At 64.5% G+C, this 56372-nt stretch carries 54 protein-coding genes and 1 pseudogene (1 of these 55 running past the window's edge); 23 read left to right on the plus strand and 32 right to left on the minus strand.

Translation table 11 applies throughout. The annotated features are described in order from the left end of the window. A pseudogene (locus tag EN804_RS18150) lies at positions 1–117 on the plus strand (IS630 family transposase); the annotation flags it as partial. A 97-nt stretch (positions 118–214) separates the two neighbouring features. Here the strand turns inward: EN804_RS18150 and EN804_RS18155 are convergent. Together EN804_RS18155 and EN804_RS18160 are read right to left on the minus strand one after the other, a co-directional pair. Then, on the minus strand, positions 215–1234 hold the full coding sequence (locus EN804_RS18155) for a chemotaxis protein CheB (protein WP_135920570.1): 1020 nt from the start codon (positions 1232–1234) through the stop codon (positions 215–217). A 254-nt stretch (positions 1235–1488) separates the two neighbouring features. Further along, positions 1489–2379, minus strand: coding sequence for a LysR family transcriptional regulator (locus tag EN804_RS18160; protein WP_135920572.1), 891 nt, complete (start codon positions 2377–2379; stop codon positions 1489–1491). A gap of 210 nt (positions 2380–2589) precedes the next feature. Here EN804_RS18160 and EN804_RS18165 point away from each other — a divergent pair, with 210 nt between their 5' ends. Continuing rightward, a complete protein-coding gene (locus EN804_RS18165) occupies positions 2590–3528 on the plus strand; it encodes a DMT family transporter (protein ID WP_135920574.1) in 939 nt (312 codons plus the stop codon). 49 nt (positions 3529–3577) lie between these two features. Further along, positions 3578–4300, plus strand: coding sequence for a haloacid dehalogenase type II (locus tag EN804_RS18170; protein WP_135920576.1), 723 nt, complete (start codon positions 3578–3580; stop codon positions 4298–4300). A 38-nt stretch (positions 4301–4338) separates the two neighbouring features. On the opposite strand, the gene EN804_RS18175 is transcribed toward EN804_RS18170, so the two are convergent. Continuing rightward, complete coding sequence (locus EN804_RS18175) at positions 4339–6360, minus strand: ABC transporter ATP-binding protein/permease (RefSeq protein WP_135920939.1); 2022 nt, start codon at positions 6358–6360, stop codon at positions 4339–4341. 173 nt (positions 6361–6533) lie between these two features. Between EN804_RS18175 and EN804_RS18180 the strand changes: the two genes are divergently transcribed. From EN804_RS18180 to EN804_RS18205, 6 genes are all read left to right on the plus strand, one after another. Further along, the gene (locus tag EN804_RS18180; protein WP_135920578.1) at positions 6534–7418 is read left to right on the plus strand and encodes a hypothetical protein; all 885 of its coding nucleotides are present in this window, start codon (positions 6534–6536) and stop codon (positions 7416–7418) included. A gap of 380 nt (positions 7419–7798) precedes the next feature. Further along, positions 7799–9691 carry a molecular chaperone HtpG gene (gene htpG, locus EN804_RS18185; protein ID WP_135920580.1) on the plus strand — a complete coding sequence of 631 codons (1893 nt, stop codon included), beginning with the start codon at positions 7799–7801 and terminating at the stop codon, positions 9689–9691. 239 nt (positions 9692–9930) lie between these two features. Further along, complete coding sequence (locus tag EN804_RS18190; RefSeq protein WP_246689203.1) at positions 9931–10791, plus strand: ABC transporter permease; 861 nt, start codon at positions 9931–9933, stop codon at positions 10789–10791. A 13-nt stretch (positions 10792–10804) separates the two neighbouring features. Beyond that, positions 10805–11647, plus strand: coding sequence for an ABC transporter permease (locus EN804_RS18195; RefSeq protein WP_127870264.1), 843 nt, complete (start codon positions 10805–10807; stop codon positions 11645–11647). After that, the gene (locus EN804_RS18200; RefSeq protein WP_127280705.1) at positions 11644–12786 is read left to right on the plus strand and encodes an ABC transporter substrate-binding protein; all 1143 of its coding nucleotides are present in this window, start codon (positions 11644–11646) and stop codon (positions 12784–12786) included. Before EN804_RS18195 ends, EN804_RS18200 begins: the two co-directional genes overlap by 4 nt. Further along, positions 12779–13933, plus strand: a complete 1155-nt coding sequence (locus EN804_RS18205) for an ABC transporter ATP-binding protein (RefSeq protein ID WP_135920583.1) — start codon at positions 12779–12781, stop codon at positions 13931–13933. Before EN804_RS18200 ends, EN804_RS18205 begins: the two co-directional genes overlap by 8 nt. Before the next feature lie 24 nt (positions 13934–13957). On the opposite strand, the gene EN804_RS18210 is transcribed toward EN804_RS18205, so the two are convergent. Next, on the minus strand, positions 13958–14938 hold the full coding sequence (locus EN804_RS18210) for a GlxA family transcriptional regulator (protein ID WP_127870262.1): 981 nt from the start codon (positions 14936–14938) through the stop codon (positions 13958–13960). Between the two features lie 338 nt (positions 14939–15276). Between EN804_RS18210 and EN804_RS18215 the strand changes: the two genes are divergently transcribed. Next, the gene (locus EN804_RS18215; RefSeq protein ID WP_135920585.1) at positions 15277–15987 is read left to right on the plus strand and encodes a hypothetical protein; all 711 of its coding nucleotides are present in this window, start codon (positions 15277–15279) and stop codon (positions 15985–15987) included. 54 nt (positions 15988–16041) lie between these two features. Here EN804_RS18215 and EN804_RS18220 read toward each other — a convergent pair whose 3' ends face one another. After that, positions 16042–16407, minus strand: a complete 366-nt coding sequence (locus EN804_RS18220) for a hypothetical protein (RefSeq protein ID WP_127277664.1) — start codon at positions 16405–16407, stop codon at positions 16042–16044. A gap of 326 nt (positions 16408–16733) precedes the next feature. Between EN804_RS18220 and EN804_RS18225 the strand changes: the two genes are divergently transcribed. Both EN804_RS18225 and EN804_RS18230 read left to right on the plus strand, forming a co-directional pair. Then, on the plus strand, positions 16734–17174 hold the full coding sequence (locus EN804_RS18225; RefSeq protein WP_127277665.1) for a hypothetical protein: 441 nt from the start codon (positions 16734–16736) through the stop codon (positions 17172–17174). Between the two features lie 86 nt (positions 17175–17260). Further along, the gene (locus EN804_RS18230; RefSeq protein WP_135865979.1) at positions 17261–17698 is read left to right on the plus strand and encodes a nuclear transport factor 2 family protein; all 438 of its coding nucleotides are present in this window, start codon (positions 17261–17263) and stop codon (positions 17696–17698) included. Positions 17699–17734: 36 nt separating this feature from the next. Here the strand turns inward: EN804_RS18230 and EN804_RS18235 are convergent, their stop codons facing one another. Continuing rightward, complete coding sequence (locus tag EN804_RS18235; RefSeq protein ID WP_127870257.1) at positions 17735–19357, minus strand: ABC-F family ATP-binding cassette domain-containing protein; 1623 nt, start codon at positions 19355–19357, stop codon at positions 17735–17737. 255 nt (positions 19358–19612) lie between these two features. Here EN804_RS18235 and EN804_RS18240 point away from each other — a divergent pair, with 255 nt between their 5' ends. Next, positions 19613–19927, plus strand: coding sequence for an EthD family reductase (locus EN804_RS18240; protein ID WP_015316871.1), 315 nt, complete (start codon positions 19613–19615; stop codon positions 19925–19927). A gap of 132 nt (positions 19928–20059) precedes the next feature. After that, a complete protein-coding gene (locus EN804_RS18245) occupies positions 20060–20371 on the plus strand; it encodes a hypothetical protein (RefSeq protein ID WP_167531328.1) in 312 nt (103 codons plus the stop codon). A 93-nt stretch (positions 20372–20464) separates the two neighbouring features. Here EN804_RS18245 and EN804_RS18250 read toward each other — a convergent pair whose 3' ends face one another. Continuing rightward, positions 20465–21364 (minus strand): transporter substrate-binding domain-containing protein, encoded by a 900-nt coding sequence (locus EN804_RS18250; protein WP_281404930.1) that lies wholly within the window; start codon positions 21362–21364, stop codon positions 20465–20467. A gap of 6 nt (positions 21365–21370) precedes the next feature. Then, entirely contained in the window at positions 21371–21589 is a 219-nt protein-coding gene (locus EN804_RS38040; protein ID WP_246693447.1) for a hypothetical protein, read from the minus strand. Positions 21590–21930: 341 nt separating this feature from the next. On the opposite strand from EN804_RS38040, the gene EN804_RS18255 reads away from it, so the two are divergent. Beyond that, positions 21931–22419: an Rrf2 family transcriptional regulator gene (locus EN804_RS18255; RefSeq protein ID WP_127870255.1), complete on the plus strand. Its 489-nt coding sequence runs from the start codon at positions 21931–21933 to the stop codon at positions 22417–22419. 3 nt (positions 22420–22422) lie between these two features. Here EN804_RS18255 and EN804_RS18260 read toward each other — a convergent pair whose 3' ends face one another. The 4 genes from EN804_RS18260 to EN804_RS18275 all read right to left on the minus strand — a co-directional run bounded on the left by EN804_RS18260 (position 22423) and on the right by EN804_RS18275 (position 25281). Then, positions 22423–23424 (minus strand): mechanosensitive ion channel family protein, encoded by a 1002-nt coding sequence (locus EN804_RS18260; RefSeq protein ID WP_135884035.1) that lies wholly within the window; start codon positions 23422–23424, stop codon positions 22423–22425. Between the two features lie 68 nt (positions 23425–23492). Continuing rightward, positions 23493–23921 (minus strand): cupin domain-containing protein, encoded by a 429-nt coding sequence (locus EN804_RS18265; protein ID WP_127277671.1) that lies wholly within the window; start codon positions 23919–23921, stop codon positions 23493–23495. Between the two features lie 37 nt (positions 23922–23958). After that, positions 23959–24735 carry an SDR family oxidoreductase gene (locus tag EN804_RS18270; protein ID WP_135920587.1) on the minus strand — a complete coding sequence of 259 codons (777 nt, stop codon included), beginning with the start codon at positions 24733–24735 and terminating at the stop codon, positions 23959–23961. Between the two features lie 66 nt (positions 24736–24801). Then, a complete protein-coding gene (locus tag EN804_RS18275; RefSeq protein WP_127277672.1) occupies positions 24802–25281 on the minus strand; it encodes a carboxymuconolactone decarboxylase family protein in 480 nt (159 codons plus the stop codon). A gap of 127 nt (positions 25282–25408) precedes the next feature. On the opposite strand from EN804_RS18275, the gene EN804_RS18280 reads away from it, so the two are divergent. Beyond that, positions 25409–26380, plus strand: coding sequence for a LysR family transcriptional regulator (locus EN804_RS18280; RefSeq protein WP_135920589.1), 972 nt, complete (start codon positions 25409–25411; stop codon positions 26378–26380). Here the strand turns inward: EN804_RS18280 and EN804_RS18285 are convergent. Continuing rightward, entirely contained in the window at positions 26359–26958 is a 600-nt protein-coding gene (locus EN804_RS18285) for a YdeI family protein (protein WP_135920591.1), read from the minus strand. The two genes, EN804_RS18280 and EN804_RS18285, sit on opposite strands and share 22 nt — an antisense overlap. Positions 26959–27154: 196 nt before the next feature. Here EN804_RS18285 and EN804_RS18290 point away from each other — a divergent pair, with 196 nt between their 5' ends. Together EN804_RS18290 and EN804_RS18295 are read left to right on the plus strand one after the other, a co-directional pair. Further along, the gene (locus EN804_RS18290) at positions 27155–27499 is read left to right on the plus strand and encodes a VOC family protein (RefSeq protein WP_127277675.1); all 345 of its coding nucleotides are present in this window, start codon (positions 27155–27157) and stop codon (positions 27497–27499) included. A 153-nt stretch (positions 27500–27652) separates the two neighbouring features. After that, on the plus strand, positions 27653–28381 hold the full coding sequence (locus tag EN804_RS18295; protein WP_135920593.1) for an SDR family oxidoreductase: 729 nt from the start codon (positions 27653–27655) through the stop codon (positions 28379–28381). A gap of 68 nt (positions 28382–28449) precedes the next feature. Here the strand turns inward: EN804_RS18295 and EN804_RS18300 are convergent, their stop codons facing one another. Beyond that, positions 28450–29367: a LysR family transcriptional regulator gene (locus tag EN804_RS18300; RefSeq protein ID WP_135920596.1), complete on the minus strand. Its 918-nt coding sequence runs from the start codon at positions 29365–29367 to the stop codon at positions 28450–28452. Between the two features lie 22 nt (positions 29368–29389). After that, complete coding sequence (locus tag EN804_RS18305) at positions 29390–30295, minus strand: S1C family serine protease (RefSeq protein ID WP_135920597.1); 906 nt, start codon at positions 30293–30295, stop codon at positions 29390–29392. A 343-nt stretch (positions 30296–30638) separates the two neighbouring features. Here EN804_RS18305 and yghU point away from each other — a divergent pair, with 343 nt between their 5' ends. Then, positions 30639–31505: a glutathione-dependent disulfide-bond oxidoreductase gene (gene yghU / locus EN804_RS18310; RefSeq protein ID WP_135920598.1), complete on the plus strand. Its 867-nt coding sequence runs from the start codon at positions 30639–30641 to the stop codon at positions 31503–31505. A gap of 85 nt (positions 31506–31590) precedes the next feature. Here yghU and EN804_RS18315 read toward each other — a convergent pair whose 3' ends face one another. Beyond that, positions 31591–31890 (minus strand): DUF1236 domain-containing protein, encoded by a 300-nt coding sequence (locus EN804_RS18315; RefSeq protein WP_127870245.1) that lies wholly within the window; start codon positions 31888–31890, stop codon positions 31591–31593. A gap of 554 nt (positions 31891–32444) precedes the next feature. After that, positions 32445–32690: an exopolysaccharide production repressor protein gene (locus EN804_RS18320; protein ID WP_127279487.1), complete on the minus strand. Its 246-nt coding sequence runs from the start codon at positions 32688–32690 to the stop codon at positions 32445–32447. Between the two features lie 217 nt (positions 32691–32907). Here EN804_RS18320 and EN804_RS18325 point away from each other — a divergent pair, with 217 nt between their 5' ends. Next, positions 32908–33648, plus strand: coding sequence for a sulfotransferase family protein (locus tag EN804_RS18325; RefSeq protein ID WP_127279486.1), 741 nt, complete (start codon positions 32908–32910; stop codon positions 33646–33648). Between the two features lie 704 nt (positions 33649–34352). Here EN804_RS18325 and EN804_RS18330 read toward each other — a convergent pair. Continuing rightward, complete coding sequence (locus tag EN804_RS18330; protein ID WP_135920600.1) at positions 34353–35870, minus strand: WD40 repeat domain-containing protein; 1518 nt, start codon at positions 35868–35870, stop codon at positions 34353–34355. Positions 35871–36189: 319 nt separating this feature from the next. Here EN804_RS18330 and EN804_RS37255 point away from each other — a divergent pair, with 319 nt between their 5' ends. Further along, positions 36190–36291 (plus strand): putative RiPP precursor, encoded by a 102-nt coding sequence (locus tag EN804_RS37255; RefSeq protein ID WP_189343715.1) that lies wholly within the window; start codon positions 36190–36192, stop codon positions 36289–36291. Here the strand turns inward: EN804_RS37255 and EN804_RS18335 are convergent, their stop codons facing one another. From EN804_RS18335 to EN804_RS18385, 11 genes are all read right to left on the minus strand, one after another. Next, positions 36292–37485, minus strand: a complete 1194-nt coding sequence (locus EN804_RS18335; RefSeq protein ID WP_135920602.1) for a hypothetical protein — start codon at positions 37483–37485, stop codon at positions 36292–36294. Positions 37486–37633: 148 nt separating this feature from the next. After that, on the minus strand, positions 37634–38404 hold the full coding sequence (locus EN804_RS18340) for an exodeoxyribonuclease III (protein ID WP_135920604.1): 771 nt from the start codon (positions 38402–38404) through the stop codon (positions 37634–37636). 173 nt (positions 38405–38577) lie between these two features. Next, the gene (locus EN804_RS18345) at positions 38578–39231 is read right to left on the minus strand and encodes an alpha/beta family hydrolase (protein WP_135916539.1); all 654 of its coding nucleotides are present in this window, start codon (positions 39229–39231) and stop codon (positions 38578–38580) included. Between the two features lie 318 nt (positions 39232–39549). Continuing rightward, the gene (locus EN804_RS18350) at positions 39550–40668 is read right to left on the minus strand and encodes a tetratricopeptide repeat protein (RefSeq protein ID WP_135920606.1); all 1119 of its coding nucleotides are present in this window, start codon (positions 40666–40668) and stop codon (positions 39550–39552) included. Then, positions 40665–41573 carry a Ku protein gene (locus tag EN804_RS18355; protein WP_135920608.1) on the minus strand — a complete coding sequence of 303 codons (909 nt, stop codon included), beginning with the start codon at positions 41571–41573 and terminating at the stop codon, positions 40665–40667. The genes EN804_RS18350 and EN804_RS18355 overlap by 4 nt, the downstream gene beginning before the upstream one ends. Before the next feature lie 348 nt (positions 41574–41921). Beyond that, a complete protein-coding gene (gene ligD / locus EN804_RS18360) occupies positions 41922–44420 on the minus strand; it encodes a DNA ligase D (RefSeq protein ID WP_135920610.1) in 2499 nt (832 codons plus the stop codon). Between the two features lie 41 nt (positions 44421–44461). Continuing rightward, positions 44462–44686: a hypothetical protein gene (locus tag EN804_RS18365; protein ID WP_127278490.1), complete on the minus strand. Its 225-nt coding sequence runs from the start codon at positions 44684–44686 to the stop codon at positions 44462–44464. A gap of 109 nt (positions 44687–44795) precedes the next feature. Beyond that, positions 44796–46019 (minus strand): GNAT family N-acetyltransferase, encoded by a 1224-nt coding sequence (locus tag EN804_RS18370; RefSeq protein ID WP_135920612.1) that lies wholly within the window; start codon positions 46017–46019, stop codon positions 44796–44798. 34 nt (positions 46020–46053) lie between these two features. Then, positions 46054–47274, minus strand: a complete 1221-nt coding sequence (locus EN804_RS18375; protein ID WP_135920614.1) for a GNAT family N-acetyltransferase — start codon at positions 47272–47274, stop codon at positions 46054–46056. Between the two features lie 9 nt (positions 47275–47283). Beyond that, positions 47284–48585 (minus strand): hypothetical protein, encoded by a 1302-nt coding sequence (locus EN804_RS18380; RefSeq protein ID WP_189524131.1) that lies wholly within the window; start codon positions 48583–48585, stop codon positions 47284–47286. Continuing rightward, complete coding sequence (locus EN804_RS18385) at positions 48582–49751, minus strand: glycosyltransferase family 4 protein (RefSeq protein WP_135920941.1); 1170 nt, start codon at positions 49749–49751, stop codon at positions 48582–48584. Before EN804_RS18385 ends, EN804_RS18380 begins: the two co-directional genes overlap by 4 nt. A 431-nt stretch (positions 49752–50182) precedes the next feature. On the opposite strand from EN804_RS18385, the gene EN804_RS18390 reads away from it, so the two are divergent. Together EN804_RS18390 and EN804_RS18395 are read left to right on the plus strand one after the other, a co-directional pair. Further along, positions 50183–51352: a DUF1972 domain-containing protein gene (locus EN804_RS18390; protein WP_135920616.1), complete on the plus strand. Its 1170-nt coding sequence runs from the start codon at positions 50183–50185 to the stop codon at positions 51350–51352. Continuing rightward, the gene (locus tag EN804_RS18395; protein WP_135920618.1) at positions 51349–52620 is read left to right on the plus strand and encodes a cellulase family glycosylhydrolase; all 1272 of its coding nucleotides are present in this window, start codon (positions 51349–51351) and stop codon (positions 52618–52620) included. Before EN804_RS18390 ends, EN804_RS18395 begins: the two co-directional genes overlap by 4 nt. 228 nt (positions 52621–52848) lie before the next feature. Here the strand turns inward: EN804_RS18395 and EN804_RS37260 are convergent, their stop codons facing one another. From EN804_RS37260 to EN804_RS18415, 3 genes are all read right to left on the minus strand, one after another. Next, entirely contained in the window at positions 52849–53226 is a 378-nt protein-coding gene (locus EN804_RS37260) for a hypothetical protein (protein ID WP_189524535.1), read from the minus strand. A gap of 154 nt (positions 53227–53380) precedes the next feature. Then, the gene (locus tag EN804_RS18410) at positions 53381–54742 is read right to left on the minus strand and encodes a VpsF family polysaccharide biosynthesis protein (RefSeq protein WP_135920620.1); all 1362 of its coding nucleotides are present in this window, start codon (positions 54740–54742) and stop codon (positions 53381–53383) included. Position 54743: 1 nt separating this feature from the next. Next, a protein-coding gene (locus EN804_RS18415) for a Wzz/FepE/Etk N-terminal domain-containing protein (protein WP_189524536.1) crosses the window boundary here: on the minus strand, positions 54744–56372 show its 3' portion. It continues 456 nt past the right edge of the window; 1629 of the gene's 2085 nt are visible here — the last part of the coding sequence; its start codon lies off the right edge, out of view; the stop codon is at positions 54744–54746.

Genomic DNA, 56372 nt, shown 5'->3' on the forward strand with positions numbered 1-56372 from the left:
CAGAAACGCACCGTCGAGGAAACTTGGCGCCACATCGGCCACCTCGTCGAAACCATCGAGGCAGCCGAATGCAAGAACTACTTCGAAAACGCCGGATACGCTTCCGTCAAAACATGAAACGCTCTAGTGGACGGCTATCGCCACATAACCACTTTGGCCAAGCCTTACGCTCCGCAGGAGTTGGAGCGGGCAATTGCGGCGAGCTTTGCCACGTCTAGCCGCTGATCCGAGACGAGCGCCCCGACATTGCACCGAAGGTTTCCGGCATGAGCCAGTCTTGCTCGACGAGAACGCGAAGCTTGTAGGCCCGATCCAGCGCCTGCTTGCTAGCAGCTTCCCAGGGTCCAGCGGCGTCAGGTTCCTGCAAGCGTGCTTGCTCGGCCATTTCCAGACAAAATTCAGCCCGCTCGTTTAGAATTCTCACTGCGGCCCTCATAACCCGCTCCATCTCGTCGAATTGGGCAGAGGCCAGGACCTCCCCGGTGTAGCTGTGACCTATATGGCAGTCGAACTTGATGATCGTACCATTCTGGGATTTAAGGAGCGCGCCACCGCATTCCGGGCAGGTCAGCGCCAGCGGGCGATCGAATTTTTCGCCGTCGATGGTCGGAGAGTCCCCCTCGGCCTCAGGTTGAGAAGACTTGTTCGGCATAGCCGCTTCCTTTCCTGCCTTTCCGTTGACCAGTTCAACAAGCAATCCGGGCATGCGGGAGAGCGCCACGCGGTAGTCCAGCGCCACGTGAGCGGCAGCACTGCCCGGCATTTCCGGATACGCCGCATCGTCGGGATCCTGGACAATCGCAATGCCGCCGCGGCGCTTTATTTCCCCGAGTCCCAGCGATCCGTCATTCAGATAGCCGGTCAGGACCACGCCGATCGCATTTGGACCATAGGCCTCGGCCACGCTACGAAACAAGGGGTCGATCGCCGGGCGCGCCCAGTTCTCCTTCGGGGTTCTCAACAGACGCAGCTTGCCATGTGAGACTATCATGTGGTGATCGGGCGGCGCGACATAGATTTGGCCGGACGAGATCTGTTCGTAGTTGGTGGCATGTTTTGCCGGCACAGGTCCGGCGGCATTCAATATCGCGGGTAGTTCGCTTCGATGGGCGCCGATATGCAACACGATCAGAACCGAGGCTGGAAACGCTTCCGGCAGCTTGGCAACGAGATCGCGCAACGCATCGACCCCGCCCGCCGAGGCGCCGATTGCGATCACTGTGGAGCGTGCCATGACGATTCTGAAGTCCGTTCGTCGAATCTAACGTCCAAACGCGAGTAAGGTTCTACGCGGCTCAGGATTCAGAGAGAAAATGGCGCTTTCTTTTGCTTAGGGCAAACTCGCCAGTTCCCTGAGTATAAGCGATGTCCGCTTCTGGCGTTCGGACGCGAGCGTGGGAACGTCATGCTTGAGGCGCAAAGCAGACGTCTAGCTTTGGTCGGCGCAGGCACGGAGAACTCTTTGTGCTCCAGGTAGCCCACCCCCCCTCACCCCACGATCTGCAGCGTCCCCTGGCGCCGCACCTCGGCCTCTATCTCCCGCACCAGCGTCTCCAGCGCCGGATTGCGGGCGTTGCGGGCGCGGCGGATGACGTAGGCGAGATCCGGCGGCTTGGGGAACGTCTTGTCGGCGATCTCCATGCCGGGTTGCAGATGCCGCTGGCTGAGCAGCGCGACGCCGAGCCCGGAGGTCACGCCGGCGATGATGCCGGCCGCACTCGAGCATTCGAACACGATCTCGAACAGCGTTCCCTCGTCCTGGCCGAGATCGAGGCCCCAACGGCGATAGAAGCAGTTGTCGTCGAATGACAGGAACGGCACCGGGTCCCCCTTCGCCAGGACCAGCTCCGGCGACTTCACCCAATGCAGGCTCTCGCGGAAGAGCAGGATGTCGGTCGGGCGGACCTCGTGCTGGAACACCTGGATGATGGCCGCGTCGAGCGCCCCCTCGCGCAGCAGCTTCTGCAAGGCCAGGCTCATGCGCACTTGCGTGCGAACGCTCACCTCGGGGTAGAGCCGGCGAAACCGGCCAAGGATGCGCGACAGGTCCGTGCAGGTCGTATCCTCGGTCATCCCCAACGCGATCTTGCCTTGCAGCGTGCTCTTCGACAGGCTGAGGATCGCCTCGTCATGGATGCCCAGGATGCGCCGCGCGTAGCCCAAGAGATCCTGCCCTGAACTGGTGAACATCGGCGCGTTGGCCTTGCGGCTTAGGATTTCGCAGTCGAGGCTCGCTTCCAGCCGCCTGATCTTGTGGCTGACGGCCGACTGCGACAGGCCCAGCATCTCGGCCGCCCGGGTGACGCCGCCATGTTTCTCGATCGCCACCATCGCCCGCAAGGCATCGACATCCAGGCGGCGGCTCATCACTCCAGCCATGACAATCCTCGTTCGAAACGAAAGTGGGCGCTTCAGTTCCTGGCGCGGAATCGGTTCTCAGGCAAATGGATATGCCAGATTCGTGGCTATTTCATGGATTCATCGAAATTTGTCATGTGCAAAGGCGGATGCGCGCCGCCATAAGTCGGCACCTGGGATTGACAGTGATCCGCTTGGCGCCCGCCGGCGCCGCCTCGACGAAGAGACCGCATGACGCCTAGACCTCTGTCCCATCGCCTGGCCTGGCCGCTTCTGGCGGCGGCCCTGGTCGTCAGCTGGAGTTCCGGCTTTGTCGGCATCCGCTACGCCAGCGAGAGCGCCGATGTCATGCTGGTCCTGTTCTGGCGGACCTTGATGTCGGGGCTGGTCCTTCTGCCCTTCGCGCTCATGGTCGGGCCGCGCATCGGCGCAGGCGCCCTGATGCGGCAGATGGCGTTCGGCGTGGCGATGATGTTCCTCTATCTCGGCGGCTTCGCGCTTGCCATCGGCCAGCGCGTGCCGACCGGCCTCGTCGCGCTGATCTCGGACCTCGTCCCCCTCGCCATCGCGGCCCTGTCGCAGCCCGTTCTGGGCCATCGGCTGACATCGAGGCAATGGACCGGAACGGCGCTCGGGGTGGCCGGCGTGCTCATCGTCTCGCTGAACAGCCTCAGCCTCGGGACAGCGCCGGCCTGGGCGTACATGGTCACCATCGCTTCCATGATGGTCTTTGCCCTGGCGACCGTGCTGCAGAAGGGGATGGGCACCATCAACATGCCCATCCACCAGAGCCTGTGCATCCAATGCCTGACGGCGGCGATCTTCTTTGCCGCCTGCGCCGAATGGAATGGCGGGCTGATGCCGCCGCTCGATGGCCGTTTCGAGTTCGGCATCGCCTGGCTGGTGCTGTTTTCGACCTTCTTCTGCTACGGCGTCTACTATGCGAGCCTGCGCCTCCATAGCGCCGCGCAGGTCAGCAGCGTCATCTATCTCAGCCCGCCGGTGACGATGCTCTGGGCCTGGCTGCTCTTCGGCGAGCCGCTTTCATTGGCGATGGTCCTCGGCCTTGCGGTGACGCTGTTCGGCGTCTGGCTGACATCCTCGCGCGGCACGGTATCGAAGACAGGTCTGCGCCCGGTCGGGCAGCCCGCCGGGCAATCGGCCGATTGATCGCGATCCGCGCAAAACGCCAACCATCGACCCCAAGGGAGTGAACCCCATGAAGCTGACTGATTTCAAGGCCCTGACCTTCGACTGCTACGGCACCCTCATAGATTGGGAATCCGGCATGATCCAAGCCCTGAAGCCGCTGATCCGGCGGGTTGGCGGCGCCTTGAGCCGCGACGATATCCTGCAGGCGCATGCAAGGCACGAATCCAGCCAGCAGAACTGGACGCCGCAAAAACGCTACAGCGACCTTTTGGCTGTCGTCTACAAGCGGCTCGCCGAGGAATGGGGCGTCGTGGCCACGCCGGAGGAATGCATCGCCTATGGCCAGAGCGTGAAGGACTGGCCGGCCTTTGCCGACACCGCCGCCGCCCTGCAATACCTCAAGCAGCACTACAAGCTCGCCATCCTCTCCAACGTCGACAATACGAGCTTCTCCTTCAGCAACAGGAAACTCGGCGTCGATTTCGACGCGGTCTACACGGCGGAGGACATCGGCTCCTACAAGCCGTCGCCCCGGAATTTCGACTATATGCTGGAAAAGCTGGCGACGCTCGGGATCAGCGACAAGGAGGTCCTGCACACGGCCGAAAGCCTGTTCCATGACCATGCCGTGACCAATGGCCTCGGCCTAAAATCGTGCTGGATCCAGCGCCGGCACGCCGATCAGGGTTTTGGCGCCACGATGCACCCCGGCGACATGCCGAAAGTCGACTTCCGCTTCGACAGCATGGCCGATCTGGTGAAGGCACATAAGGAAGATTTGCGCGCCTGATTGGCCATCCACGGGGAGTAAGAACGCGCCGGGCGTCGTCAGTTCTTTTTATGGGGGATGCCGCCGCGCTCGAGCGACTTCTCGGCCGAGGCGCCGGAACCCCACAAGGCGCGGCCGAGCAAGCCCCTGCGCTTGCGCGGGAGGAGGTCGATATCGCTGACGAGCTTGGCGCCGCCCTTGCGCCGCTCGAGCGTGATCTTGCGGCTGTGGAAGGCCTCCAGCTCGGCCCGGTGCGCGACGCTCACGATGGTGACATCGGGCAATTCGCGGATGATGGTTTCCATCATCTTGTCCTGGCTCTTCTCGTCGAGTGCCGCCGTCGCCTCGTCCAGCACGATGATGTCGGGCGCGTGCAGGAGGAGCCGGGCGAAGGCCAGCCGCTGCTTCTCGCCGCCCGACAGGGTCTGGTCCCATGGCGCGTCTTCGTCGATCTTGGCGCCGAGATGACCGAGCCCGACCTTGTCGAGGGCGGCCTTGATCTGCGGAACCGTCCAGTCGTCGGCGGCGCCGGGATAGGCCGCTGCCCGGCGCAGCGTGCCCGAGGGAATGTAGGGACGCTGCGGCAGCATGAACATGCGTTTGCCGGGGTGGAAATCGACGCTGCCGCCGCCCCACGGCCACAGGCCCGCTATCGCCCGCACCAGCGTGCTCTTGCCAGAGCCGGATTCGCCGGCCACCAGCAGTCGCTCGCCCGGCTGGATCACGACCTCGGTTTCCTTGACCACGGCGGTGCCGTCATCGAGCGACACCGAGAGATTGTTGAGGCTCAGCATCGTGTCGTCCTTGGTCTCGCCGCGATTGATGCGCCCAAGCGCGTCGCTCTCTTCCGCGCGTTCGAGCCCGTCGAGCGACATCATCAGCGAGGCGATGCGCCGTGCCGAGGCGTTCCAATCGGCAAGACGCGGATAATTGTCGACCAGCCATCCGAACGCGCCCTGCACGATGGCAAAGGCGGACGCCGCCTGCATGACCTGACCAAGCGACATCGAGCCGTCGAGGAATTTTGGCGCGCACAAAAGCACCGGCACCACCGGCGCGAAGAGGCTAGACCCCTGCGACACCAGAGCCGTGCGCATGTGCTGGCCGGCAAGCATCGCCCACCGCTTCAGCACGCCGGCGAAGGTCCTGTCGATGCCGCTGCGCTCCTCCTCCTCGCCGCCGAGCAAGGCGATGCTCTCGCCGTTTTCGCGCACGCGCGTCAGCGTGTAGCGAAATTCCGCTTCCGCCTGGTTCTTCTGCTCGGAGAGCTCGACGAAATGCCGGCCGATGACCACCATCGAGGTGGAAGTGATCGCGGCATAGATGACCGCGGTGATGACGAGGAAGCCCGGAATGGTGACGGTCGACCCGCCGATCGGCAGCGTCAGCGCGCCGCCGATGGTCCACAGCACGACGATGAAGGTCGACGCGGCCAGGAAGGCGTTGATGACGCCGGAGATGAAATCCACGGGCGATTCCGTGGCGATCCGCAGATCCTCGGCAATGCGAGCTTCCGGGTTCTGGTGATCGCCGCCGACGAGATTGAGCTGGTAGTAGCGGCCATTGGTGAGCCAGCGGCCGATGACCGACGTGGTGAGCCAGGAGCGCCAGCGGCGCTGGATCGTCATGCGCAGATAGACCTGCGCGACGACGAGGCTGACGCTTCCAAGCACCAGCGGCACGAACACGGCGCTCAGGAAATAGACGGTCGGGGCATTGCGCTGTTCGATGGCGTCGAAGATCGAGCGGTTCCAGACATTGATGCCGTACTGGAAGCCTACATTGACGCAGATCAGGATCAGGAGCCCGATCGTGCACGGCCAGGCGAGCTTGTCGCCGCGCCGGCTCCAATAGCCGCGCGCGCTGATCCAGAAACGCTTCAGCAGGTATTTCTTGCGCGCCTGCTCGGCCTGTTCGGGGCTCAGTTGCGGATCAGGTTCCACCGCCTCCGGCGGCGGTGCGGCCTCGCCGACGACCTCGGAAGCGGCCTCGACATCGGATGCCTCCCGCTGGCGGGGCTTCCTGGCACCGTTTGGTTTGGCGCCGCCGACCGGCTTCGGTTTGGATTTGATGTCTGCCACAATCGCCATAACGGCCTGGATATCGGAAGGTTTCATCGTCTTCCTGATATGGCGGTTGCCGGCGGTGCCAAAGCTGTTCCGGCGTCCCCGATATCCGCAGCCACGCCATGACTTCACCGCCGCACAATCGCCACCAAGCCACGCGAAGAGCTTGTAAAAACGGAGGTTCCACGATGCGTCTGGTCTGGACTTTGGTGTTGGCGCTGGCGAGCGGTGCGGCCCATGCGGCTTCGCCGGAGGACGACTACATCGCCGCGCGCGACAAGGCGATATCGGCCATCGCCGCGATGGAAAGCGCCAACGCTCCCGTGGAAACGCTCGATGCGGCCAATGACAAGGCCCGCGCCGATCTCGAACAGCGCCTTTCCACGCTTCTGGGACCTTTCACGGTCAAGGGTTTTCCGGCGGCCGGCACGATCAACATCGAAAGCCTCAGTTCCTCCGATGTCGGATTCGGCATGCTGGACGGGCTGCGCCACGGCACCGAGGATGGCCCGAGCATCGTGGCGTCGACACGCGGACTGGTCGAGCGCTGGCTGCAGTCGCGCGCCGCCGAGACCGACGCCGATCTCAAACTGCCCACCGGCTTCGACGCTGCGCTGAAGCTCGATGCCTTCTACACCCAGGCCATCGGCAGCGACGCCGCTTTCACTGGCACGCTCGACTTCAAGCTGAAGACGCCCGACGGCGCCGACATGGCGATCGCCCGCCTCGGCGGCTGGGCGCAGGATGTCGGGCCGAACTACGACCAGGAGGTCGTCGTCACGCTGGTCAAGGGCAACAGCGTCATGATCGCCGAGGCGCCGGCGACACCTCCCGTCCCGAAGATCGCGGCCTGCGACGCGGTCTGGACCGCCGCCGATGCCGCCGCCCAGAAGCTGGTCAAGCAGGCCACCGGCGACAGCGACGAAAACACATCCGATGCCGCCGACGCCGCCTGGGCAAAAGGCGACAGCGACTTCCGCGCCTGCATGGGCAAGAGCCTGCCTGACAACCCCGTCTTCCCCGCGCTGCTTGCCCAGGCGCAAGCGCTTGCCGACCATATGGCGGGGAAGTAGGGCGCGGCACCGAAGCTGCCAATCTCCCCACTTGTGGGGGAGATGGCCGGCAGGCCAGAGGGGGGGCGCTGTCCCGCCGACGTCTCAGTGGATCACTTTTGCCTTTGGAGGGGCGCGCACCGCGTAGCCCAGCAAATAAGCAAGGCCGAGTTCCTTCGCGCCCCCCTCTGCCCTGCCGGGCATCTCCCCCACGAGGGGGGAGATTGGCAGTTTCGCCGCCGGCGCCGATTCCGCCCCCTTGCCGCCTGCGCATCGCGTCACGATATTGTCGGCGCGCTGGCCTTGCTGAAGGCAGTTGCCAGCACAGTTGAAAATGGTTGAAAGGAAGTCTCGCTCGCGCTCCGGCGCGGCGGGTGGTTGAACAGTGTGGGAAACTCGCAATGACGACAGGCACGAAAGCGACGGAAACCAAGGCATTCGAGGCGGATGTTTCGCGGCTGCTGCACATGATGGTGCACTCGGTCTATTCCGATAAGGACGTCTTCCTACGCGAACTGATTTCCAACGCCGCCGATGCCTGCGAGAAGCTGCGCTTCGAGGCCGTCAGTCATCCGGAATTGCTGGCCGATGACCCCAAGCCGCGCATCTCGATTTCAGCCGATCCCGACAGCAAGGAGATCACCGTCGAGGACAACGGCATCGGCATGAGCCGCGACGACATGACGGAGGCGCTGGGCACGATCGCGCGCTCGGGCACGCGCACCTTCATCGAGCGCGTCGGCACCGGCAATGCCAGCGAAGACACGCAACTCATCGGCCAGTTCGGCGTCGGCTTCTACTCCGCCTTCATGGTGGCGACCCGCGTTGACGTCATCAGCCGCCTGGCGGGAAGCGACGAGGCCTGGCGCTGGTCGTCCGACGGCAAGGGGTCCTACGAGATCGCGCCCGCCCCGCTCGAAGCCGCTCCCAGGCGCGGCACCCGCGTCGTGTTGCATCTGATGGACGACGCCGTGTCCTATACCGGCTCCTACCGGCTCGAGCAGCTGGCCAAGTCGCAGTCGGGCCACGTGCCCGTGCCGATCACGCTCGTCGAGAAACCCGGTGCCGAGGCGCGCGACATTGCCGATGGCACGGCCCTTTGGGTAAGGCCGAAAAGCGAGATCAAGCCCGAGGAATATACCGATTTCTACCGTAGCCTCGCCGGCCAGTATGACGAGCCGGCCGCCACCATCCATTTCCGCGCCGAAGGCAGGCAGGAATACTCAGTGCTCGCCTTCGTGCCCGGCTCGCGTCCCTTCGATCTCTTCGACCAGGACCGCAAGGGCCGCATCAAGCTCTATGTGCGCCGCGTCTTCATCACCGACGATGCCGATTTGTTGCCGCGCTATCTGCGCTTCATGCGCGGGCTCGTCGATTCCGCCGACCTGCCGCTCAATGTCTCGCGCGAGATGATCCAGGAAAGCCCGTTGCTGGCCGCGATCCGCAAGGGCCTGACCAACCGCGTGCTCGGCGATCTTTCGAAGCTGGCCGAGAACGAGCTCGAGGCCTATGCGAAAATCTGGGAGAACTTCGGCGTCGTCCTCAAGGAAGGGCTCTACGAGGACCATGAGCGGCGCGAGCAGCTCTTGAAGCTCGCCCGCTTCCACTCGACGGCCTCGGGCGAAGGCTGGCGCGGCCTTGCCGACTATGCCAGCGCGATGAAGGAGGGCCAGAAGGCGATCTTCTTCATGGCCGGCGACGACCGCGCCCGGCTCGAAGCCTCGCCGCAGCTCGAAGGTTTCAAGGCGCGCGGCATCGAGGTGCTGCTGCTCACCGACCCGGTCGACAGTTTTTGGACGTCGATGGCGCCGGAATTCGACGGCAAGCCGTTCAAGTCGGTGACGCAGGGCGTGGCCGAACTTTCCGACATTCCCTTGCTCGACGAGGCGAAGAGGCCGGACACCACGGCTACGCCCGAAGTCGACGGCTTCCTCGCCTTCGTCAAGGCAGCGCTTGGCGAAGCCGTGTCGGACGTCAAGCCTTCCGACCGCCTGACCGAAAGCGCGGTCTGCCTGGTAGCGCCCGAACATGGACCGGATCGGCAGTTCGAGCGGCTGCTCAACGCCGCCGGACGCCTCGACAAGACGGCCAAGCCGATCCTCGAGATCAACCCCCGCCACGAGCGCGTCCGAGCTCTCGCCAGCCTCGGCGACGACGAGCAGGCCTTCAAGGACGATGCCGCCCACCTGCTCTACGACGAGGCGCGCGTGCTCGACGGCGACAAGCCGGCCGACGCCAGGGCGTTTTCCGAGCGCCTTGCCCGCCTGATCGCGCGCGGTATCTCGAAGGGCTGAGGCGCGCTGGCCACCTGTTCTCGACGTGTTTATCGCTCGAAGGTGCAAGACGGGGTTGCGCAGCGACCCCGTCCGCCGAAAATTGGCGTCTATCCCAGCAGGGAACGGGCTGAAATCCACTGGCTCAATCGCCCACTGTAGACATCGCGCTTGCAATCACCCAATCTTGGCGCCGGGAACAAAATAAGCGCTTCCAAGAAGGCGCGAACGTCCGGGTGCTCATGAAACGACGATGGACATTGTATGATCCACGGCTGGCCTGGATGCTCGTCGCGCCGGTGCTCCTGCTGCTGATCTTTTTCCTGGTCCTGCCGATCGCCGTGATGGCCGGCTATACCTTCTTCACCTTCGTCACCGCCGGCGTGGAAACGAGCGCGTTGACGACCGCGAACTGGCACGAATTCCTCACCGACAGCTATTATTCCGGCTTCCTTGTGAAGACGCTGCGGGTCGGCGCCATCACGGCGCTGCTTTGCGGCGTGCTCGGCTATTTCCCCGCCTATTTCATCTGGGCCACGACCTTCAGGCACAAATGGTTGCTCTTGCTACTGCTGATCGTGCCGTTCTGGATCAGCTTCACCATCCGCACCTTCTCCTGGATCAACATCCTGGGCGAACAGGGCGTCATCAACGTCGCGCTGCTGAAATTGGGCATCATCAACGAGCCGCTGCCGATGCTCTACAATGAAGGCGCGGTCATCCTGGGCATGCTGCACTTCCTGCTGCCCTACATGATCCTCAACGTCTATGTCAGCCTGGAGAGCATTGATCGCACATTGATTTCGGCGGCCCGCTCGATGGGTTGCACGAGCGCGCAGGCGTTCCGCGAGGTCACGCTGCCGCTGTCGCTGCCCGGCCTCGCGGCGGGCCTGCTGCTCTGCTTCGTGCTGGCCGCCGGCAGCTATGTGACGCCGCAGCTCCTCGGTTCGGGCCGCGACGCGCTGTTCGGCAACCTGATCTACGACACCATCATGGGCGAGCTGAACTGGCCGATGGGCGCCACGCTTTCGATCGTGCTGTTCATCGTGCTCGGCGTCTTCGCCGCCGTCTACACGCGCTACATGGGCATGTCGCAGATCGTCAAAGGACTGGGTGGATGACGGGGCTTGGCGGATGAGCGGGACCCGGCGCAAGCAGGAAGGCAGATGGGCCTGGCGGCTGACCGGCTTCGTCACGGTCTGCGTCTATATCTTCATGTTCGCGCCGATCGTGGCGACAGTGATCCTGTCGTTCAACGCCTCGATGTTCGGCGGCTTCCCGATGACCGGCTTCAGCCTGCAATGGTACGGCAAGCTGATGGCCAACGACGCGGTGCTGGCCGCCTTCCGCACGTCCTTGTGGATCGCCTTGGTCACCGCCATCGTCACCACCGCCATCGGGGTCACCACGGCGTTTGCCCTGGTGCGCTTCGAATTTCGCGGCAAGCAGGCGCTGAGCACGCTGGTGATCCTGCCGGCGCTGGTGCCCGAAACAATCCTCGGCGTCGGCCTGCTGGTGCTGATCAAGGCCGTCGACCAGCCCAGAACCATGCTGCTCCTGGTGCTCGGCCATATCCTGCTTGCCGTGCCCTATGTCGTGCTGATCGCCCAGGCGCGCATGATCGGCATCCGGCGCGTCTATGAGGAGGCGGCACTGTCGCTTGGCGCCTCGCGCTTCTCGTCCTTCCGCGAGATCACGCTGCCGCTGCTCATCCCGGCCGTGGTCGGCGGCGCGCTGCTCGCCTTCACCATCTCGTTCGACAACACTTCGGCCAGCCTGTTCTGGCGGCCGGCAGGCGTCGAGACCATGCCCACCCAGATCCTTTCCATGCTCAAGATCTCGATCAGTCCGGAAATCAACGCGCTCGGCACCGTGATGATCCTGGTGACCGTCGGCATCCCGCTGATCGGCGGCCTGATCCTGCAAAGCCTGACAAAACTGAGACGACGTGGCGAACCAAAGGAGGAAACACAATGAAACTGACCACCACAAAGCGGTTGGAACGACTGCACGACCGATATGCCAATGGCGATTTGAGCCGCCGCACCTTCCTGACGCTGACCGCCGCCGCGGCAGCCTCGGCGGGCCTTTCCATGCCCTGGATGGGCCGGGCGCTCGCCGCGGTCCAGGAGGTCCGCTTCGACGGTTGGGGCGGCACGGTGCAGGACGCGATCGACAAGTTCGCCTTCCAGCCCTACACGACCAAGACCAAGATCAAGGTGGTCCAGGGCACGTTCGGCGACGAGGACGAGATCATCACCAAGATCAAGACCGCCAAGCCCGGCGACTACCAGGTCATCCATTCCTCGGGCGTCAACTATTACATCAAATATGTGAACGCCGGCCTGACCTCGGAGATCAACGAGGCCAACATTCCCAACATGGCCAACGTGCTGCAGCCGATGATCGAGCCGTTCCGCAAGCTGACGCCGAAGCTTTCGGCCGTGCCCTATGACTATGGCACGACGGGTATCGCCTACAACACCAAGGTGATCTCGCCGGAGGAAGCCAAGGAAAAGGGCGCGGCACTGCTGCTCGACAAGAAATACGCCGGCAAGGTCGGCGGCTATTCCGACATGACGACGCGGGTCTGGTACGCGGCGCTCGCCACCGGGCAGGATCCCAACAATCTCAAGGACATGGACGCCATCTGGGCCAAGGTGCGCGAGACGCGCGACCTCGCCAAGAAGTTCTGGAGCTCCGGCGCGGAGCTGATGGATCTGCTTTCCAAGGGCGAGATCGTGGTGACCGATGCCTGGTCGGGCCGCGTCGCCGCGCTGCAGGACCAGGGCCACCCGATCGGCTATCTCGATCCGGCCGGCTCCTATGCCTGGATGGAGGACATGCTGATCCTGAAGGGCTCGCCGATGGCCGAGTGCGAGGAGCTCATCAACTTCATGCTCGACCCGGCGACCTCGATCGCGGTGGCAGAGGGCCAGAGCTATCCGCCGTCGCTCGACCCCAACAAGGTCAAGCTGACCGAGAAGATCGAGAAGCTGCCGGCGTTCGACAAGACGGGCACGATGAAGTCGCTGACCTTCGCCGATCCGACCTACTGGGCGACCAACGAGGACGCCTGGACCAAGCAGTGGAACAGGATCTCCAAAGGTGCCTGACAGCCAGGACATGACATTCCATCCCCGGCCTGTCCTGGCCGGGGCAGCCGGCGCGCGCGCGGCCGCCGAGGCAGACAGCCCGGCGGTCGAGTTCCGCGACATCGACATCGCCTACGGCAAGTTCGTCGCGGTGCGCGATTTCTCGCTCTCGATCCGCAAGGGCAGCTTCGTCACCCTGCTCGGGCCCTCGGGCTGCGGCAAGACCACGATCCTGCGCTCCATCGCCGGCCTGGTCGACATTTCGGGCGGCCAGATCATGATCGATGGGCGGCGGGTCGATGATATCCCGATCTACAAGCGCAACATCGGGCTGGTCTTCCAGAGCTACGCGCTGTTCCCGCACAAGAACGTGTTCGACAACGTCGCCTTCGGCCTGAAATACCGCAACGTGCCGAAGCCCGAGATCGCCCGCAAGGTCGGCAAGGCGCTCGAGATGGTGCGGCTGCCGGGCAGCGAGAAGAAGCTGCCCTCGCAGCTGTCGGGCGGGCAGCAGCAGCGCATCGCGCTTGCCCGCGCCATCGTCTTCGAGCCGCAGGTCTTGCTGCTGGACGAGCCGCTGTCGGCGCTGGACGCCAACATGCGCGAGGAGATGCGCGTCGAGATCAAGAAGATCCAGAAGGAAACCGGCATCACCGCCATCTTCGTCACGCACGACCAGGAGGAAGCGCTCTCCATGTCGGATCGCATCGTGGTGATGAACGCCGGCGCGGTGGAGCAGATCGGCACTCCGGAGCAGGTCTATGAGACGCCGGCCACCGCCTTCGTCGCCGACTTCCTCGGCAAGGCCAACATGCTTGCCGGGACCGTGAGCAGGTCCGGCCAGGCGGTGGTGCTCGGTACCGGCCAGACGATCAGCGTGGCGTGTCCAAGGCCGCTTGCCGACGGCAGCAAGGTCACTGTCGTGGTGCGGCCGCAGAAATTTTCGGTCGGTACTGGAACGAGCGGCAACCGGCTCACTGGCCGCGTCGTCTCGGCCTCGTATCTGGGCGGCAGCGCAATCTACGAGATCGACATCGGCGGCAAGACCAGCCTCCGCGCCAACACGCCGATCACTGGCCGCGTGCTTCGCGAAGGCGAGGCGATCGACCTCGGATTCGACCCGGAGGGCTGCGTCCTGCTCGACGACAGCGGGCGGCGGATTTCCTAGACCCCGCACGTCACGTTGCGGACTTCATTGTATCATGGCTCCGCCCGGCATGCGGTTTGGATGCCTGAGATGCGTTGGCGTGATGCCGGTCTGCTGGCGGAACACGCGGCTGAAATGGCCGGCATTGGTGAAGCCGCAGCGGTAGGCGATGTCGCCGATCTGCAGGTCGCTGCCTTCCAGCAGCGACTTCGCATGATGCACCCTGAGCGCCAGATAGGCGGCCATTGGGCCGATGCCCAGTTCCGATCCGAAGAGCCGTTCGAGCTGGCGCCGCGAGCAGTTCAGGCGGCTTGCGATCTCGGCGACCGACAGCGTCTCCTGGAGGTTGCTCTCCATCAACAGCAAAGCGCGTTTCACCGCCCGGCTCGACGCACCAGGAAACAGGTCGCCCACGGGCTGCACGTCCCTGCTGCTTCTGATCCGGTCGAGGACGAGGATCTTGGCGGCCTTTTCAGCCGCCTTCTGGCCGATGAACTGGGACACGAAGTGGCCGGCAAGGTCGGCGGCGCCGGTGCCACCGGCGCATGTCGAGCGGCCCCGGTCGACGGTAAACAGGCTGTCGGCATGAGCGTTCACCTCCGGGAACCGGCTGCGGAAATCCTTGATGTGGAACCAGCTGACGGCGGCGCTATAGCCATCGAGCAGGCCGTAGCGCGCGAGCACGAAGCTGCCCGTGCAGAGCGCCGTCAGGGGCACCCCCTTGCCGGCGGCCCGCAACAGGAACGCCTCCTTCTCGGAACTCAGGCTGCGGTTGGTGTCGAGCAGCCCGCCGACCACGACGACATTGTCGAAGTCCTCCGGATTGCCGATCCCCCCGGTCGGCAGCAATTCGACGCCGCAACTCGCCCGGATCGGCAGGCCGCGTTCGCCGACGATCTCCCAGTCGAACTCTATCCTGCGGCTGCGGTCACCTTCGTCGCCCGCCAGCCGCAGCGTGTCGATGAACAGCGACAGCGGCGACAGGGTGAAGTCGCGAACCAAGAGAAACGCAAACCGCCTGGCCATTGTTGTTCGAAACCGTCTTGTCTCAAGCTTATTCAGCCAGCACATTATCCTGGAACAGCGGACGATGTGTTTGCCAAAAGCGGCACCGGATTTCTTGCTTATCGCTGGCCGCGCAGTCCAGGGCGCCCTCCCTCAACACACCGCCTCAAGTTAATAGGATCGCCCGCCGACTCGGACCAAGTGCATTCCAAGGGTCGATCGGGCGTCGATGGGACGAGGAGAAGTGTGATCAGCGCCTCGGGAATGCGCATGGCCAGGGAACTGATTGAGCCTGATTTCGGTTGTCTGTTGTGCGAATGATCGTTCCACGGCAGGCATCTGATGAGCGAAAATGAGACATGAAAACTGCAGCCAAGCAGCGCGGCCCCCTGCGGAACATCCTGAGCGGCATCGCGGCGGCAATCGCGACGAACGCTGGTCGCGCATCCGAGCAAGGCACGGGTACCGCGTCAATGGTCGCCGAATGGCCGCTCCCGCCGTCGGCGACACTGGGGTCCTCCATGCGCTTGAAGGGGATCGAACGCGAGGTTCGGGCCAGGCTGCCTTGGACGGTGAGGAAATTCGCCAAGGCCGAGACAGGCCGCATCGTGTTGCGCATGGTGCAAGCCGACGCGGATGCGTTTCGGGCCGCCTCGGCAACCATTGCCAGGACACTGGAAGGGATCGAAGCGCTGGCCGTGCTGCCGCGCGAGGCCGAGGACATTCTCACCATTTCCTCACGCGAGCGCCACAAATGGCTCAGGGATGGTCGCCTGAAAAGCATCGGCACGCGCACCGTGAAGATGCGCGGGCGATCCAAGGCCGTGACCTTCCACGTCTTCGATCCACGGCACATCGAGGACGTTCTCGACCGTGACCTGGCGACCGCCTGGCGGGAGGAAGATGCGAAGGAAGCGTCCGAGAACAGACGGCGCGCCGCCGGCAAGGCCGCACTGACGCGAGCCGGCAAGCGGTCGGGCAACGCCCGCAAGACCAGAAATTCGGGCTCTGACGATGCGCCAAAGCTCGAAGGCTGGGACACGTTCGAGGCGGAAGGACTGCTGCACTAGCGCAGGAAAACGTAACGATTTTCCGTCGAGGATCGTATCCGCACTCGTTCCCGGTTATGGATATTTCGCCTTGTCTGGGCCGGCAGGCCCCAGGTCGCCCTGCAATTCCTGCGGCAGCGGCAGGCTCGAACATTGCAGATGCACGTCGCGGGCGAGCCGCTTTCGCTGCTTCTGCTCCTGCTCCTTGGTGGCCGCTATGATTCCCAATCCATAGGGGCCAAGGGCGACGAATTCCCAGCCCGGATGCGTTTTTTCGCGGACCGCGTAGTCCGAAGCCGCCGCCCGGGCTTGCTGGCATTGCGGCGTCGCCCATTTCTGGTCCTGCTGCGAAAGCGAGGCTCCATAGTCGACCGGAGAGGTCGCGCATCCAGCCATCGTCGCGGCTAACGCGGACATTGCAAGCCCCATCGCAATTCTCATCCCGAAGCCTTTCCCAACCTTTGTGGACAGCACACGGAACTCCCACCCCACAAGGACATGGCCCGATGGGCAGGTCGCCGGCCAACACCGCCATTCGCCCTTTACGAAAATCGACCGCTGTGTGTCGATAGCGAAAATGTGTTCGGACACGATGTCTGGTTTGCGCCAGAAACGGTCATCCGTCGTCAGTCGTCCAAAAGCCGCGATTGGATCGAAACGAAAAGTTGTGCTTGGAACCAAAGCCGGGGCAAGACTGTTCTGCTAAGACTTTGATATGCGTCGTACCAGGCCGATGGATAAGCGGCGATCTTTGAGGAGCTCTCGTCATGAAAATTTCATCCGGATTTCGTTCAATCGCCGTTGCCGCCATCGCCACCGTGGGCGTCAGCTTGGCCAGCGCCGCGCATGCCGACAGCGGCACGATCCGTTTCTCCGTCTACAAGGCGGCGTTCTTCGTCGGCGGCTCCGGTGGCGAAGGGACGTTCACCTTCCATGGTAAAAGCTATCCCATCTCGATCGGCGGCGTCTCGGGCGGCCTCGCCTTCGGCGTCTCCAAGACCTATTTCCGCGGCACCGTGCGCCACATCAGGCGCGCGCGGGACGTGACCGGCGTCTACGGCGCGGCCGGCGGCGGCGGCACGCTCGGCAAAGGCGCCCAGGTGATCGTGATGACAAACGACAAGGGCGCCCAGCTCCAACTCACGGGCAAACAGGTGGGCCTGCAGGTCAACGCCGACCTGAGCGGGCTGGCCATCTCGCTGAGATAGGAGCGTCCTTTCCCGTCCGGAATTGCGTCGAGCTGTTCACCGTTTTTGTGAAACAGCGAACCGGCGGTTCAGGGGAGAGCAAGACGATGATCGCCGAAACCGAGGTCGCGAAATTCTTCGCGGCCTATGCGGAATTCTACAATGACGCGCTGTTGCCCGAAGCCGATTTGAAGGATGTCGCCGACATCTATTCGTCCGCCTTCATCTCCGTCACCCCTGGCGCGGTCATGGCCGGCGAAAACGGCAAGCAACTGATCGAAATCATGAAGAAGGGCTTCGAGGGCTACAGGACAATCGGCGCCAGGAAGATGACGTGCAAGGACGTGTCCGTGACGCCGATCGATCGAGACCACTGCGTGGCAAAGGTGCAATGGGCCGGAGAGTACCAGAACAAGAAGGCGGCGCTCATTACCATTGATTTCGAGGTCAGTTATCTCCTGGAAAGGCGTGACGGCAAGCTCAAGGTGTTCGGCTGGATCAGCGGGGACGAGCAGGCCGAATTCAGGAAACACGGACTGCTTTAGGCCCCGTTTCGGAGAACGGCGCCCGCCCCAACCCGCTCAGCTCCGCAGGCCCGGCGCTTCCTGTCCGGTGCGCTCGACATATTCGGTGTAGCCGCCGCCATAGGTGTGGATGCCTTCGGGCGTCAGCTCCAGCACGCGGTTCGACAGGGCGGCCAAGAAGTGCCGGTCGTGCGAGACGAACAGCATCGTACCTTCATACTGCGACAGCGCCTCGATCAGCATCTGCTTGGTGGTGATGTCGAGGTGGTTGGTCGGCTCGTCCAGCACCAGCAGGTTGGGCGGGTCGAACAGCATCAGCGCCATCACCAGCCGCGCCTTCTCGCCGCCCGACAGCACCCGGCATTTCTTCTCGATCTCGTCGCCGGAAAAGCCGAAACAGCCGGCAAGTGCCCGTAGCGGCGCCTGGCCGGCCTGCGGAAAATTGTCTTCCAGCGTCTGGAACACGGTGCGCTCGCCTTCGAGCAACTCCATGGCGTGCTGGGCGAAATAGCCCATTTTCACGCTCGGCCCCCGCGCCACCGTGCCGGTGTCGGGGTCGGAGGCGCCGGCCACCAGCTTCAACAGCGTCGATTTCCCCGCGCCGTTGACCCCCATGATGCACCAGCGTTCGCGGCGGCGGACCTGAAAATCGAGCCCTTCATAGATGGTGCGGCTGCCATAGGCCTTGTGCACGTTCTTCAAGGTCACGACATCCTCGCCGCAGCGCGGCGCCGGCTGGAACTCGAAATTCACCACCTGGCGGCGCTTGGGCGGCTCGACGCGGTCGATCTTGTCGAGCTTCTTCACCCGGCTCTGCACCTGCGCGGCATGGGAAGCGCGCGCCTTGAAGCGCTCGATGAAGGCGATCTCCTTGGCCAGCATGGCTTGCTGGCGCTCGAACTGCGCCTGCTGCTGCTTGTCGGCGATCGCCCGCTGCTGCTGGTAGAATTCATAATTGCCGGAATAGGCGGTGAGCGACCCGGCATCGATCTCGACGATCTTGTTGACGATGCGGTTCATGAACTCGCGGTCGTGCGAGGTCATCAGCAGCGCGCCGTCATAGCCCTTCAAAAACTGCTCAAGCCAGATCAGGCTTTCCAGGTCGAGATGGTTCGACGGCTCGTCGAGCAGCATGACGTCGGGCCGCATCAAAAGGATGCGGGCCAGCGCCACGCGCATCTTCCAGCCGCCCGACAGCTTGCCGACATCGCCGTCCATCATCTCCTGGGAAAAGCCGAGACCGTCGAGCACTTCGCGCGCGCGTCCGTCGAGCGCATAGCCGTCGAGCTCCTCGAAGCGGTGCTGCGCCTCGCCATATTTTTCGATGATCTCGTCCATCCGGTCGGCCTGGTCGGGATCGGCCATCGCGGCCTCGAGCTCCGCCATCTCGGCCGCCACCTCGCTCACCGGTCCGGCGCCGTTCATCACCTCGGCCACCGCGCTGTGGCCCGCCATGTCGCCGACATCCTGGCTGAAATAGCCGATGGTGACGCCGCGATCGACCTGCACCTGGCCCTCGTCGGGCTGCTCCTGGCCGGTGATCATGCGAAACAAAGTCGTCTTGCCGGCGCCGTTGGGCCCGACAAGGCCGATCTTCTCGCCCTTCTGCAGCGAGGCCGACGCCTCGATGAAGACAAGCTGACGGCCATTCTGCTTGCCGATATTTTCAAGTCTGATCATGATAGTTCCGGGAGGCTCAAGCCGAATGGAAGGGATTTGCCCGCGCCCTTACGCGAATGACGGTGCCGGGGGAAGAGGCAGAAGCGCCGCAGCGGGTATGCGCGAACGGGGGCGCGCCGATAGGCCGCCCAAGGTCGGCTTTCCAGCCGCGCAGGCAAAAATCATTCGCTTGTCGAAATCCACCTTCGTCGAACGACTTTGGCGCGGCGGCCCGCACGGCCCGACCAGCAACGCCAACAGGACAGGACCATGGCAATGGCCAAGATGCTCGTGATCTACAAAACCCCGGCCGATCCGGCCGCCTTCGACCGGCACTATTTCGACGTTCATATACCGCTGGCCAAAAAGCTTCCCGGCCTGCGGCGCTACGATGTCAGCAGGCGGCCGATCGTCAAGCTTTCGGCGGGCGAGATGCCGTATCTGGTGGGGACATTGTATTTCGACAGTCTCGACGACATCCGGGCCGCGTTCGCCAGCGAAGTCGGCGTTGCCTGTGCCGCCGACCGGCGGATTTTGGCCCCAGGCGACGACGATCTGACGATGCTGCTGTTCGACGCCGACGAAGTGTGAACCCGGCCTCCAGACACACTTCAGAAACAAGATTCAACATCCGGGAAAAACTGGCGAAAAGATCGTCTGCGATAACCATCCAGTGGCGGCCGGGCTGCGGCCGCCAGACAACGCAACGGGATCTCGCCTGCAATGCAACGACGTTCGGCCGGATGGATGGGTGCCCTGACAGGCATGTCGCTTGCCATGCTTGCCGTCGCGCAGTCGGGCGCGGAGGCGGCGGTCACCCGCAGCGAATATTGCAGCCGGCTCGGTCTTCAGCTCGACGGCGCCATCCGGACCAAGGCCGAACCCGGCGCCAGTGCGAGCCAGATCGCGCAGGCGACGGCACTGCAGGACAGGGCGAACCGGTTCTGTGCCGAGAGCAAGCAGGCGCAAGGGATCCGGACTTACGCCAACGCCCTGAAGCTGCTTGGTGTGACACCGGTCGACCTCAACCAGTGACGGCAGCCATCATCCCAGAAAACCAGTCTTAAAAAAGGGCGGCTTTTCTTGCGCGCAATGCCGCGAGCGGTCCGCCCTTCTCATGCCGACAGCCTATTTCTCGCCCAGATAATGGAAGACGGCCTGTTTCCACCAGTCGCTTTCCAAGGTTTGCAGCAGGGCGACATCGAGCGGCTTGCGCAGCCGGCGGCCGAGCGGCAGTGCGATGGCATATTGCTGCTGGTCGAACGTCGCGTCGAGGACCTGCAGGCTCGCGCCATAGTTCTGTCCGACCAGCCAGCCAAGCAGCGGCTTGTCGTGGACCAGCGCATCGATCTTGCCGGCGCGCAGCGTGTCCAGGCCCTGCTGGACGGTGGCAAAGTCCTGATGCCGGATATGGGTCGAATCCAGATAGGACGCGGTCGAGGAATTCCGCACGGCGCCGACCCTGACCGTGCCGAGGTCGCTTTCGCCCTGCACCATGCCTTCCATCTGCGTCACGGTCAGCACCGATGTGACGCCCGCGGTGAACACCGCGATGGCGATGATCGATCCCATCATCCAGAGCGCGGCGAGCACGCGTCCCGGCACGGTTCGCGGACCGAAATCGCCGGTGCTGGCCTGGGTCGCGGCAATCGTCGACCACCACATGCTGGAAAACAGGCCCTTGGCGACGCCGCCGCCGAAATCGTCATTGTGGCGGCGTTCGAACATCCAGATCAGCACGCCGACCACGACCGAGATGATGATCAGCGCCAGCACCGCCTGCAGGAAGCCGAACGAGGTCAGCGCGCGCAAAATCGGCCGCCACGACGGCTGGCTGTTGAGCGGTGTGGCGATGCCGAGCCCGGTCGTGAAAAAGGGCTGCGTGAAGTCGACAGTCTTTTCGCGGTCGGCCGTGACCGTGATCGCGGCCATCGCCACATCGAACTTGCCGCCGACAACGCCATCGATCTGGTCCTGCACGCCAGGCACTTCGACATAGTGGAAGCGCAGGTTGAGCCGCCCGGCTATTTTCTGCTAGAGGTCGATGCTCAATCCGGACCAGGTGCCGTCCTGCAGCTTGAAGGCGAAGGGCGGCGCGACCTTCATTCCGACCGATATGTCCTTCGATGCCACGTCCGACGGCAAAGGCAGGTCGGCGGGCGTTTGTGTCTGGGCGACGGCGGCGCCCGCCCCGACACTCGCGGCCACGGCCATGATGATCAGCGCCATCAGCCACGAAGCAACACTTCTCAACAGCACAACTCCCGGCGACCCGTTGCGCCGCGCGATCTGATCGCGGGCTCGAAAAGGTAGCCGCCATGCCGCCCTTCGTCCACCCGCCATGTCAGCGGGAGACGATGCGCGAACGGACCCGGCTACCCCGTCCATCCCTACGGCATCGACCCGCATTCCGGCGCCTAGGCCCTGTACTTCCAGCCCCCGGGATAGCGCCGTTGCGCCTATCGCACCAACAAGCCGCCTTGGGACGACAACGGCTGAACCCTCCCACCAGAACCTGTCTGTTTACACCATGGCAGAATAGGGATATTTCATATCCTTAATAGAGTTGGTCGGCATCGACCCGGAACCCGTGGATGATCCTGAAAAGCCAAGTCGAATGGGCACTGCACTGCTGCGCCATTCTCGCCGGTCTGCCCGAGGGACGCTATCTCTCCACAAAGGCGCTTGCCGAATTCCACGGCCTTCCCAAGGAATATCTTTCCAAGGCGTTGCAAAGCCTGTCGCAGGCAGGCCTCGTTCATACCACGCTCGGCCCTTCGGGTGGATACCGGCTGGCACGGACACCGGCCGAACTGACCTTCCTGGACATCGTGGAGGCGGTGGAGGGCAAGGCGCGTACGTTTGTGTGCAGCAACATCCGTGCAAACAACCCGTGCCGCCCTCAGGGCTATTGTGAAAGCGGCCCTTGCGCGGTGTCGCGCATCATGTGGGAAGCTGACGAAGCCTGGCGGGCAAAATTGCGCGGTGTCAGGCTTTCCGACCTCACCGAAGCGCTGGCGCAGGAGATTCCGGCGGAGCTCTGGAAAAACAGCTTCGAATGGGTGCTGGAGCGCGCCGGGTGAGCATTAACGCATGATCCTTGCCTGCGGCTGGCCCGCCCTCGCCGGCAGCATGATAGCGTAGCTTTGGGGCGACATCGCAAGCGACAGGCCGTTCGCCTCGCAATGACGATGGACAAGGTCGATCACCTCGTTCCTCGCAAGCAACCGGTCGCCCGGACCGGCGACGCAAAAAAGCAGGTCCATCCCGATGGCCGCCGCGTCGATCTCCTTGAGCGCGACAAGCGGTGCCGGCTCCTTGACGATCCGTTGGCAGTTCCGCAGAGCCGCATGCATGGCCTCCTCGATGACGTGCGGCGCGTGCGTGGCCGCAAGCCGCACGGCCAGGGTCAATTGCTGCCTCTCGTCGGGACGGCTGAGATTGGTCAGGCTCAGCTTCGCCAACACACTGTTTGGCAGGACGACGATATTGTTCGCACCCGTAAGCAGATGCGTGGAACGCCAAGTTGTCTCGACGACACGTCCTTCCGTGCCGTCGCTCAGCATGATCCAGTCGCCGAGCGTGAAGGGTCGGCCCAGCGTCAGCGCAATACCGGAGAAGACGTCGCCAAGCGTATTCTGCAGCGCAAGCCCGACAATGATCGCAACCACGCCCGACGTTGCCGCCAGCGTTCCGATGGGAGCGCCAAAGACGAAGCCTGTTATCGACAGCGCCACGCCGAGATAGATGGCGGCGACGACAAGGTCCTGGAGCAGGCGCGCCTCTTGCGGTCGGTGCTCCAGAACGATGTAAAGGCGCACAAAGCCGACAAGCGTCCAGGCAAGATGCGTCCACCAGAGGACGCGCGCCGACTTCGCCAGATATGCGCCGGAGCCTTGTAGATCCGCCTCGCCCATCCAATGCGGCAGGATATCGCTGAAGCCGAGCACCGCCGTCATGCCGGCGAAGAACAGGATCTGGACGATCAGGCGCGCCATGGGCCGCCCACGGCCCTGGAAATACCACACGGCAATGCCGACGAGCCCCAGAAGGTTGATCAGGACCAGAGCCAGATGATCGCCGAACATGGGTCCTCCGACAGGATTGAATTTGCTGGCAGGGCCGGCCGCCAGGAATGGCGTCCGGCCGCTTGCGCCTACTTCTTGACCGGATAGGTCAGTTCCTTCTGCGCGGTATCGACCACGAAGACAGCCAGCAGCTTTGCGGGTTTCGTCTTGCTGCCGTTCTCGCTCACGCTGTGGCGATCGCCCGGCATCTCCGAAAAGCTCTCGCCGGCCTTGTAGACCTTGGCCGGGTCGTCATTGACCTGGCTGCGGATCGAGCCTTCCAGAACCGTCGCATAGATGAAGGCCGAACTCGGATGGGTATGCGCCGGCGAGTAACCGCCGGGACCATATTCGACGAGGATGCCCTTGATGCTCTTGCCCGGAACATTCGGCAGTTCATGCTCATAGACAAGGGTGACCTTGGCCGCCTTCTCGCCAGTGCGAGGGGCTTGCGTGGCGCCGGCCGGGCCGGCCAGGGCTGCCGTCACGACGAGGGCGGCGACGATTGACTTGATCATTTGAAAACTCCTTTTTCCATTGAGCGGTATCCCGGGCCTAGGCCGCCGCGTTTGCCGGCGGTGATTTCCGCGCCGAGGCGGCGAACCACTGCTCGAACGTGATGTGGCCAAGGCGCGGATTGTCGTCGGAGACCAGCGAAGTGTCGTTCAGCCTCGCGCCGAAGTAGAGCGCCTCCGGATCGGCCACGACCTCGCGAGGATCGCCGACAGCCTTGAGGTAGCGGGCGACGAGTTCGCTCATCCGCACACGGTCGGGCCCCGAGATCTCGATCATGCCGTTGATCGGCGCGGCGAGCGCGACCCCGGCCATCACATCGGCGACGTCGTCGGACGCGATGGGCTGTACATAGGCCGGCGACAGGTGCACGGCCTCGCCGACCGTGCCCGACTTGGCGATGCCGGCCAGGAACTCCATGAATTGCGTCGAATGAACGATGGTGTAGGGAATGCCGGACGCCTTGATCAGATTTTCCTGGACGAGCTTGGCGCGGAAATAGCCGCAGTCCTGCAGGCGTTCGGTGCCGACAACCGAGAGCGCGATATGGTGCCTGACGCCCGCGGCCTTGCCGGCGGCGAGCAGGTTGCGGCCTGACGTGGTGAAGAAGTCCATCGATGCCTTGTCCTCGAAGGACGGGGAGTTGGCGAGGTCGATCACCACTTCGGCGCCTTCGAGTGCCTCCTGCAGGCCTTCGCCGGTGATGGTGTTGACGCCGGTGTTCGGCGCGGCGGCGATCACCTCGCTGCCCTGCTTGCGCAAGCGGTCAGTGGTCTTGGAACCGATGAGGCCGGTGCCTCCGATGATGACGATTTTCATGATGGTCTCCGTTTGCGGCCGAGATCTCGCGCCGCGTCGATTGATGGTCAGCCGAAAGGAAGGGTTTTAGTTCAGGCCAGCCTTGTCGAGGCCGTAGAGCTTGTCCGCGGAGCCTGGCACGGTTTTGAAGGCGACGCTGACACGGTTCCAGGCGTTGATGGCCATGACCGAGAAGGTCAGGTCGGAGATCTCCTTTTCCGAAAGCTGCCCGCGCACGCGCTCATAGAGTTCGTCCGGAATACCGCCTTCGGCGAGCTTGGTGACGGCTTCGGTCCAGGCAAGGGCAGCCCGCTCACGAGGAACGAAAAGGGGTGATTCCCGCCAGACGGCGAGATGATGGAGGCGCAACTCGCTCTCGCCGTGGATCGTGGCTTCCTTCACATGCATGTCGAGGCAGAAGGCGCAGCCATTGATCTGGGATGCCCTGATGTGGACGAGGTCGCGGGTCTTCTCCTCGATGGCGCTGTGTGCCTCGGCCATGCTGAAATCGAGGAGCTTCTTGAACAGTTCAGGCGATTGCTGGGCGGCGTTGAGGCGCTGTGTCATGGTCTCTCCTTTTTTGAGGATATCTTATGTCCTTAAGGATAATAAATATCCGTAATATCTGGACAGTAAAGCGCCATCCGCCTAGGATGCGGACATAAGGCTTATGTCGAAAAGTATGAGGGCGAGGATGGACGTCGTATCGGCGTTGAGAACGTTCCTGCGGGTGGCGCAGACAAAATCCTTCTCGGCGGCTGCGCTCGACCTCGATCTGACGCAGCCGGCAGTGTCGCGGCAGGTCTCGGCGCTGGAAGCGCATCTCAAGACGCGCCTTCTGCACCGCACGACGAGCGCGCTCGCCTTGACGGCGGAGGGTGAACAGATGTTGCCTATGGCGCTGCGCGTCCTCGAAGCGGTCGAGGCGCTCGGCCAGGCCAGCGGCGCCGAAACGGCAACAGTCTCCGGAAAAGTGCGGCTGAGCCTGCCCACGCCGCTCGGCCTGTTCATCGGCGACCGCCTCGCGGGGCTGCTGGAGAGCCATCCGGCGCTGGGTGTCGAGCTGATCTTTCGGGACGAGCCTTCGGACCTCATCGCCAACGCGATCGATCTCGAGGTGCGCCTCGGGCCGGCCGGCGACAGCAGCCTGGTGTGCCGCCGGATCGGCTGGACGACAGCCTTTCTGGTGGCCTCGCCAAGCTATCTCAAGGGACGTGACTCACCGCGAACGCCGCAAGACATCAAGGATCACGCCTGCATTTGCTACAGCCGTGCCGGCGACGGCCGTTCGTGGTCGTTCTCAGGCGGAGCGGACGACGTTGTCCTGCGCATCGAGCCGCGTCTTGTCGCCAACAATTCGATGGCCGTTCATCGCGCGACACTGGGAGGAGCCGGGCTTGCGGTGCTCTCCCACATTCTGGTCGGGGCGGACATCGAAGCAGGCAGGCTGGTCAAGCTGATGCCGGATTTTTCGCCGACGCGCCTGCCGATCAACGTCGTCTACCCATCCCGCCGGAATATACCGTTGCGTGTGACGACAGTCCTCGACTTTCTTGTCCAGGCCGTCCGCGGCGATATCTTCATGGCGTCGTCGGCACCCTTGCCGCCCGAGCCATCGACCCGCATTCCCGCGCCCGAGGACCCCTATTTCTTGCCTTGCGGATAGATCGTCTCGCCGCGCTTCAGCATCGCCACGAAGGTCTCGATCTTCTTCTTGCGGCCAGCCTCGGTCTTCATGTTGTGGGTGCGGAAGGCAAGCGAGAAGCGGTTCTGCGCGCTGAGTTTTTCCAGCATCGCCTTCGCCGCCGGCTCGGCGTCGATCGCCGCTTGCAGATCGTCGGGGATTTTCATCTCCTTGCCGCTGCCATAGGCGCGCGCCCAGCGCCCGTCGGCCTTGGCCGCCTCGACCTCCCTCAGCCCATGCGCGGTCATGCGGCCCTCCTCGACCAGCCGCGCCACATTGTCGACGTTGATCTTGCTCCAGATGCTCTTTTTGCCGCGCGATGTGTAGCGCTGCAGGAAACTGTTCTCGTCCAATCCCTTGCGCACCGCGTCGATCCAGCCGAAGCACAGCACGACGTCGATCGCTTCCTTCGGCGTGATCGATTTCAGTCCCGACCCCACCTTGTGCACCTTGATCCACACTTCGGTTTCCGTGGCATGGTGCTGGCCGAGCCAGGCGTAAAAACTGTCCGCGTCGGGGAATTCCCTGACCTTGTCGGGATCGACCTTGACCGGCGCCATCAGCGGGTCTGCCCGTTTAGAATTGTTGTCGCCTGCATCAACATCATGTTGCCTCCGTCATCGTGCGATTCCCGGCATTATCGCATGGGCCACTGTCAGCTTTCGTCAGCAATGGAGCACGCAGCCAGGAAGCAGCGGAACGTGCCATCCAATGCCGCGTTGCGGCAAGAGTGCACCGTCCGATGGAGGTTTCCTGATGGCAATCGAAACCATTTTCGCCCATGTCAGCTGCTCCGACCTCGAAGCCAGCATCGGCTGGTACGAAAAACTCTTCGGCAAGCCGCCGCTGCGCCGGCCGATGCCGGGGCTGGCCGAATGGCAGTTCACCGACAGTGCCGAAGTACAGTTGTTCGAGGACAAGCAGAAAGCCGGCACCTCGACGCTGACGCTCGGCGTGCTGCCTCTGGCGCCGGAGCGACAGAGACTGGTGGATAATGGGCTTGAGCCCGGCCCAATCGAGGAGGCCGACCATTTCTGGATCATGCGCATGCGCGATCCCGACGGGAATCTCGTGGTGTTCGCGAGTGCCGAGCGGGAATAGAGCCGGGAACAGCTTGTCCCAGGGACGGCGTTCAAGCTCTCCCTCTCCAACCATCGGCATCTCCGATAGCACCATCGGTTTGTTCCGTTTCCGCTTTCCGCATCGACATGCCAATCCCCTGCCCTTGTCCCAATCCAGCAAAGGCAGAGCGAAATGCAGCTTTCGAACCAGAAAATCCTCATCGCCGGCGGCGGCTCCGGCATGGGCCTGGCCCTGGCCAGCCGTTGCGTCGAGGCTGGCGCTGAAGTCATCATCGCCGGGCGCCGCGAGGACAGGTTGCGGCAGGCCCGCGAGGCGCTGGGCAATCCCGCAGGCCTCCACATTGCCGCTGTCGACATCACGCGAGAAGACCAGGTCGCGGCGTTGTTTGCCGGGATCGGCGGTCTCGACCACATCGTCAGCACCGCCGCCGACATCGAAGGCGCCTACAGGCTACTGCCGGAGCTTGACCTGAACGCTGCGCAACGCGTGGTCGACAGCAAGCTGTTCGGCCCGCTGCTGCTGGCCAAGCATGGCACGCCACGGCTCAGCGCGAGCGGCTCGATGAGCTTCGTCTCCGGCATCGCCGCGTACCGGCCGGCGCCGCGCGGTTCGGTCGTCGCCGCGGTCAATGCAGCGCTCGAAGGGCTGGTGCGGGCGCTGGCCGTCGAACTCGCGCCGATCCGCGTCAACGCCGTCTCGCCCGGCTGGGTCGACACCGGGATCTGGACGCAAGTGGCGGGCGACAGGAAGGCGGAGACGCTTGCGGCGATGGCCGAGCGGCTGCCGGTCGGCAGGATCGGCCATCCCGACGATATCGCCGACGCGATTTTCTTCCTGATGGGCAATGGCTTTACGACCGGTACGACGCTGCATGTCGAAGGCGGACATCGCCTTGCCTAGACGGTAGCGCCGCCCCTTCAGCAATTGTTTGGAAACAAGACCTTGGGGCGGCTCTCTGATTCAAGACCTCAACCAGCCAGCAAGCGTTCGGGCACCAGCGTTTCGCGCGCGGCGGCGAGCAGTTGCCGGAGTGCCGGCGTCTGCACGCGCCGGCGCCGCCAGATCATCGTCAGCGGCGCTGTCCGCATCTCACCCGGCCATGTCAGTTCGGTGAGATCACCGCGCGCCAGCGCGTCGCTGACCGCGAGACGGGGAACGAGGCCCAGCCCCGAGCCGGCCGCCACCAGCCGGGCAATGGCGCCGATGCTGCCGACTTCGGCGGCGAGTTCCGGCGCGCCGATGCCCGCTTCGGCAAAGGCGATGTCGAACATGTGCCGATAGATGCATCCAGGCTCCGTTGCCACGAAACGCTTGGCCGCCAGGGCAGCCAGGTCGCGCGGAACCGCGCTCTGGCCCGGCGCGGCGACAAGCGCCAGCGGTTCGGCCGCTATCGTGCGCCTGGCGAAGCGTTGATCGGCGCCGCCGTTCGAAAGGTCGCGGCGATCGAAACAGAAGGCGACATCGATGTCGCCCTCCTCCAGCTGGCGCAGCAGCGTGCCGCTGTCGGCCACCTTCATCCGCACGGTGATATCGGGATGACTGGCCTGGAATCCCGGCAGCCAGGGCGCCAGCCGGGCGGAGGCGATCGTCTCGAGCGCGCCGACGGTCAGCACGCCCCTTGTCTGCCCAGATGCCGCCTGAACTGCTGCCCGTGCCTCACCGTCGAGCCGCAGCAATTCTTCGGCGATGGGCTTCAGCGCCAGCCCCGCCGGCGTCAGTTCCAGGCCTGATTTCGGGCGCGTGAACAAGGCAGTGCCAAGTTCGGCCTCCAGCGACTGGATCTGGTCGCTGACACTCGATTGGGCGAGATGAACCGCCTCGGCGGCGCGCGTGATGTTGCGGCTGCGCGCCACCGCGAGGAAGGTCCTGAGCAGTCTTGGATGCATCGTCTGGCCGAAATCGCCCGATCTACTGCAGCTGCGGCTTCTTCAGGAAACTACCGCGGTCGGCGGACTTGACGCGCAGCCAGGTTTCGCGGCCGTCGCGCACCACCCGCATCGGGATTTCGGCGCCCGCCGACCCGCTGTCCCACAGCTTGCGATAGAAATCGGCGAGCCCGTCGACGGCGCCGTCGCGCACCTCGGAGATGACGTCGCCTTCGCGCAGGCCGGCCTTGGCCGCCGGGCCACCATCGGTCACGCTCATCACCACCACCTTGCCGTCGCTTTCAGCCGACAGCGCGCCGAGCCACGGGCGCGGCGGCTTGGCCACCTGGCCCCGCGTCAGCAGATCGTCGAGGATCGGCGGCAAGAGGTCGATCGGCACCACCATGTTGATATCGGCAACCTCGCCGGCGCGGCTCATCTGCAGGCGCAGCGAGCCGATGCCGAGCAGCGCGCCATCGGCGCCGAACAAGGGCGCGCCGCCCCAGGACGGATGAGCCGGCGCGATGAAGATCGCCTCGTCGAGCAGATACTCCCAATAGCCGGCGAATTCCTGCTTGGTGACGATCTTGGCCTCGACCGCCCGGCCGATGCCGTCGGCAAGCACCACTGCGTCGCCGATCCTGGCCTTGCCGGCATCGCCCAGCGCCACCGCCGGCAGACCGGTCGGCGCCAGCGCCTGGACGAGGCCGAAGCCCGATTCCTGGTCGTAGGCCAGCGCGTGCGCGGGGATGACGCGGCCGTCATGCGCGGTCAGCCAGACCTCGTCGGCCTCGGTGATGAGATAGCCGATGGTCAGCACCAGCCCGTCATCCCTGATGACGACGCCGCTGCCTTCCCTGAGCGTGCCCAGCGCCCCGGCGGTGAAGGCATCGTCGGGAACGGTCGCCCGCACGGCAACGACGGAGCGCGGATTGGGATTGATGGTCATAGATTTTGTCCTGCGATGCGAATGCCTGACGGCTTCTTCTATAGGTATGCCGCTGAGAGGAAGGCGCAAGGGGTGGCGCTTTCCTTCTCCCCTTGTGGGAGAAGGTGGATCGGCGCGCAGCGCCGAGACGGATGAGGGGTGTTCCAGCGGAGTGAGACGTTGGCTTTCCCTGGAGCACCCCTCATCCGACCTCGCTTCGCGAGGCCACCTTCTCCCACAAGGGGAGAAGGAAGATTCGACGTCCGTGCTGACATTGACAATAGTTCAACACAAGTTGAACTTCCTTCTCCGCAGCCCTAGCTATGGGTGACCTGCCCATCCTTCCCACGATACGAGAGCCGACATGACCGAATACACCCCGCCGAAAGTTTGGACCTGGAACAAAGCCAATGGTGGCACCTTTGCCAGCATCAACCGCCCGATCGCCGGTCCGACGCATGACAAGGATTTGCCCGTCGGCAAGCATCCGCTGCAGCTTTATTCGCTGGCGACGCCGAACGGCGTCAAGGTGACGGTGATGCTGGAAGAGCTCCTGGCGCTTGGCCACAAGGGCGCCGAATACGACGCATGGCTGATCCGCATCAACGATGGCGACCAGTTCGGCAGCGGCTTTGTCGAGGTCAATCCCAATTCCAAGATTCCCGCGCTGATGGACCACAGCGGCAAGACGCCGGTGCGCGTTTTCGAATCCGGCTCGATCCTGGTCTATCTCGCCGAAAAGTTCGGTCCGTTCCTGCCGGCCGAACAGCCGGCCCGCGCCGAAGTCCTGTCCTGGTTGTTCTGGCAGATGGGCTCGGCCCCCTATCTCGGTGGCGGGTTCGGCCATTTCTATGCCTATGCGCCGGAAAAGTTCGAATATGCCATCGACCGTTTCTCGATGGAGGTGAAGCGTCAGATGGACGTTCTCGATCGCCGGCTGGCCGAGACCGAATATCTCGGCGGCAAGAATTACACCATCGCCGACATGGCGGTCTGGCCCTGGTATGGTGGGCTGGCGCTCGGCAGGATGTATAATGATTCCGGGGAGTTCCTGTCGGTGCAGGACTACAAGAACGTGCAGCGCTGGGCGAAAGCGATCGATGAACGCCCCGCGGTAAAGCGCGGCCGCATGGTCAACCGCGCCTTCGGCGAACCGGCCATGCAGTTGCACGAGCGCCATGATGCCAGCGACTTCGACACCAGGACGCAGGACAAGCTGGCCGCCGAGTAGATTTCAGGGTAGCTGTGCCCGACGCAAAAAAGCCCATCACCGAGTTAAATCGGTGATGGGCTTTTTGCCTGATGCGTGAGACGGATCAGTGAAGAACTTCAACGATCTGACGGGTGTCGGGGTCCACCAGCACGGTCTGATCGTTGATCACCGCGACGCGGTACTTCACGTTGGGAACTTCACGCAGTTCGACCTTGTCCGGCACGGACGAGCCGAGCTTGAGTTCGACGCCCAGAAGGTTCACCGACGCCAGCGGCTCCTTCTTGACGTATTCGCGAACGACCGTTTCCTGTTCCGGCTGGACCACGATGGTGTCCGCCAAAGCCGCGCCGACGCCGCCCAGCAGGACGATGGCAGCCGCGGCACTCGTAAGATAATGTTTCATGACAACCTCCATGATTCGTAATTGCTCCGCCTCAAGCAAAAACTCTCACGCAACTCGGAGGTTCCATCCCTATATGTGAAATGAATGTGGCATTCCACCAACAATATGCCACAATTTGTTGGATATTTAAGCGAAACTATCAACGCGGATATGCTTCGCATTCCCAAAAAATTCTTCGAGTTTCTGGAATGGCAGGAAATAACGCTTTGCAAGGCAAGCACCCCTGCCACGTCTTGATCGGGTTATTCGCCCCGCGTCCCCACCTTGGTAACAGCTAACGTCTGGCGAGGGGTGTCGTTCCCATGCTTACCTCGCCTTCCAAAAAAGGCCCACCCTGCCGGGAGCAGAGCGGGCCTTCAACGGACCGGTGGAGGTGGCGCCTCGCCGGCCACGGCAGGAAAACGCACGCATCGCAGCTTCGTTCCACCTTGGCCGCCGCGATTTGGCAGGGGTGGACAACGCTCGACAAACCGGTCAGCAAAGCCTCCAGATATCCTCCTGGCCAAGGAATGCGCTGCGGGGAGCGTCGTCCTGGGCGGAGCCAGGCCTCTTCGTTAGAACCGAACGCCGTCCCGATGTAGCGGCGGCACCTGGCTGACTCCATCCTGGCTTGTCACGGCGTCCTGTGCGCGCCTGTAGACAAGCCCCAGGACGAGCACGAAGTAGCCGACCTGCAGGACAACCAGAACCATCACTGTCCAGGCAAGCGCCTCCCAGAAGGAGCCGGTAGCCATATAGGTCCAGACCGCGACAAGCGTCGTGGTCGCCGACATGCCGACGAGAAATGGCCCAAAATACATCGCCCTTCAAGATCGCCGAACCGTCCCAGACCCGGCGACTCCCTGCCCAAACTCCGCACCCGCGCACAGGCTTTCATTATTTTAGCAACTACGCAAGTACGGGGTGTCCGGCTGGTCATCCACCTAGAAATTTGTTGCGCGCCGGTGCTGGCAGGAGCAGTTTGATGCTCACGGACCGGGGTAATCGGGAAAAAGAAGTCCGGTGGGGGATGGGGGAATGACACTCAAATTGATCGGGGCCGGTTTCGGCCGCACCGGCACATGGTCGACCTTTGCCGCGCTGAACAAGCTTGGCCTGCCCTGCTACCACATGCAGGAAGTGATCATGAACAAGGCCAACACCGGCCATCTCGATTTCTGGCGCAAGGTGGCCAACAGCCCGCCCGGTTCGCAGCAGGATTGGGACAAGGTGTTCGCCAACTACACCGCCACGGTCGACAATCCCGGCTGCTGCGTGTGGCGCGAACTGATGGTGGCCTACCCCGACGCAAAGGTGCTGCTGACATTGCACCCACGCGGCGCCGAGGCATGGTACGAAAGCACGATCGACACGATCTACTTCACCGAGAACCTGTGGCAGTTCAAGATCCTGGAATGGCTCACCCCGTTCGGCCGCAAGTTCGGCGACATGTCGCGCAAGCTGATCTGGGGCCGCACGCTGGCCGGCGTCATGGGCGACCGCGACAAGGCGGTGGCCCGCTACAACGCCTATGTCGACGAGGTTAAGGCGGCCGTGCCGCCGGAAAAGCTGCTGGTGTTCAAGGTCAGCGAAGGCTGGGGCCCGCTCTGCCATTTCCTCGACGTGGCGCAGCCGAACGAGCCCTTCCCCAACCTGAACGACCGCGAAACGATCAAGAAGATAATTCGCGACATCATCAAGGGCTCCTACATCATGCTGGGACTGACGGTAGCCGCCATCACGGCGGTGATCGCGGCATTGTGGTGGTGGCTGGGGTAACGGCAAGCCCAGGCGCGCCTGCCTGCATCGAGCAGGTCGAGTTTTTCGCTGCCGAAACAAACGACCTCAACGACCGCCGGCTTTCGGTCCGGCACTGATTGCCAACGGCTCTCGCGGCAATTTTGCGCTTGCCTTTCCTGGCGGGCGGTCGCCGGTCGATGGCTGTCGGAACAGGCTTTTGCCCTTCTCGAGCTGACGTCGAGACAGGATCATTATATATCAATTGGATAAAACAGCGGAACGTCCAATGGACATTGCCGGAACCGAACAAGGCCCCCCGGACCTTTGCGCGTACCACCCAAGACCTTGGTCCTACAAGGAAGACCGCACGGTTCGATTCACGGCGCGGTAACACGCCGTGGCCGTCACTTCAGAGGCGTCAGCACCTTGCTCCGGCGATAAACCGTCCGCCCTCGGCTTGCCGGGCCAATGCTGCAAAGGCGAAGAGGTTGTTCTCTCGTCGACGCCCGTCGGGTCGTTGGCCGACCATGCCCGGTCAGGATGCCGGACCTTGCAACCTTTGCCTATTCCGCTTTCGCGGAAGTTTCAGCCGTCATGCAATGTGCGATGATGTTATTGCGGCGGTACGAGCCGCCCTGGCTGGCGCGGGCGCCGAGCACACCCCAACAATGCGCCCCCCCGTCCGTGTCGGCCAGGCGCTCGGCGCGTTCAGCATTCCGATTGCGTGGGCGCGACATCTCCACTCACTCCGGCGCACCCGCAAACAGCACGACGCCGTCGCCCCCGGTGGCCGGCCAATCCCTGATTGTGCGGTCGTAGCCGCCGGTCAGCACCGTGCCGTCGGCGGCGAAGGCCACCGCGTAGATCGGCCCGGTCTGGCTGTCGAACATGGCGATCTGGTTGCCGCTCTCGATGTCCCACAGCCTTGCGGTGCCGTCGAGCGAGGCCGACAGCAGGCGCTTGCCGTCCGCCGACAACGCCAGTGCGTAGACCGTACCCTCGTGGCCCTCGAAGCGCTTCACCTCGCGGCCGCTGTCGAGATCCCAGACCTTGATCGTCAGGTCGCCGCTGCCGGTGATCAGGTGATGCCCGTCGGCTGTGAACACGGCGCCATAAGTGCCTTGCTCATGGCCGTGCCAGCTGCGCAGCTGCTTGCCGCTTTCGATGTCCCAGAGTTTCAGCGTCCCGTCGATGCTGCCCGACAGGGCCTGCCTGCCATCGGGCGAGACTACGACCGCGCTGATCGACCACTCATGGCCGGTCAGCACATGCTGCGCGGAGCCGTTGACGAGGTCCCAGATGATGACGTTGCCGGTGTCGTGCCCGCTGACGGCGTGCTTGCCGTCCGGGCTGATCGCCAGCTTGTTGACGCCGCCGTTCTGGCCGGATTGGAAGACGTGCAGGACCGCGCCGTCGGCGAGTTTTCGCTGCACGATCTCGCCGTCGTCCCCGGCCGTCAGGGCGCTGATGCCGTCGGGCATGTAGAGCGCGGTGCGCGCCATGTCCTTGTGCACGCCGAGATTGCGGATCAGGTGCTTGCCGCCGATATCCCAGAGCTTGATCGTGCGGTCGGTGCTGGCGCTCATGATCGAACGCCCGTCCGGCGCTACGGCCAGCCAGACGACGGCATCACGATGGCCTTCGGGCAGTGTGGGCAGCGGCGGTGGCGCCGGCGGCGGCGGCGCCACCGTGGCCGGCGGAATGAGCGCGACCTCAGGCGGCGCCGGCACGACCGGCGCCGGCGAAACAGGCGGCACGACCACGGGCGGAGCTGGTTGCACCGATACGGTTGGTGGGTTTGCCGCGGCCGGGGGGGCTGGCGGCGGGGCCGGCGCTGGCGGCGCGGGCTTTGGCGCGGGAACCACGGGCGGCGCGCTGGCGACGTCCTGGCCACCCTCATGCGGCCGCCACGAGCCGAACTTGTCGCCGAGCAGCGCCAGCACGACAACCACCGGCAGCACCAGGAAGGCCCGGCGCAGGCCCGGACGGCCCGCCGGCTCCACCTCGGCATCCCTGCCGAACAGCGGCACTCCGGCCGCATGCACAGGCCGGCCGGGCAACTGGCCCGCCAGGAACAGCAGCGCACCGATGAAACAGGCAAGTGCCGCCACCGAATAGGCCGCCAGCCGCGGCGCGGCCGCATCCAACCCGGCAAAGCCGTGCCCGGCAAGGGCATCGATCAGCGGATAGACCCCGGCCAGACAGGCAACCGCGACCACGGCCAGGACGAGCCCCAGCACCCTGTCAGCCAACCTGTTCATCGCGCTTCCCCTCGCCGGCCCTTGGACCAGACTATCAGCGTCATGGGCACATCGCAAAATGCCGCCCGTGCTCGCGGAAGACGGACGCAGACACTGCGGCATGAAGAATATCCGCGGCGGCCCTGCTCGAGAAAATCAGCTTGAGGTCGATCGCGCCGCCGCAGCCACGGTCTCCGGTTCGATCAAACGACGCCGATAAAGGCTAGTGTCCAATTTACCACGGTCGCCGCCGATATGGACTAAGCTATCCCCGGCGAAATATTGACAGCAGGCGGAGTTATGACACACTCCGCCCGGGATATAGTGGAGAGCTTGCATCATGAAGAAGATTTATGAACGGCCCATTCTGACCCGGAAGGGCAATCTGAAATCGATCACAGCCTCGGTCAACGGCCCGATCGTGATCTCGATCACCAAGTAATCAGCCGGCCAGCACGAGGTCGTCAACGACCATTTGCCAGGAGTGTTTTGCCGAAAGGCGGACACGGGTGACTTCCCCGAGCATCGGCGCGTAGTGGAGTGGTGTCAGCGCCGACAGCGCCACTTCATCGCTGGCGACCAACTGCTCTCCCAGCCAGCTTTCGATCAGTGCCGTTTCCCCCTCCGCCTTCAGCCACGCAACGCTGAGCAGCACCGAGTGGAAGGCGAATGGCGTCTCACGGCTGAACTCGGCCGGATAGCCGCTGCTGGTATAGGCCACATGGTCGCCAGAGACATTGCCGTTGACATAGCCCTCGCTGTCCTTGGTGTGATCCTTCGCCATGGCGTTCAGGTTGCGCCACTCCAGCCCCGCATGGCCGCCCGGGATCTTGCGGAAGCCGCGCTGGGTGACGTCATCGAAGCCGATTGTGCGCAGCGCCGCCCCGTCGGCCAGGGCTCGGGGCGAAAGCAGGCCGAGATCGGCCGGATAAGGTGACAGCGCCAGCCGGCGGTCGAGCCCGCCGCCGCTGATCACCACGGTGTCGGCTTCTTCGGCAAGCTCGAAGCGGAAGGCCGAGGCCGGGGCCAGCGTCCGGCACTCCAGCACCTGCCCGTTCGCCATCACCGACAGCGTCGCGCTGCCGCCTGCCGCCATCCTGCCGGCCAGGCTGCGCACCGGCGCGAGCCCGACCGGTCGCGGCAGGTCGCGCGACACCAGCCCGGTGGGCGAGCCGGGCGCCAAATGGAACTCCATCGACTGCGTCTCGTTGGCGCTGGGCGAGCGCCAGCCCGGCGGCAGCGAAACCGAGAACCGGTAGGCGCCGGGCATGCGGAGTGCAGCCTTCACCGCCGACGTCGACATGGTGAAATTGGCATAACCGGCATTGTTGGTCCTCGATGACGCGACGAAGCCGCCTTGTCCGTCGAACAGCCGCACCATGATGCCGGCCATCGGCCGGTCGGCCACGCCGTAGCGGCCGTCGCGGTCGACATCGAAATAGACGAAGGACGAGTAGTTGACCGTCCCGGTGCTGCGGCTCCAGTCGGTGCGAATGGCGTAGTCGTTGGCAGGATCGGCCCGGCGCAGCGCGCGGCGGCGGACACGCGCTTTGCGCAACAGCCGGATGACGGCGACGGCGGCGGCAATGATCGCGAGCGCTGCGACAAGGATTCCGATGAGGCTGAGGTCACTCATGGCGGACGGGCTTCGATGATGGCCGCTCGCCGTCTTCACGAATGCAATGCATCAGCCGGCCCCCTCGCTGCGCTGCCAGCTTAGCGCGAGAAATGACCTGCGGAAAAGGGCTGCATGCGCCGCTGATGATGAGCGGGCGCGAGATCCCTCACCCCAATTCCACCCAGACCGGCGCATGGTCGCTGGCGCCGTCCTGCCCGCGCACGTCGCGGTCTATCCCCGCCCCCTTCAGCCGGCGCACGAGCGTCTTCGACAACAGGATATGATCGAGCCGCAGGCCGGCGTCGCGCGGCCAGCGGTTCCGCCGGTAATCCCAGAAGGTGTAGAGCGTCTCCTTCGGGTATTTCTTGCGCAACGCGTCGGTCCAGCCTTGGTCGAGCAGCGCGGCGAAGGCGGCGCGGCTTTCCGGTTGCACCAGCGCATTGTCGTCATAGGAGCGAGTGGCGTAGATGTCGCGCGGCTCGGGCACGATGTTGTAGTCGCCGGCCAGCACCACAGGCAGGCCGGTATCGAGGAGCTGTGCCGCGTGCGCCTCCAGCCGCGCGTGCCAGGCGAGCTTGTACTGAAATTTCGGCCCCGGTTGCGGATTGCCGTTCGGCGCATAGAGGCAACCGATGACGATACCGTCGACCGCCGCCTCGATGTAGCGGCTTTGCTTGTCGGCATCATCGCCCGGCAACGCATCGCGGGTCAGCACCGGTTCGGCACCGCGCGCCAGGATCGCAACGCCGTTCCAGGTCGGCTCACCCTTCCACACCGCGCCATAGCCGGCATTGGCGAGGCTTGTCAGCGGAAACTGCGTGTCGCGCGCCTTCAATTCCTGAAGGCACACGACATCGGGTTTTGCGCTGGCGAGCCAGGCCAGGAGGTTGTCCAGCCGGCTGTTGATGTTGTTGATGTTGAACGAGGCGATCTTCATTGGTGGACGCCGCTGGCGCCCCGCACTTCGTCATCCTCGGGCTTGACCCGAGGATCCATGCCGTGACGTCTGGCGTAGAATGCGACGGGCCGGAGTTCTGCTCCGTGGCGGCTCTCGAAAGTCACGGCATGGATCCTAGGGTCTGCACGCGTCGCTTCGCTCCTTGCTTCGCCCTAGGATGACGAAACCGAGGGCCGCGCCACCCACGCCTTCACCCTCTCGGCAAGCGTCTTCAAATGATCGCCCGTCGAGAAACCCGACACGCTTTTGCGCGGCTTGAGATCATGGTCGCCATCCTCCAGCCAGATCACTTCGATGGCATCGGAAAGGCCATAACCGGCCACCTCGTCCCGGGTGCCGAATTCGTCGCGCGTGCCCTGAAATATCAGCGTCGGCGTCTTCAGCCCGGCGAGATGTTTTGTCCGCAATTGCTCGGGCTTGCCGGGCGGATGGAAGGGATAGCCGAGGCAGACCAGTCCCGATATCTCGCCCTTGGAAAACATCTCGTCGGCGACCATCGAGGCGATGCGCCCGCCCATCGACTTGCCGCCGATGATGAGCTTCCCGGTCACGCCGTTCGCCCGGAGGTCAGCAATCGCCTTGATGTATTCCGGGTTCACCGCCTCGGCGCGCGGCGGCGGCTTGCGCTGGCCGTAGCGGCGCGCCGCCATGTAGTGGAACTCGAAGCGCGCGACCTGGAAGCCCACGGCGGCCAGCGCCTTGGCGGTGGCGGTCATCGAGGGAGAGTCCATGGAAGCGCCCGCGCCATGCGCGAGCAGGATGGTGACGGGGGCGGTGTCGTGGCCGTCGAACAGGAAGGTGGTCATGGAATAGAACTCCGGTGGCTCGGCGTCGGTGACCCCTTCTCCCCTTGTGGGAGAAGGTGGATCGGCGCGCAGCGCCGAGACGGTTGAGGGGTGCTCCAGCGGAGTGAGACGTTGGCGTTCCCTGGAGCACCCCTCATCCGACCTCGCTTCGCGAGGCCACCTTCTCCCACAAGGGGAGAAGGAAAGGCAGCTTCGCCATCGCGCCAGCTCTCCACGATTGATGATTGGCGAAAGCCGCCGCGCCAGCCGATCTCCCTCCTTGAGGGGGAGATGTCCGGCAGGACAGAGGGGGCGTTCAAGCGCAGGCATGACCAACCCTCACCCCGCCGACTGCGCCAATTGCATATCCACGAATTGCACGCCCCTGGCCGCCACCCCAGCCCATTCGGACTGTCTGTCCAGCTCCAGATACCGCACCCAGAGCCGCCGCGCCTCCAGCAGATTGCCGGCATCAAACTCCAGCCGCGCCAAATTGAACACCGGGTCGGCATAAGTCCTGTCGAGCGCGATCGCTTTCTGCAGGTGCCTTCGCGCCGAGGCGTCGCGGCCTTGCTCGCTCATCAGCCCGGCAAGGTTGAACCAGGCTTCGACGAAGGCCGGATCGAGTTTTATCGCCCTGGCATAATCGTGCGCGGCTTCAGCCGCGCGCCCGGACCCGCGCAAACAATTGGCGCGGTTGAAGGCGGCGATGGCGTCGGTTGGATCGATGGCAAGGCAGCGCTGGTAAAGTGCGGCTGCGCCATCGTGGTCGCCGCCCTCCTCCGCCGCTTCCGCCTCAGTGAACAGGTCTTCCAGCGTGTCGTCGCCTTGTGTGGCGGCACCCAGATCGAACAGCAACTGCCCGTCGAGCTCGCTCTGGCCGCCTTCGAGATAGATCGCGTCCGCGCGCCCATGCTGCGAGCCGACATTGAGCGACTTGGCGGTGAGCGAGGCGACCGGGCCGGAGCGGTGCACCGAGCGCGTGATCGCGCCCCATGTCGCGCCGCCGGCGATCAGCCCGGCATATTTGCGCGCCAGGATCAGGTCGCGGAACGAATAGGGCTCGCCATCATGCTCGAAGGCATCGAACAGGCTGAGCCGGTCGAGATCGGCGCCGGACAGCCTGGACTGGTCGATCAGCGATTGGCGCGACAGCGAAGACGCCTCGGGCGCCTTCATCAGCCCGAGCAGCCGCAGGAAACCGTTCTCGCTGAGAAGCATGCGCCCGGCCGCGCGCTCGGCGACGACGCGGCGCTCAATCTCGGCATCGCCGTTTTTCGTCAGCCCAGCCTTGGCCAACAAGGCCCGTCCGAACACGACATGCGTGGTACGCCGGGTGACGCCGCGCCTGAGCTGGCCGTGCTGGCGCTCCACCTCGCGCCCGGCGAGCCGGAGCGGAAACGCCGCCAGCGCGCCGATCGTGCCGAAGACAGCGCCCGCAACGGCCGGTGCCGTCATTTCTTGCTCTTGCCGACCGCCTTGACCAGGTTGGCCTTGAGCGGATTTTCAGGAGCAGCGCCGCCTGCGGCCGCCTTCTTGGCGGCGGGCTTGGCGGCCTCGTCGGCCTTGCTCTTCGACTTGGCCGGCGGCTTCGACTGCGACAGGCTGGCCTTCAGCGCATCCATCAGGTTGATGACATTGCCGCGCTCCGGTGCCGCCGCGATGATCGGCTTGTGGCCCTTCAGCTTCTCGCGGATCATCGCCATCAGCGCGACCTCGTAGCGGTCCTCGTAACTCTTCGGATCGAAGGTGGTTTCCTTCCGCTTGATCAGCGCTTCGGCAAGCTGCAGCATTTCCGGGTCCGGTTTGCCGGCCGGAATGTTGCCGAAATATTCAGCCGTGCCGCGCACTTCGTTCGGGTTCCTCAACGTGCACACGAACATGCCGTTCTCGCGCGCGCCGATCGTCACCACGCGTTCGCGGCTGGACAGCACCAGCCGGGCGATGGCGAGCTTGCCGGATTTGCGCATGGCCTCGCGCAGCACAGCGAAGGTTTCCTCCGCCATGGCCCCGTCCGGCGCCATGTAATAGGGCGCGTCCTGGTAGATGACGTCGACCTCGTCCTCGTCGACGAAGGCCTCGATGTTCATCGTATGGTTGGATTCGATGCGCACCGCGTCGAGGTCGGTGTCATCGATGATGATGTACTGCTTGTCCTCGTACTCGTAGCCCTTGACCAGATCCGCCCGCTCGACGAGCCCCAGTTCGGGATCGACCGGCTTCATGTTGATGCGGTTGTGGGTCTTCTTGTGCAGCTGGTTGAACGAGATGCGTTCGCTGGCGCTGGTGGCGGGATATAGCCGCACCGGACAGCTGACGAGACTGAGCTTGAGGTAACCTTTCCAACTTGCCCTGGGCGCCATGATGAACTCCTACGCGGCCATGCGCTGACATTTTAGCTTGAGCATGATCTTATCCGAAAACCGGTTTCCGCTTTTCGGGATCATGCTCTCTGCAGCGCTTTTCGTCCGAAGGACGATCGACGCCGAGGAAATCCTACACCGACCCCGCACAATACCGGCAAATCCCTGACGAAACCTTCCGGCGGGTTTTGGGTCAAGGGAAGAGAATAATTCAAATTGTCGGAAGCGTCGATGGAGATGGAACTGAGAGGACTTGGTGCTTCGTCATCCTAGGGCGGAGCAGTCGCGAAGCGACGTCGCGAAGACCCTAGGATGACGAAGTGTAGGGATTGCGCCGACGCTTCCGGCTTACACATGGCCAAACACCGGCAAATCCCTCGCAAACTCATCGATATCCGCCCACGGATCGCCCGATGTCTCCAGCAACCCCGGCAGCGAGGCATAATTCAAATCCTGCGGCGCATCGATCGCCTCCAGGTCGCTCCAGCTCACCGGCGTCGAGGCCGGCAGATTGGTGCGCGCCCGCAGCGAGTATGGCGCCGCCGAGGTGTGGCCGCGCGCGTTGCGGTGATAGTCGATGAAGATGCGCCGCTTGCGGTTTTCCTTGCCCATGGTGGTGGTGAAGGTGTCGGGCGCGGTCGCCGCCAGATGCGTTGATATGGCGCTGGTTGCCTGGTGCAGCTTCTTCCAGTTCTGCTTGCCCGTCACCGGCACGGTGATGTGGATGCCGCTGCCGCCGGAGGTCTTGGCAAACGGCACCAGCCCCAGCCCCTCCAGCTCGCTCTTGATGTGGACGGCGGCCTCGACCACCTCGCGCCAGGAAATCCCCTCGCCCGGATCGAGGTCGAAGACGATCTGGTCGGGCTTGTCGAGGCTGGTGCGGTGTGTGCCCCAGGTGTGGAATTCGACGACACCGAACTGCGCCAGTGCCAGATAGCCCTTGGCGCCCTCGACCGAGAGATAGGACTTGGTCTCTCCCTCGGAATTGGTCGCCTGGAACGTCACCACCGAAGGCGGCATGCCGGTGAAGGCGTGGCGCTGGAAGAAGCAGTCCTTGGGCAGGCCGGTCGGGCAGCGCACCAGCGACACCGGGCGGCCAAGGATATGCGGCAGCATGAAGTCGCCGACCAGCGCGTAATAGACGGCGATGTCGAGCTTGGTCGGGCCGGTCTTGCCGAACAGACGCCGCGTCGGATTGGTCACCCAGATGGTCGCCAGATCGGCCTCCGAGATCAGGCGCTTGCGCTTGGTCGACACCGGCGTCGACAGGCCGACATCCCTGAGGCCCCTGAACACCCCGTGGCGCAGCGCATTGTCCGCCGTGCGGTTGGCATAGTGGACGCGCGCCGAGAACAACGGTTTCACCCAGTGCATCTCGCGCATGATTTCGCGCGGCACCCCTTCGGGCACCGAGGCGCCTGATGTCAGCGGCTCCAGCCGCGCCAGGAGATCGGCGGCCGTCTCGCGGTCGAAGCCGGTGCCGACCTTGCCGCGATAGTGCAGTTCGCCATCCTCCCATTCGGCCATGCCAAGGGCTGCCAGCCCTTCCGCCGCGTCGGAGACGGTGTAGCCGGCAATGACGAAGTCTTCGCTCTTTAGCGCCTTGGTCTTGGTCCAGCTCTTGGTGCGCCCGCTCTGGTAGATGGCGGTCGCCCGTTTTGAGACGACGCCTTCCAGCCCCATATCCGAAGCTTGATCAAAAAGCCCCTGCCCCGAACCCTCGACATGGTCGGAAAACTGGATCGCGGAATTGGCGCCGAGCCCGCCAAGCAGCTCGGCCAGCAGCGCCTTGCGCCGGATGAGCGGCACTTTCATCAGGTCCCAGCCGTCGAGATGCAGCAGATCGAAGGCGTAGAGATGCAGCTTGCTGCCGGCGCCACTCGCCAGCGCGTCCTGCAGCAGCGCGAAGCGGGAAATGCCCTTGGCGTCGAGCACGACGATCTCGCCGTCGATGATCGCCTCGCGGCACGGCAGCTTGGCGAACGCACCGGCCAGGTCGCCATAGCGCTTCGTCCAGTCGATGCCGCCACGGGTGATCAGCCGCACCTCCCCATTGGCGACATGCGCCATGGTGCGGTAGCCGTCGAATTTGATCTCGTGCAGCCACAGCTCGTTCGTATTCTCGGCAGGGCTTTCGCCGCCCGGCGGCTTCGGCACCTGGGTCGCCAGTTGCGGCTCGATCCGGCTGAGCGCCGGCGCCTTGGCCGCGCCGGGCAGGCCGCCCGGCTTCAGCGAACCAGGCTTTGGCGCGGACGTCGCGGCCGGCTTCGGCGGTGCCACTAGCTCCTCGATGCGCAATCCGGATTTGACGCTCTCCGGCCGCGCTTCGAGAATGTTGAGCGCCGTGTCGGCGGCGAGGTCGCGCTCCTTGAACAAGAGCCAGTTCTTCTTGGTCTCGTCCTCGCCGGGCTTGGGCTTCAGCCGGGTCAGCATCCAGCCGCCATTGAGCTTTTCGCCGGCCAGCCGGAACTTGAAGGCGCCGGTGCGCAGGCTTTTGTCGACATCGTCCATCGGCGCCCAGCTGCCGGTATCCCAGACGATCATCGGCCCGCCGCCATATTCGCCCTCGGGGATGACGCCCTCGAAATCGATATATTCGAGCGGATGGTCCTCGGTCTCCACCGCCAGTCTTTTGTCGGCCGGGTTGAGCGAAGGCCCACGCGGCACCGCCCAGCTTTTCAGGACATCGCCGACCTGCAGGCGCAGATCGTAATGATCCGCCGTGGCGTGGTGCTTGTGGACGACGAAGCGATTGCCGTCGCCGACGATCAGGCCGCCGGCGGGTTCCGGCGTCTTGGAGAATTCGCGCTTGGCGCGGTAGGTCTTGAGCTTGGGAGGGCTGGCCATCGGTCAGAGATCGAAGCGCGTGGCAACAGCAAACAAGCGTCTCAATCGTCAATCGCCGGCGTCAGCTCAAGCTCGGCCGGCGACAGCCCCTGCTGCAACTGGCTCAAGCGGAATTCGTCGACCCAATAGGCCTCGCCGTCGACCAGCACGCGCGCACTGTAGGTGCCGCCCGAGAAACTCTGCGCGGTGATGTAGACCTTGTGGCGGTCGAGCGCCTTGCGCACCGCGGCGCGCTTGGAGTTCTGGCTGTTCACGGCAGTGGACATGCGCTTCGCCCTCGGTCGCCTGACACGGAACCCGGCCGCTCTTGGCCGCCCGGCGACTGGCCCCAAGGATGGCGGAGACGCGCGGCCCTGTCAATTTCGCGGGCGCCCTTCAGGTCTTCAACCGCCGCAAACGGCGCATCACGCCCTGCACGGCCTTGTAAAGCCGCGGCTTGGAGCGCACGAAAAGCTCGGTCTTGCCGCGCAGCCTGATATAGGCGGTCGAGCCCCTGCCCTTCAGCGTCATCGGCTCGCACAATTCGGCCAGCACCGAACTCGCGGCGCCGATATGCTGCTTGTATCCCTGGCTGCCGACCGAAAGGTCGAAATAGCCGAGCCCCTGCGCCCGCGCCCATATCATCAGCTTGCCGATCGTGGTCAGGCCCGGCGAGACGTTGGGCACCGCCTCCTGGTCGATCCCGAGCAGCAGGGCGTGCAAGGTGCCCTTCATGACCAGGACGTAGATCACGGCGAGATAGGCTTGGCCAACGCGCAGCCCGAACAGCCGCACCGAGCCGTCGGAAAGCCCCTGCAGGGCGGCGTTGCGGTAGAACTCGACGATCGGCGCCTGAGTGAGGAGGTCGAAGCGGCCGAGCTCGCGAAAGCGATTGAGCCTGAGGTCCAGCAGCGTGCCGAACTGCTCCTCGATCATGTCAGGCGTCTCGGCTTCGACCAGTGCGAGGCCGCCGAGCTGTTCGAAGCGGCGGCAGTGCTTGTAGAAATGCTTGGTGAAGGACTTTTTGCAGATACGCTTGATCAGCGTTTCCGGCTCGCCATCCATGACCAGGCCCGAGGCGATCTGGATGGAGTCGCGCGCCGCCGAAAGCAGCGCCAGCGGGTTGGCGACGCCGTGGATCTGTCGCGGGATTCCCGCCACGTGGATGCGGTCGGCCGGCGGCAGCACGACGCGGACCGCGGCCCAGGCGGCGTCGGCGCTTTGCGTGGTCCAAAGCCTGGCATCGGCCAGCAGCGGCGCCGAATAATCGCACACGCCGCAGCTCAGCCATTCGATCACATGGTGGCCGAGCGCCCGGCGCCGCATCAGCGGCAGCAGCATGACAGGCGCGCCCGTGGCGGCGTCGTTGACTTCGACGACGAGCAGATCGGCACTTTTGGGCATCAGCCGGCTGGCGATCCCTTCCACCCAGGCAAGGCCCTGGTGACCGGTGCACAGGCCGGTTTCCTCGAGGCGTTGCCAGAGCTGCCTTATGGTGTCGAAGCTGGTGTGCAGCCGCGCCGTATAGTGCGCGCCGACGTCAATGCCGGCTCTGATCGGGGAAACTGGTTGTACCGGTGCATCCGCCGCCGCGGCCGGCTGCACTGCCTGGCTTGCCACATGCTTCTCCTATCCGTTCTGGCCCGCCCCGGCATCAACCACGCAAGCGCCGCAAACCCCGCATCGTTCCCTGGACCGCTTTGAGCAGCCTTGGGTTGGAGCGCACGAAAGCCTCGGCCCGCCTGCGGAACTCGATGGCGGCATTGGCCACCCTGCCCCGCATCGTGAACCCATGGCGGAGTTCGACCAATACCGAACCCTTGGCGCCCATATGTTCCTTGTAGCTCTGGTTGCCGACGGACAGGTCGAAATACCCAAAGCCCTGTTCGCGCGCCCAGCCGATCAACCTGCCCATGATTGCAAGCCCCGGCGAGACATTGGGCACGACGCCTTGGTCCATTGCTATCAGCAGAGCATGAACAGTCCCTTGATGAACCAGGAGATATTGAACCGCGATCAGGGCCTCGCCGACGAGCAGCCCGAAAAGCCGCACGGAACCGTCCAACAGGCCCTGAATGGCCGCGTTCCGGTAGAAATCGACGATCTTCTCCTGCGTCAGCAAATCGAAGCGGCCAAGCTCGCGAAAGCGGTCGAGCCGCATGCGCACCAGTTCACCGAAGATGCGCTCGACCTCGGCCGGCGCGCCGGCCTCGACCAGCTCCACGCCGCCAAGCCGTTCGAGGCGACGCCAGTCCTTGCCGAATTCCTTGACGAAGGACGGCCTGCAAAGGCGCTTGAGGACTGTTTGCGGGTCGCCGTCGATGGCGAGGCCGAAGGTGGTCTGCATGGAATCGCGCGCGGCCGGGAGCAAGGCCAGCGGATTGGCGACGCCGTGGATCTGTCGCGGAATTCCCACGATGTGGACGCGGTCCGACGGCGGCAGCGCCGAGCGCAGCGCCGCCCACGCGGCCTGCGCGGATTGCCTGGTCCACGGGCTGGCATCGGCCAGCAGCGGCGCCGCATAGTCGCAGACGCCACAGCTCAACCATTCCACCACCCAATGGTGGAACGCCCTGCGCCGCATCAGCGGCACAAGCATTCTGGGTTCGCCCGTCGCGGCGTCGCCCACCTCGACGATGAGGAGTTCAGCGCTTTCCGGCAGCAGCCGCGCGACGATCCCTTCGGCCCAGGCGAAATTCTGGTGGCCGGTGCACACGCCCTGCGCCTGCAGGCGCAGCCAGAGCGGCCTGACCGTCTCGAGGCTGGTGTGCAGTTTCGCCGTATAGGCGTCGTTGGCGGCGATGGCGGCGGGGTGCGGAACCTGCCCGCCGGGCAGGTCGGTCACCGCGGCAACTTGCAATGCCTGGCCTGACACGTCCCTCTCCTACCGTCTTACCGCGGCGAACGAAACCGCCCGCCGCCACGAGCCCAACCGGCTGTCGCGCTGCTGGTCCGGATGTTCGATGTTCCACATGCGGTGATGCACGAAATACCACGATGCCACGAGCACGAAGATCTCGGAGAGCGCGGAACCAGCCAGCGACCAGGGCGGAGACGCGACCGCCAGCAGGATCGCGATCAACGCCAGCCCGACGATGGCCCCGCCCAGGGTGATGAACGCGACGATGCGGAAGTCGCCCATGATCTCGAGGACGATGCGGGGCATGATGTAGAGCATGATGGGGATGAAATTCGCGATCACGAAAAGCCCGATGAACTCCACCGACGCATTCTGGAGAGCCTGCGATTTTATCATCGGCAGGACGAACAGGATGGCGCATCCATAGGCCACCGCGCCGAGCCCCATGACGAGGGCCCACAGCTTTGCCTGCGCCCAGACACGGCGCGTCTCGTTGTTGCGCATCAGCTTGGCGAGTTCCGGCTGCGTCATGTTCACGAAGGCAAGGCTGCTGATGCGCAGCGGCGCGAACAGCACGATCACCGCCGCCAGCGGCGCGTAGGCGGCCGGCCCGGCAATGCCGGCGACCAGCAGCGCCAGGCATTGGCCCTGGATGTTGGTGGTGGTGGCGCTGAATGCCGACCAGCAGAGCTGGGCCCAGAGCCTTGCATAGCGCCGCCGCGTCGGCATGCGGAAGCTGATGCGCATCGTGCGGCGCGCCAGCCGGACCAGGACGAAGATGCCGAACAGATTGGCCGCCGCGAGCGCGTAGAACACGGTCTGCAGCATGTCCCCGGCCATCCAGATCGCCAGGCCGGCCATGACGGTGCCGGCGATGGTGAAGGCGGCATCGCTGATGGAGACGATCACCTGTTGGCGGCGCGCGAAGAAGGCCGTGCGCATGTGGCTGCGCAGCGACCATGCACCGACGAAGCAGCCGGCGGCAATTCCGCTGGGATCGCCCAAAAGACGCATCACCACCGCCGTGCCGACGGCCATCAGCAGCGCGACGACCAGCGCCGCCGTCCCGAAGGCCACGTCATAGGCGTTGACGCCGGCGCTGTTGGTGCTCTTGCCCATCCAGATCGAGGCAGGAACGGCGGTGAGCGACCTGATGTAGGACAGGCCGACGCCGCCCATCACCATGCCGATGGCGAACAGGCCATAGCCTTGCGCCGACAGCATGTGCAGCAGCGCGATGTTGAGGGCGAAGTGGAAGCCGCTCTGCATCGCCTCGCCGCCGATCATCAGCACCAGGCGCCGCACCAGATGGCCAGGCAGTTTCACGGCCGTGTCTCCGCCTGGCGCGCGGTTGCCGTCCGGCTCGGCTTGGCGATGGTTGCCTTCAGCTTGTCCGTGGCTATGGCCGCGATCGCCGCCGCCGCGACCGGCTCGCTGAAGACCGCCTCGTAGCGTGCCCGCCCGGCGGCGACAAAGGAGCGCCAGGCCTCGGGCCGCAGGATGATTTCCTCGAGTTTGCCGGCGAGCGCGGCGGCATCGCCGGGCGGAACATGCCAGCCGGTTTCGCCGTCCGCGACCACCTCGACCAGCCCGCCGATCGCCGACACCAGCGGCGGCCGGCCATAGGCCATCGCTTCGATGGCGACGCGGCCGAGCGATTCGGGACGCCGCGACGGCACTGTGACGATATCGGCCCAGCGATAATGCTCGGACGGGTCGGGAATGAAGGGCAGCACGCTGACGCGTCCGCTGAGCCCCATGCCGTCGACCAGTTCGGCAAGCGCGCGCTCGCGCTCGACGCTTTTGAAGGCGCCGCCGACCAGCCGCACCTCGACCCTCGACCTGAGGTCCGCCGGCAGCGAGGCGATCGCCTCCAGAAGCACTTCCTGGCCCTTGATCCTGTTGATGCGGCCAAGCAGCAGCACCTTGAGCGGACGCTTGCCGTCATAGGTCATCGCTTCGGCCGCCGGCGGGCCGGCAACGCCGTTATAGACCACATGGGAGCGCGCGGATCGGGGCTCGCCGAACGCGGCGCGGGTGGCGCGCGAGTTGAAGATGAGATCGGCACGGCTCCAATGCATCAGGCCGACAAGGATCCTGCGCATGGCGCCTTCGGGAATCTCGTGGATGTGCAGCACGGCCTTATCGGGCAGAAGGCGGGCGGCCAGCGCGTAGTCGGCCACGATCGAGGTGTTGACATAGGTGAGGTCGCAATCCCTGAGCCGCCGCCAGGCCCTCAGCACCGCGACCGGCAGCCGCGCCATCTCGATGGTGGCAAGGCGCGCAATGGCCTGGCGCCTCAGCACCCAGAGCGGCTCGAAGACGATCCGGGTCGCATGCGGTTCGAGGATCTGCACGATCGGTCCGCCGCGCGGCAGGACCACTTCGATGTCGGCTGACGGAAACGCGGCGCGCAGCGCGGCCACGCTCTCCGCGAAGCTGCGGTCGGAGCCATAGAGTTCATAGCCCTGATGGATGCAGGCAATCCGCATCTTCACATGCATCTTTCTGTCAGGGGTGGTGTACGATTCCGCCGCCTGACGGCATCAGCGACAGGAAACTTCAAGTCCAACACCCCTTTGGACTCCACTGGTTGCCATGAAACGGATGAGATCCGGATCACCACTCCAATGCTGCACGCCCTCCGCCGATTCTGGCGCGCAGAAGTCCACGAGCAAGGATCGTGCCGGGCCTGGTTTGACCGTCTTCCGGCCGCCAGGTCCCGGCAATGCCTCGTTTCGATACATACGCATGGAAGGTTGACCGATAGTGAAACAGCGCCGGCGGCCGGAAGAAATATTTTACAACCCCGGTGCGATAATGAGCGAACCCCGACTCTGGTATGGATATCGCCAGGCAGCGGTTTCGGGATTGGAACAGCCTCGCATTGCGGAATCGAGCGGATTTGAAAGCGCCAGTAGCCATGAGACCGGAAACGCCCACCATCCTGATCCTTGGGACGCGCGGCATTCCCGCGGCCCATGGCGGCTTTGAGACCTTCGCCGAGAAGCTGGCGCTGTTTCTTGCCGGGCGCGGCTGGAAGGTCGGCGTCTACTGCCAGGAGGAGGTCGAGCGGGTCGACCGGAGAGTGCGCGTCGACACCTGGAAAGGCATCGATCTGATCCATGTCCAGGTCGCCTCGAAAGGCCCGCGCGCGACGCTGGAGTTCGACTGGCAATGCGTGCTCGACGCCGCCCGCCGGCCCGGCGTCTGCCTGGTGCTCGGCTATAATGGCGCTGTCTTCCTGACCTGGCTGAGGCTGATGCGGCGCAAGATCATCACCAACATGGACGGCATCGAGTGGCGCCGGCCCAAATGGGGTGTGGCGGCGCGCACATGGTTCTGGCTCAACGAGTGGATCGGCGCCTGGGCCTCGCACCGTCTGGTCGCCGACCATCCGGTGATCGCGGATCACCTGGCGACACGCCGGCCGCGCAGCGCCATAGCCACCATCACCTATGGCGCCGACCCGGTGACATCGGCGCCGGAGGCGCCGGTGTGCGCGCTCGGCCTCGAGCCGGGCAAATACCTGATCTCGATCGCGCGCATCGAGCCCGACAACAACATCCTGCCCATCGTCGAGGCCTTCTGCAGCCAGAAGCGCGACATGAAGCTGGTGGTTCTGGGCACGCTCTCCCCTGAAATTCCCTATCATGTCGCCGTCCGCGACGCAGCCAATGCCTCGGTGGTGCTGCCCGGCGCCATTTACGACCAGGCGGCGGTGAAGGCGCTGCGTTTTCACGCGCGCGCCTATCTGCATGGCCACACGGTCGGTGGCACCAACCCGTCGCTGGTCGAGGCGCTGGCGGCCGGCAACATGGTGATCGCGCACGACAACCCCTACAACAGATGGACCGCGGGCGCGGCCGCCATCTATTTCACCGATGCGCGCAGTTGCGCCGAGCGGATGCGGCAGGCGATGGAGGATGACGCCCTGGTCAGGGCCTGCGGCGCGGCCGCCAGGGCCCGCGCCAACGAAGTCTTCCGCTGGGACGATGTCCTGCTTGCCTATGAAACCGAAGCCTACCGGCTTCTGGGCGTGACCGCCGCCGGCGCCATGCCGGTCGATCGCCCCTCGCCCGGCGCCGTATGACGGGTTGGTCGCGACGGCGGCTGCTGAGGACCGCGCTGTCGACGGCGCTGGCGCCCGCCACGGCGGCGCTTTCTTTCGCGCCACCCGCTTTGGCCGCCACTGGCGAATGGCGCTTTCGCCGCGGCGTCAATGCCTGGCCCTGGTTAGCACTGACGCGCGAGTTTCCCGCGCCGCGCACCGACTATGCCTGGCCGCCCTTCCAGTCGCAGCGGCCGGTGCCGACACCGGACGACCTTCGCCGGCTGCGCCGGACCGGGCTCGATTTCATCCGCCTGCCGGTCGATCCCGGCCCCTTCCTCGCCGCCGACGCCGCCACGCGCGCGAAATTGCTGGCGATGCTGGACGATGCCGTCGCGGCCGCCCTCGATGCCGACCTCGGCATCATCGTCAACGTGCAGGCCAACGGCGCCACCCATTACTGGAATCCCGACCGCATGGTCTCCAGCACCGCCGCCCCCGAATTCGCAGCCTATCGCGCGCTGGTCGGCACGCTTGCCGGCAGGCTGCAGCGCTTCGCACAGGGCATGGTGGCGCTGGAACCGGTCAACGAGCCGCCGCAATCCTGCTCTTCCAATGTCTGGTCGAACGTCCAGGCGGCCCTTTTGACGGCTGCCAGGGCATCGTCGTCGGCCTTGCCGCTGGTCGTCACCGGCGGCTGCGGCTCGATGGTGAGCGGGCTCGCCGCGCTCGACCCGGAGCCGCTGGCGGCCTTCGAGCCGATCCTGTTCACCTTCCACTTCTACGAACCCTATCTGTTCAGCCACCAGGGCGCGCCCTGGATGCGCGAGCCCGTCTACCGCGCGCTGAACAACGTGCCATGGCCGGCTTCCGCCGGTTCGCTCGAACAGACGCTGGCCTCTGTCAGGGCGCGCATGGCTGATGACATCGAGACCTCCGGAGCGGACAAGCAGGCCGCCTATGCCGAAACCGAGCGCGTGCTCAAGGTCTATTTCGACGCCAGGCCCGACCGCTGGTTCATCGACAAATATATCGGCCAGGCGCGCGACTGGGCCGACAGCCACGGCATCGCGCCTGGCCGCATCATCATGGGCGAATTCGGCGCGCTGCGCACCGACGCCCGCTACGTCGCCGCCCCCAACCCCGACCGTGCCCGCTATATCGCCGATGTCAGGCAGAGCGCCGAGGCATCAGGCTTCCCATGGGCCTTCTGGGACCTCTTCGACGGCATGGGCATGATGGACGACACGACGCGCGCACTCGACCCGGCGATGGTGGATGCGCTGGGGTTGAGGATGCCTGAGCAATAACGCCAACCGTCCAGATCTTCGTCATCCTAGGGCGGAGCAAGGAGCGAAGCGACGCGGCGCAGACCCCTGGAGCTGCTTCGCAGCCCAAGGGATCCATGCGGGATCTTGAAGCGCCGCAGCGGTGCAGAATGCTCACCATCCGGTGCCGCGAAAAAGTTCGAACCACTCCGACTTGGTCTTTTCGGTCAGGTCGATCGTCCATTGGCGCACCCAGCGTTTGGTGCCCATCTACCGATAGAGGTTCGGGTGCCTGGCCTTCTCGGTTTGACAATTTCCCGCCCTCTGAACCGCCATCGCGTAGGCTCTTTCATAGACGTGGATGGCCCTCTGGAACTTGCCCGGATTGGGCGTCAGATGTTTATCGATCCCATCGTACAAAAGGACTGGAACAGTTATGATCGCTTTTCCATCCTCGTTCGGCCTCAACCGACATCTTTGGATTACGCCGTTCAGATCGCCCGCCATTGTTGCGACCTTCTTCAAATAGGCATCGTCCTTCCCAGCCAAGAAATTGATGTTGTTCTGCTCTCCTTGCCCTGCTGAGGCAGCCGATATCGCGAAGCAAATTCCTGCGGTGAATGAAGCCAAAGCAAAGCCTAGTTTCATGGTTCCCTCCCAATTTGTATCCAAGAAAGCACATTTGTGCATAACTGAACAACTGGCGGGGTGTTGGAAAAAAATCTGTCGCTACAGACAGATTTCTTCGCAATAAACGCCTCGGCATGGTTCGCGGCGCCCCTCCGACCGCCACACCCTATGGTCAACGTCTCGGCATGGAAACGCGTGGGTGCGTCTGGGCTTTTCTTTCCGCCGCCACCCGCACCGGCCGGTACAGCACCAGCGCGATCACCACGAACTTGGTCATCAGCGTCGTCTTGGACGCCAGGCTTTCGGAGGTGTTGAGCAGGATCAGCCAGCCCAGCATCGTCAGCCAGATGCCGGGATGGCAGCGGCGCGCCACTTCGTGCATGAACAGTACGAAGCCCAGAAACAACAGCAAGGTGAAGAAGGCGCCCTGATAGAGCACCAGGCGGATGATCGGGTTCTCGATGCCCTGTTCGAGGCCGTTGATGCGGCGCAGGCTTTCGATGAGATCGATATCGGGTCCCACGATCAGGTCGCGCAGTTCGAAATGCTTGAACAGCTCGAACATTTCGACGCGGGCATTGGCGCTGCCGCTGTCCGAAACGAAGCGTTCCAGCAGCGCGTCGAAGAAGCCGTAGGAGAACAGCATGGCGAGCACGACCGGCAGCAGCGAGCAGAGCACGACCGCAAGGGCGGCACCCGGCAGGCTGATGCGTCCTCGCCGCAGATAAGCGACGCCACTGAAAAGCAGGTAGATGCCGCCGAGCGCGATCGTCGTCACCATCGCCGAGCGCCCGCCGAACACGACCAGCGCCGCGCATTGCAGGCCGATCAGCCCGAGCCGCATCGGCATGGACAGCGATCGCGAACCCGAAAGCAGCGCCAGCACGTAGATCGCGGTGATGGTCGCGTTGGACAGCGGATGGCCCTGAAGCGCCGTCGAGCGCAGGTCGTTCATGAACACCTCGCCGTCGAGCCGGTAGGGAAAGACCAGCGTCTTGGTGGCGAACTCGAACAGCGCCAGCAGCGCGTTCGCGGTCATGACCGCGTGAACGACGGTCCGCATCCGGGCGAACGTCCTTTCGTCGTCCTCGGCCAGCATCATCACCAGCAGCGCCGGCGCCACGAAAGTGTCGATCATGCCGGCCATGCCGGGGCGCTGCCTGACGATGACGACGACCAGCAGCATGATCGACATGACGGCCAGCAGCGCGCTCGCCGGCCGCCTGTCGGCTATGGCCAGCGTGTAGCCGACCGGGTTGCCGAAGGTGCAGGCGCGCCAGGCAAACATCAGCACGAGCAGATAGGTCGAGGGATGGATCTTGGTCGCCGGATTGCCGGTCAGGCCGTCGTAATTGTAACCCACCAGCCACAGCATGCCGCCCGAGATGCTGAATAGCAACGCGACAACCGCGACTAGGCCGTAGCCGGTCACCCAGTCGAGGGAATTGCCGGCACGGGGCGCGGCCGCGACTTGACCCTGGCCGGCCCAGCCGGCTGGGGTGGCGGACCGGGCGGCACCCCGGATGGCAGCCATGTCAGGCCGCCTCGTCGACCAGCAAGGCGCCGGTCGGCAACCGCCCCATGACGGAAATGGCCTGCGAAGCCGCCGTGACATCGCGCATCGGCGTCGCGTTGAGCGTGGCGACAAGCACGATCTCGTCGACCATGGCAACCAGCGGCGAGGCGTTGAGATTGTCGGCCAGCGCGCCGCCGTCGACGATGACGAGTTCGAAATTGCGGCTCGCCTGGGCCAGCATGTGCTGCGTGAAATAGACGCCCTGCGCCTCGGAGAAGGCAGCCTTTGGCCGGCCCTTGCCCAGAACCGCGACGTTGCTGCCGGGCGCGTATTGGCTCAGCGCCTCGAAGGCATATTCGCCGCGCAGCACGTCGAGCAGGCCTGGCTGCGGCTCCTTTTGGCCGCCGCCGGCATTGTTGGTGTCGATGAACAGGACGCGGCTGCCCCTGGCGGCCGCCGCGTTGGCCAGCAGGCGCGCCACCCGGCCCCGCTGCGCGGCGTCCTCAGGCGCCGACGTCAGCAGGACGGACGGCACCAGCGGCCAGTCCGGCGGGCGCCGGCTGGAAGAGAACAGGCGTCTCAGCGCCAGCCCGGCGACGGCGTCCATCTTCTGTCCGGCCGGCGTGGTGGTGCCGCCGAAAGGCCACCAGCGGCGGCGCGCCGATTTTGCCGGCAGCACGCCCACCACGGGCGCGTCGATGGCCGATTGCATCTGCGCGCTGGAAAGCACCGTCGGCGATGAATATTCCGCGATCAGCGCCAGGCCGGTACCCAGCCCCAGACCGCCGAAGAACGCGCCGAATACCAGCAGCAACAGCGGCGGCCAGCTCTTCTTCAGCGCCGGCATGGCGTCGGAGATGATGCGCGCATTGGTGCTGTCGACATTGACCTGCTCGCGCGTTTCCTGCGCCCGTTGCAGATAGGTTGCGTAGACCGAGCGCACCGCCTCGAGATCGCGCTGCAATTCGCGCAGCTTGACCGAGGCCTGGTCGGTGTCGAGCGACTTGCTCTTCATGCCCGCGACCTTGGCCTCCAGCGCCTGCTGGTTGGCCAGTGCCCGTTCATAGTCGGTTTCGGCGGCGGCGGCGATGCGGGCGAGCTCGCGCGCGATGAGCTGGCGCGTGTCGCGCAGCTGCTGCTGGGCCGCCATCATCGAGGGATGGCGCGGCCCGAGTTCCGTGCCGAGCTGCGAGACCTGGTCGACAAGCGTCGCCTCTTGCGCCCGCAGGCTCGAAATCACCGCCGAGCGCATCGCTTCCGAGGTCGCGTCCGGTGCGCCGCCGGACCGGCGCAACTGGTCGACCTGCGCCTTCAGCGTCGCGGTGCGGCTTTGCGCGGCCGCGAGCTGCGTGTTGATCTCGGTCAGTTCCTGGTCGCTGACCAGATTGCCCGCGGCCATCACCATGTTGTTGGCGGACTTGTAAGCCTCGACCGCATTCTCGGCCAGCTGGACGCGCTTGCGCTGCTCTTCCAGCCGCGCGGTGATGGAGTCGGAAGCATCCGTGGCCATCTTGGCGCGCGCGCTCGCCTGGTCGGCCAGGTACGCCTGCGCGATGGCATTGGCGAGCTTCGCCGCCTTGTCGGCGCTCTTGGCGGTGACGATGACGTCGAGGACCAGCACCTTGTCGGCCCGCTTGACCGCCAGCCG

Origin of the sequence: Mesorhizobium sp. M8A.F.Ca.ET.161.01.1.1 (assembly GCF_004792105.1) — a bacterium.
In the GTDB taxonomy this organism is placed as follows: domain Bacteria; phylum Pseudomonadota; class Alphaproteobacteria; order Rhizobiales; family Rhizobiaceae; genus Mesorhizobium.

Bases quoted from the DNA above. Each gene is read 5' to 3' on its own strand.
- EN804_RS18390 (WP_135920616.1), top strand. From the start codon at position 50,183: ATGAGACCGGAAACGCCCACCATCCTGATCCTTGGGACGCGCGGCATT.
- EN804_RS18170 (WP_135920576.1), top strand. From the start codon at position 3,578: ATGAAGCTGACTGATTTCAAGGCCCTGACCTTCGACTGCTACGGCACC.
- EN804_RS18320 (WP_127279487.1), bottom strand. From the start codon at position 32,690: ATGTATTTTGGGCCATTTCTCGTCGGCATGTCGGCGACCACGACGCTT.
- EN804_RS18270 (WP_135920587.1), bottom strand. From the start codon at position 24,735: ATGAAAATCGTCATCATCGGAGGCACCGGCCTCATCGGTTCCAAGACC.
- EN804_RS18230 (WP_135865979.1), top strand. From the start codon at position 17,261: ATGATCGCCGAAACCGAGGTCGCGAAATTCTTCGCGGCCTATGCGGAA.
- EN804_RS18285 (WP_135920591.1), bottom strand. From the start codon at position 26,958: ATGGCGCCGGTCAAGGTCGATCCCGACAAGGTCAGGGAATTCCCCGAC.
- EN804_RS18155 (WP_135920570.1), bottom strand. From the start codon at position 1,234: ATGGCACGCTCCACAGTGATCGCAATCGGCGCCTCGGCGGGCGGGGTC.
- EN804_RS18350 (WP_135920606.1), bottom strand. From the start codon at position 40,668: ATGACGGCACCGGCCGTTGCGGGCGCTGTCTTCGGCACGATCGGCGCG.
- EN804_RS18240 (WP_015316871.1), top strand. From the start codon at position 19,613: ATGGCCAAGATGCTCGTGATCTACAAAACCCCGGCCGATCCGGCCGCC.
- EN804_RS18395 (WP_135920618.1), top strand. From the start codon at position 51,349: ATGACGGGTTGGTCGCGACGGCGGCTGCTGAGGACCGCGCTGTCGACG.
- EN804_RS18215 (WP_135920585.1), top strand. From the start codon at position 15,277: ATGAAAACTGCAGCCAAGCAGCGCGGCCCCCTGCGGAACATCCTGAGC.
- EN804_RS18195 (WP_127870264.1), top strand. From the start codon at position 10,805: ATGAGCGGGACCCGGCGCAAGCAGGAAGGCAGATGGGCCTGGCGGCTG.
- EN804_RS18385 (WP_135920941.1), bottom strand. From the start codon at position 49,751: ATGCGGATTGCCTGCATCCATCAGGGCTATGAACTCTATGGCTCCGAC.
- EN804_RS18315 (WP_127870245.1), bottom strand. From the start codon at position 31,890: ATGAAACATTATCTTACGAGTGCCGCGGCTGCCATCGTCCTGCTGGGC.
- EN804_RS18265 (WP_127277671.1), bottom strand. From the start codon at position 23,921: ATGATCAAGTCAATCGTCGCCGCCCTCGTCGTGACGGCAGCCCTGGCC.
- EN804_RS18225 (WP_127277665.1), top strand. From the start codon at position 16,734: ATGAAAATTTCATCCGGATTTCGTTCAATCGCCGTTGCCGCCATCGCC.
- EN804_RS18335 (WP_135920602.1), bottom strand. From the start codon at position 37,485: ATGAGTGACCTCAGCCTCATCGGAATCCTTGTCGCAGCGCTCGCGATC.
- EN804_RS18340 (WP_135920604.1), bottom strand. From the start codon at position 38,404: ATGAAGATCGCCTCGTTCAACATCAACAACATCAACAGCCGGCTGGAC.
- EN804_RS18260 (WP_135884035.1), bottom strand. From the start codon at position 23,424: ATGTTCGGCGATCATCTGGCTCTGGTCCTGATCAACCTTCTGGGGCTC.
- EN804_RS18235 (WP_127870257.1), bottom strand. From the start codon at position 19,357: ATGATCAGACTTGAAAATATCGGCAAGCAGAATGGCCGTCAGCTTGTC.
- EN804_RS18275 (WP_127277672.1), bottom strand. From the start codon at position 25,281: ATGACACAGCGCCTCAACGCCGCCCAGCAATCGCCTGAACTGTTCAAG.
- EN804_RS18200 (WP_127280705.1), top strand. From the start codon at position 11,644: ATGAAACTGACCACCACAAAGCGGTTGGAACGACTGCACGACCGATAT.
- EN804_RS18255 (WP_127870255.1), top strand. From the start codon at position 21,931: ATGATCCTGAAAAGCCAAGTCGAATGGGCACTGCACTGCTGCGCCATT.
- EN804_RS18210 (WP_127870262.1), bottom strand. From the start codon at position 14,938: ATGGCCAGGCGGTTTGCGTTTCTCTTGGTTCGCGACTTCACCCTGTCG.
- ligD (WP_135920610.1), bottom strand. From the start codon at position 44,420: ATGGCCAGCCCTCCCAAGCTCAAGACCTACCGCGCCAAGCGCGAATTC.
- EN804_RS37255 (WP_189343715.1), top strand. From the start codon at position 36,190: ATGAAGAAGATTTATGAACGGCCCATTCTGACCCGGAAGGGCAATCTG.
- EN804_RS18290 (WP_127277675.1), top strand. From the start codon at position 27,155: ATGGCAATCGAAACCATTTTCGCCCATGTCAGCTGCTCCGACCTCGAA.
- EN804_RS18160 (WP_135920572.1), bottom strand. From the start codon at position 2,379: ATGGCTGGAGTGATGAGCCGCCGCCTGGATGTCGATGCCTTGCGGGCG.
- EN804_RS18180 (WP_135920578.1), top strand. From the start codon at position 6,534: ATGCGTCTGGTCTGGACTTTGGTGTTGGCGCTGGCGAGCGGTGCGGCC.
- EN804_RS18295 (WP_135920593.1), top strand. From the start codon at position 27,653: ATGCAGCTTTCGAACCAGAAAATCCTCATCGCCGGCGGCGGCTCCGGC.
- EN804_RS37260 (WP_189524535.1), bottom strand. From the start codon at position 53,226: ATGAAACTAGGCTTTGCTTTGGCTTCATTCACCGCAGGAATTTGCTTC.
- EN804_RS18355 (WP_135920608.1), bottom strand. From the start codon at position 41,573: ATGGCGCCCAGGGCAAGTTGGAAAGGTTACCTCAAGCTCAGTCTCGTC.
- EN804_RS18365 (WP_127278490.1), bottom strand. From the start codon at position 44,686: ATGTCCACTGCCGTGAACAGCCAGAACTCCAAGCGCGCCGCGGTGCGC.
- htpG (WP_135920580.1), top strand. From the start codon at position 7,799: ATGACGACAGGCACGAAAGCGACGGAAACCAAGGCATTCGAGGCGGAT.
- EN804_RS18330 (WP_135920600.1), bottom strand. From the start codon at position 35,870: ATGAACAGGTTGGCTGACAGGGTGCTGGGGCTCGTCCTGGCCGTGGTC.
- EN804_RS18410 (WP_135920620.1), bottom strand. From the start codon at position 54,742: ATGGCTGCCATCCGGGGTGCCGCCCGGTCCGCCACCCCAGCCGGCTGG.
- EN804_RS18220 (WP_127277664.1), bottom strand. From the start codon at position 16,407: ATGAGAATTGCGATGGGGCTTGCAATGTCCGCGTTAGCCGCGACGATG.
- yghU (WP_135920598.1), top strand. From the start codon at position 30,639: ATGACCGAATACACCCCGCCGAAAGTTTGGACCTGGAACAAAGCCAAT.
- EN804_RS18305 (WP_135920597.1), bottom strand. From the start codon at position 30,295: ATGACCATCAATCCCAATCCGCGCTCCGTCGTTGCCGTGCGGGCGACC.
- EN804_RS18345 (WP_135916539.1), bottom strand. From the start codon at position 39,231: ATGACCACCTTCCTGTTCGACGGCCACGACACCGCCCCCGTCACCATC.
- EN804_RS18325 (WP_127279486.1), top strand. From the start codon at position 32,908: ATGACACTCAAATTGATCGGGGCCGGTTTCGGCCGCACCGGCACATGG.
- EN804_RS18245 (WP_167531328.1), top strand. From the start codon at position 20,060: ATGCAACGACGTTCGGCCGGATGGATGGGTGCCCTGACAGGCATGTCG.
- EN804_RS18165 (WP_135920574.1), top strand. From the start codon at position 2,590: ATGACGCCTAGACCTCTGTCCCATCGCCTGGCCTGGCCGCTTCTGGCG.
- EN804_RS18300 (WP_135920596.1), bottom strand. From the start codon at position 29,367: ATGCATCCAAGACTGCTCAGGACCTTCCTCGCGGTGGCGCGCAGCCGC.
- EN804_RS18280 (WP_135920589.1), top strand. From the start codon at position 25,409: ATGGACGTCGTATCGGCGTTGAGAACGTTCCTGCGGGTGGCGCAGACA.